The organism is Amycolatopsis sp., from assembly GCF_025464955.1.
Taxonomy (GTDB): domain Bacteria; phylum Actinomycetota; class Actinomycetes; order Mycobacteriales; family Pseudonocardiaceae; genus Amycolatopsis.
This window is the reverse complement of sequence record NZ_JAODNM010000146.1, coordinates 1-57,671: the sequence shown is the minus strand read 5'-3', so window position 1 is coordinate 57,671 and position 57,671 is coordinate 1. Positions and strand designations below refer to the sequence as shown.

Here is a 57,671-nt window from a genome sequence, read left to right as displayed (position 1 = left end):
CGCCTGGTCCATGCCCAGCACGAGCGCACGCCGGTAGTCGTGGCGGGCCGCGTACTCGCCGGCCAGGCGCAGTGCGGTGAAGGTCGCGCCGGAGCCCTGGTCGGACACTGCGAACAGCAGCGGCGATCCTGGCAGGACGTCGTTGAGCCGCGTCGCCGCGGAGCGCCACGGGTCGAGGTCCGGCACCGCGGCAGCGAGCACCACGACATCGAACGGTTCGGGCCCGAGTTGGTCCAACAGCTCCGGAACCATGTCCGGATAGGCGTTTCCTTCGGCGTGCCAGGACGCCCCACCCGTGTAGGGAACCCCGAAGCCGTCCGCCAGATCGGAGAAGTAGTCAGCGATGGCAGTACCGTCGACGCGCGAACGCGGACCGGTGAAGTCCCTGCTCACCACCGAGACCAGGCCGAGCGGCAGCTCGGCGAGGCCGGTCCGGCGGCGGGTCGCGAGGGTGGGTGGGGCGGCCTGGTACATCTCCTATTCCGCCATTTCGGCGGTGACGAAGTCGGCCAGTGAGCCGACGCTGTGGAAGTTGCTCATCTCGATGCCGTCCGCGTCGACCTCGATTTCGAGGGTGTCCTCGAGCAGCATCAGCAGTTCGAGAACCCCGGTGGAGTCGAGGCCGAGCTGCTCGAAGAGCCGGGTTTCCTCGGTGAGCTCAGGCAGCTCGGTATCGAGCACCTGCGCGAGCGCGTCGGAAATGGCGGCGATGATCCGCCCTCGGCTGGTTTCTACGGTGGTGGCGCTCATGGTTCTCCCTCTCTCGAAACTGATTCACGCGAAACTAGGCGCACAACTGGGTCAGCGGACGGCATCTGCCGCATAGGACGCGACGTCGTGCAGGTGCTGGCGGGCGAGCAGGTCGGTCGTCTGGTCGCGCTCGCGGATGAGGTACGACCGTCCACCGTGGACAAGTACTTCGGCGGGATACCCGTGGCTGAGGAAGAACACCGGCGACGCCGTCGGTCCGTACGCACCGGACCGTTCCACCCCGATCAGGTCGCCCGGCTGGACCGGCGGCAACGCGACCTTCTTGCCCAGCGTGTCATTGGGAGTACACAGTGGACCGGTCACGTACCAGCTCTCCCGTGCTTCCTCGTCGATCCGGTTGAGCACCCGCATCGGGAAGTTCCGCTTGACGAACGAGCCGATCCCGACCGCCGCCATGTGGTGGTTCGTGCCGCCGTCGGCGACCGCGAACCGCTCCCCGAGCGAGGTTTTGACGTACTCGACACGCGTGACGTACGTGCCGGACATCGCGGTGAGGTATCGGCCGAGCTCCATCACCAGCCGGGTGTCCGGGTGCCGGTTCGCGAACTCCTCGATGACCGGGTTGATCTTCGCGGCGAGCACGTCGAGGTCGAGGTCGTCCTCGCCCTCGAAGTAGGCGATGCCCAGCCCGCCACCGATGTCGACCATCTCGAGGGCGAACCCGTGCCGTGCGGCGACCCGCTCGGCCAGGTCGAAGATGCGGAAGGTGTTCTCGACAACCGGGTCCTCCTTGAGGATCCGGGTGCCCATGTACGCCTGGACGCCGATCAGCCGGATGTTCGGGTAGCGCGCGGCGAGCTCTTCCGCGGCGAGCAGCTGGGCTTCGTCGATGCCGAACTGACGCGGCTTGCCCCCCATAGTCAGCCCGGATCCCTTGACCGCGAACTCCGGGTTCACCCGCAACGCCACCCTGGCGGTGACCCCGCGTGCGGCGGCCAGTTCGTCGATGCGGTCGAGCTCGCCGAACGACTCGCAGATGATGGCGTAGATGTCGTGGTCGAGGCATGCCGACAGCTCAGCCTGGCTCTTGCCGGGTCCCAGGAACATGATGTCCGAGGGCGCGACGCCGGCGGTCAGTGCCGTCACCAGCTCGACCATCGACGACACTTCGGCGCGGGCACCGTGGGCGTGCAACAGCGCGCAGATCGACACGTTCGGATTGGACTTGAGGGAGAAGAACACCTCCAGCGACGGATGCAGGGTGGCACGCAGCCTGGTCAGCCTGCCGCCGAGCTCTTCGCCGTCGTAGAGGTAGAACGGGGTTCCGTATTCGCCGGCGAGCTCGGAGATCCCGAGGCCCTGCAGTTCGAATTCGCTGGTCACGGTCTGTTTCCTTCCCTAGTGTCGAGTCGCCAGGCGTGCGGTGAGTTCGGTGTCGAGGACGTTGGCCCGCTCGACGGAGTCCGCGACGATGAGTCCATACAGCCGCCCGTCGAACTCGGCCGCTGCGGTGGCCGCGGCGTTGACCGTGGCAAAGTTGTTGACCAGCAGACCTTCCCCGCCGGCGCGCTCCAGGAGCAGGCCGTGCAGTGCGGGTGCCAGCCGCTCGAACGGCAGCGGCGCGGACAGCCGCAGCGGGTAATGCCGGGCGATGACGACCTGGCCGGGGTTGACGAACTGCTCGGTCAGCCGCACCTGGTAAGTCGACATGTTGTTGCGGGCGTTGATCTCGATCACCGGGTGGACGGTCTCGTCCGGGGCGACAATGGCGTCGACGCCGACCACGCCGTGGTAGCCGTCCGAGGCCAGCTTCTTGCCGATCAGGTCGCTGACCCCGCGGAGCAGGTCCACCTGGGACGGCGAAAGCGCGGCAGGCATGCGATGTCCCTTATGGACACCACCTTCGGTGATGGCTTCCTTCACGAAGTCGAAGTGGACATCGCCGTCGCGGGAAACGGTGAACTGGTAGTTCAGGTCGGCACGCTTGGCCACCCAGTCCTCGATGACGAACCCGATCCGGTCCACCCCGCCGCGCTCGACCTGCTTGACGATCATCTTCTGCAGGCGCTGCAACCGGTGGATGGAGTCGACCACGGCGATCCCCTTGCCGGACACGCCGAGTGCCTCCTTGAGCACCACCTTTCGGCCGGCCTCCAGCAGTTCCGACGCCGCGACAACGGCGGCGTCGAACTCGGCGAGCGTGGCACACGCCCAGCCCTTCGGCTGCGGGATGCCCAGCTCGTAGGCGGCGCGCCGGCTGTAGACCTTGCTGTTGACGGCCTTGCAGATCTCAGCGGACGGTCCCGCCAGCGCGAGCCCGGTGACCGCGGAAAGCCGTTCCTCCACTTCGGACACCCCGTGCGGGGCGATCCGGGCACCCAGCGGAGCCAGCGCGGCCAGCTCGGCGACGACACGTTCGTCGTCGATCGCGTCCGCGGTGACCGTCTTCTGCGGGTCCTGGTCGGCGATGACGTGCGTCGTCGGCAGCCTGACCCCGAGGCCGACGAGGTAGTCCAGATAGGACTCGTCCGGCGCGGTCTTGAGCACGACGTGGTCGTCGGGCCCGGCGAGCAGCAGCGCGAACTCGTCCATCTTGTTCACCACGGCGACCCCCGAGGATGCGGACACCCTCGGCAGCCCGTACTCACCGCGCGCCCACTGCTCCTCGACTTCGAAGTTGCCGAGGAACACCAGCGGGGCCCCCGGCGCACCGACGGCCGCCTTGAGTCTCGTGGTGAAATCGGGTGTCGTATCCATGTCAGCCCCTAACCGTTCAGTGCAAGAAGGTGCTCGAAGATTCAGTGCTCGATGTTTCAGTGCTCGATGTTTCAGTGCTCGAAGAGCATCGCCGAGAAGGTCGAGCCAAGCCCGACCGAAGTCATCAGGTACCGATCACCCGGCCGCAGGCGGCCGAGCTCAGACGCGCTCGCGAAGTTGATGAACGGATCGGCGCAGAAGCAGTGGCCGGTCTCGGCCACGTTGTCCAGGAAGATCCGGTCCGGGTCCAGCCCGAGGTCTTCGGCCGACCGCGCCCAGGAGATGCGGTTGACGTTGTGCGGCAGCACCAGGTCGACGTCCGCGAGGGCGATCCCGGCCTGGGCCACCGCCGCGGCCATCACCTCGGCGAGCCCGTCCGCGTAGATCCTGCGGAACTCCGCGGCCCCCTGGTCCGACATCACGAACGCGGCGTCGGCACGGCCGTAGGAACGCGTGGCGTAACCCAGCAGGCGGTCCTGCGAGCCGCCGGAACCCACCAGCACCGCGGCGGTGCCTTCACCCATCACCCCGACGTTCGGGATCATCGCGACCGACGGCGTGAACGCCTTCTCCCCCAGCAGGACCAGCGCGAGCGCGTCCGGATCGCCGTCGGCCGCGAGCAACGTGCCGCACAGGTCGACGGCCAGCAGTCCGGAAGCGCAAGCGTGTTCGGAGAGGGTGAACGTCTTCGCGTGCCGTAGTCCCAGTTCGTCGCGGACCCGGGCCAGCGGGCTGGCCGGGTACGGTGCCGCGAACGGCACGGTCCGAGCGCGGACGACATAGCGGACGCGATCTTCCTGCCCTGCCAGGCCTTCGAGCTTGCCGGCCGCCGCCAGCAGCAGGTCCGCCTCGGAGTCCGCCGTCCGGCAGATCTTCGACAGCCCGTAGATCCGCTGGTATCGCAAGACCCGGACAGCGTCGAGCCCGAGACTGTCCAGCAGCGGGCCGACCGGAACCGTGTCGGGCAGGTGGGCCGACACCGCGACGATGGAGGTCATGTCAGCCCCCCGGCGGGCAAGGCGTGCCTCGGGTTGTCGATCTTCGCGAGCCCTCGCGCGTTGCGGCGGGCAGCACCGCGGCTGACCGCCAGTGGGTCCCAGCCGTTTTCACGCTCCGGCAGCAGTTCGGGGTTCCCGAAGACCGCACCACGGTAGACCTCGGGCAGCAGCTTCCTGTCCACAATGGAAGACGCGCAGGCGAGGCCGCTCAGCGCGACCCCGGTGACGCCCGAGCCGTAGCGGGTGTTCTGCCCGGCCAGGTACAGCCCTTCGACCGAGGTCTCGACCTCGGGCTGGCGGCCTGCCGGTCCCCAGCTCGCCATGCCGTACGCACCACCGCCGGTGGAGCGGGTATAGCGCTCGTGGGTCAGCGGAGTCGCCGTCTCGACATGCGTGATGTTGTCGCGGAACGGCCCAATGACCGCTTCGGTCATCTCCAGCAGCGATTCGGTCAGCCCGGCCTTTGCCCGCAGGTAGGCGGGTTCACGACGGTAGGACGCACCGCCGGCGGGGCCCGCCGACAGACCCCACGGCTCGTAGCCTCGCGGAACCAGGGTCAGGATCTGAATGTTCGTGTGCCCGCGCGGGCAGACCGAAGCCGCGCCGTGGTCCTTGAGCGAGGGGAACGAGAGTAACGCGAACTGCGGGTCCATGACCCCGGCTTCGATCTGGGCATAGGCGTGGTCGACGTCTTCACCCGGCCAGTACCAGATGTTTCCGTTGGGCAGGTCGAGTTCTCGGTCCAGCGCGAGGTACACCGTCGACGTCGAAAGTCGCATCTGGGCCTTCTCGGCGCGCTTGGTCTCCTGTTCGGAGAACGCGCCATCGGTCAGCTCCAGCACGGTCCGTTTGAGGTCCGCATTGGACACCACGATCGGCGCACACAGGCTGGTGCCGTCGGTGAGGCGGACCCCGGTGACCCGCCCGTTCTCGACCTCGATCCGGTCGACCCGTGTCTTGGTCAGCAGGGTCGCGCCGTGGGACTCCAACGCTTCGACCAGCGCGGCCACCACAGTCTGGCCACCGCCCGCGGGATAGTAGCTGCCGCGGAGACATTCGTCGATCATGGTGGCGTGCATGACGACCAGCACCTGCGAAGGCGGCGTCCCGTAGTTGCCCGACTGCGCCGCCAGCAACGTCCTGGCCTTCATGGACAGTCCACAGTGGTCGAAGAGTTGAGTCAGCGTGCGGCGGATCCAGCGACGCACGGCCCCGGTCATGTCGCCGACCCGCTTCGACGGGTCGATCATGATTTCCCGGTTGGCCCACGCGACGGCCTCGCAGACCTCGGCGAACGTCGTCAGCCCGGCGGCCTCCTCGGGCAACGCCTTCACCAACTGCGCGAGGTAGCGAGGCCAGCCGGTCGGCACATCCATCGACACGCTCGGCAGGATGATCCGGTCGAACCGGTCATCGTCCATGCGGCGGAACGGCACACGGTCGGAGACCCCCAGCCCGGCGAGGATCGACGGCAGCAGCCCACCGGGCCCGCAGTCGCCCACGTAGTGGATGCCGACGTCGAACTCATAGGACCGCCGTCGCCGGAACACGTGCCCGTTGCCGCCGGCGACGTCGTGCTGCTCCAGCACGAGCACCTTGCGTCCGCTGGCCGCGAGGTAGCCGGCGGACACCAGCCCACCGACCCCGGAGCCGACCACGATCACGTCCCAGTCCCGCTCGATCGCCGGTGAGGTCTTGTCCCTGGACTCAGTCATCTAAACCACCAGTCCGCCGGTGACCTCGACGACACTGCCGGTGATGTACGCGGCACGATCGGAGACCAGGAAAGAAACCAGGTCGGCGACCTCGTCGGCACGGCCGAAACGGCGCAAAGGGATGGCGTCGAGCAGCTTCTTGCGGGCAGGCGCGGCCAGTTCGGCGAGCATGTCGGTGTCGATCATCCCGGGCGCCACGGCGTTCGCCCGGATCCCGAACCGGCCGACCTCCTTGGCCAGCGCCTTGGTGAACCCGATGACCCCGCTCTTGGACGCGGAATAATTGGTCTGCGTGGGGTTTCCGTACACACCGGAGACAGAGGACAGCGTGACCAACGTGCCCGTGCGGCGCTTCATCATGTCGAAGACCACCGGACGGCAGACGTTGAACACACCGTCCAGGTTGGTGCGCAGTACCTGGCCCCAGTCCTCGGTCTCCATCAGCGCGAGCGGTTTGTCTCGGGTGATCCCAGCCGAGGTCACCACCACGTCGATCGGGCCGAGCTCCTCCTTGGTTCTGGCAAGCCATTCGTCGACGGCGTCGACGTCGGTGACATCGGCGCGCGCGGTGAGCGCCCGGACACCCAGTGCGGTGACCTCCTTGCCGAGGACGTCCGCGGCGACGGAATCACTGCGGTAGCAGAAGCTCACGTCGAAGCCGTCCTGCGCGAGCCGCTGGACGACCGCGCTGCCGATCCCCCGAGAACCGCCACTGACCAGTGCGACCTTGGTCATCGCACACCGCCGGCGGCGGCGAGTTCACGGGTGGCATCGGCGGGGACACCGTGGAGGCGCACCAACACAGCGCTGACCGAGCCGTCGTCCTCGCACGCGGTGACCACGGCGAGCGCGTCGGAGAGATCGGTCCCGGAGCCGGAAATGGCGAGCAGGCCCACGAGTTCGAAGATGCTCGCTGCGGACGCCGTGTCGCCGATCAGCCCGGAAAGCGACGGACGGCCGGTCACTTCCACGCCGAAGACGTCGAGCAGCGCGGAGTTCTCGGCCACGGTTCCGGTACTGCCTGCCGCCGCACGCACCTCGGACACGGTCACGCCGGCGCGATCCAGCAGCCTCCGCACGGCGAACTGCGTCGCGGTGTCGATGTCCCCGTCAACTGCGATCCTCGACTCGAAGCCCAGGAGTGTCGCAAGTGGAGAGTCTCCACGGGCGATGACGTCGGCCTCAGGCTCCAGCAGGAGCATCGCGCAACCCTCGCCAGGCGGAAGGTCCCCGGCCGCCCCATCGCGTGCCGCTCGCTCAAGGCGCGACCTGGCCGTGGTGTACTCCTCGGCCGCTCCACACAGGACACGGCTGGCGCGGCCGGTGACGAGTAGCCGACGTGCGTAGTTCAACGCCAGCAGGCCGGTGTTGCGGCCCGCCGCGATGGTCGCGTTCGGGCCCTTGACCTGGTGCCAGATCGCGACCTGGCCTGCCGCGCAGTTCATCACGCAGCTCGGAACCAGCGCGGGTTCGATGTGGTCGGGCCGTTCGCCGACAAGCGACGCGCGGGTCAGGCTCATCATGGACTCGGCGCTGCCGGTGGTCGTGCCGAGCACCAGCCCGATGTCCTCGGTTCCCTCACCTTCGGAGTCGTAGCCGATCTCGGTGAGCAGCTGCCCGGCGGTGGCCACGGCCAGCCCGGTGACCCGGTTCATCGAACGGGTCCCCTTGGTCCCGAGGAGCTCTCGGGTGTCGAAGCCGGGGACCAAACAAGCCTCGTCGTCTTCGACCGCCCAGCGCTCGTGGTCCGGAAAGGACACTGTGGACAGTCCGCTGCGCAGGCCCTCGGCGAACGCCTCGCGGCCGTAGCCGAACGGCGAGATCGCCGACCAGGCGGAGATCGCTAGCGGGCTGGTGTTCTCGATTCCGGTCACCGGTGCGCCCCTTCTGTGACGGCGTTTGTGACGGCTTCTGTGCGTGGGCCCGCTTCGTGGCGGCCGAGGATGATGACGGAGTTGTTGCCCCCGAAGGCCCAGCCGTTGTTCTGCACGATCCGCAGGTCGGCTTCGACCGAGGTGTTGGGGACGCAGTCGACCGCGCAGTCCGGGTCGGTCTCGAGGTGGTTGACCGTCGGCGGGATGAACCGGTCGGTGATGGCCACCGCGCAGCCGATCGCCGCCAGCGCGCTCGCCGCACCCATGGTGTGGCCCAGCATCGACTTCATCGACACCACCCGGGGAACATCCTCGCCGTACAGCTCGCGGATGGCGGCCGTCTCGGCGAGGTCGTTGGCCTTGGTCCCGGTGCCGTGCGCGGAGATCAGGTCGACCTCGGCCGGCTTGACCCCGGCGTTGCGCAGGGCAAGGTCCATGCACCGGGTGATGCCCGGCTGGTGCGGAGCGACCGGGTGGTGCGCGTCGCACGACAGTCCGTAACCGAGGACTTCGGCGTAGATGCGGGCACCGCGGGCGAGTGCCGAGTCAAGGCTCTCCATCATCAGCACGCCGGCTCCCTCGCCGGTGAGGATCCCCATCCGGTTCTTGTCGAACGGGCGGCAGCAGTCGGGCGCGATGCTGCGCAACCGGTAGAAGCTGGCGAAGGTCTTGCGACACACCGCATCCGCTCCGCCACAAAGCGCGAAATCGGCGTCCCCCAACCGGATCGCGTCGAAACCGTTGCCGATGGCGTAGTTGCCTGCCGAACACGCGGTGGCGATCGTCGTCGGCTCGACGTCGGCGAGCCCGATCTCCCGCGCGATCGCGGTGGAGATCCGGCCCGGCGAGATCCGCCTGGCCAGCGTCGGATCGAGTGCCGAGGGGCCGCCCGCCAACTCCATCTCCACGAGGGTGTCGAGGTCGTTGCACTCGCCGTCGGTGGTGCCGACCGAGATCGCGCCGCGCAGCTGACGCAGCGTCGACTCGTCCAGGCCGGCGTCTTCCACCGCCAGCCTGGACGCGGCGACCGAGAACCGGCTCGCGCGGCCCAGTTGGGCGAGGTCGACGTTGTGGATCCACCGTTCCGGGGAGAAGTCGGCCACCTCGGTGCCGTTCGAGTGCGCGAAGCCGGTGGTGTCGAAAGCGGTGATGGGGCGAACATTGCTGCGGCCGGCCCGCAATGCCGCGCTGAACTCCGCGACACCGGTGCCGATGCTCGAAATGACGCCGCATCCCGTGATGACGACGCGGCGCGCCGTGGACAGCCGAGCGTTCTCGGCAAGGTACGTGGACATCGTTCTCCCGATTTCTCCGGTGCCTGCGGGGTATCTTCGGTTACCAGCCGGCGGACTCGGCGACCACCGTGTACGCGCTCTCGACGTCGACGATGCGGGCGAACTGGGCCTGGTCGATCTCGACGCCGAACTCCTTCTCCAGCGCGGCGAGCACGTCCATCAGCGCCAGCGAGTCCGCTGAGTGGTCCTCGTGGAAGTTGCTGGTCTCGGTGACGTCGTCGAGCTCCAGCTCAAGGTGCTCACAGACGATTTCCTTGATACGCCCCATACGGTCCGAAATCGCGAGGGTCATGGCTACTCCATCCGGGTTCCTGCTGGAAGTTCCTGTCACACCCCGATTTACCGGGTCAGGCCAAGTTAGAGAGCAGCGGTGACCGCGAGCTGACCGTCCGCTGACAGCGTTCGGCCCCGCCGAGGTGCGGACCTATGTGTTTCTCATGGGCCCGGTCAGGACAATTACACTCCGTAGTCGTGCCGCGGACACTGTCCCGGTCAAGGGCCCGATGGAAGTCTTGGCGGAGGCCGACCGCCGATCACCAGTGCGGAGGCTCTCAAGCTCGACAGGGGTAACCTACGATGGAGATTCAGATACTGGGTCCGCTCTCGCTGGCCCGCGACGGAACCGCCCGCGACGTCGGCTCTGCCCGGGTACGCACCGTGCTCGCGATGCTCTCGTTCACCCCGGGCACGGCACTGTCGGCGAACCAGCTCGTCGACGAGCTCTGGCCGGACAGAGCGATCGGGAACACCCGCAACGCGTTGCAGGCCAACGTGGTCAGGTTGCGCAAACTACTGGAGTCGGTCAGCGGCGTCCGGGGCGACATACTGGTCCGGACCACCAGCGTCGGGTACCTGCTCGACGTCCCGGCCGACGCGGTCGACGCACACCGGTTCCTCGATCTCGCCGAACGCGGCGCGCGAAACGTCACACGGGAACCGGAACTGGCCGTCGAACAGCTCGAGAGCGCGCTGCGGCTCTGGCGCGGTCCGGCGCTGTTCGACGTCGCCGGCGGCCATCGGTGTCAGGGTGAAGCGACCCTGCTGGACGAACGCCGGCTGGCGGCCAGAGAAGACCTCATCGCGGCGAAGCTCGCCACGGGAGGCGAACGGGTCGTCGTTTCCGAACTCAAACAACTGGTGGCCGAACACCCGGAACGGGAACGGTTCAGTGAACAGCTGATGATCGCCCTGTACCGGAGCGGCCGCCAGGCAGAAGCCGTGGACGTATTCCACTACGCACGGAAATGGCTCGACCGCGAACTGGGACTGGAACCCGGTCGGCCGCTGCGTCAGCTCTACCATTCCATCCTCAACCAGGACCAGTTGCTCAGCGCTTGACCGCGTTCCGACTGCTGGTTCGCTGACGCTCCGACGCTGGTCAGACCCGCTGAGTGAAGACGGCAACCGGCGTATGACAGAAACATATGCCGGGGGTGAGTCGGGCACTGGCAAGCCATTCCCTGACGAAGCAGAATCTGTTCCACTACCGCAGCACGAAGTTCCACTCCACTCGAGAGACACCCGAAGAGAATGGACAGAAAACAATGAATGCACACGTCCCGGACTTCACCTCTTCCGTCGAGCTCGTCATCGACGAGTTCGACGGCTGGTCGAACCCGATCGGTGCCGCGGTGGCCCCGACCACGATCTGCTGGGGCGAGGACGCCGCCACCACTCTCCCCGCCAACCAGGCGTGAACACCCCGGGGGCCGCGGCCGCGGAGCTGATCGGATTCAAGCGGCACCTGCGTGCCGAGGTAGTGGCCGACGAAGCCGTCTACCTGTTCTCCGAGCGCGGCGTCACCGCCCTGCAAGGAGCCCACTTGGAAACCCTCGCTCCCCTGCTTGATGGCACCCGGGACCTGCATTCTCTGCTCGGCACTCTGGCCGGAGGGTTACCTGAAGGCCGTCCTGGGGGTATAGCGGCCGAGCAGCTCACAAGTCTTCTCACCCGGCTGGCCGACGCCGGCTTGGTCTCCTGGCACCGTCCGGTGCCGGAAGCCACCACGAACACCGACGAAAAGACGCTCGCCTACTGGGAGGCGAGCGGACTCGACGCCACCGAGGCGCTCAGCGGGGTGACCGAAAGCCAGGTCACCCTGCTGACCGCCGGGTCGGTCGACCCCGAGCCCGTGCTGACCGCGTTGCGGGCGGCCGGAGTCTCGGTGGCACTGTCCGAACTCGGAAAGCTACCGCCTGCCGGTGCGCTTTCCCTTGTCCTGTGCGACGACTACCTGTCGGTCGACCTCGCCGCCGTGGACGCCGCGCACCGCGCTGCGGGGCGTCCATGGCTGCTGGCCAACCCGACCGGCGCCCAGGTCTGGATCGGCCCGGTGTTCGCGCCGGACGGTCCGTGCTGGCACTGCCTCGCCACCCGGCTCTGGGGGTACCGGCAGGCCGAAGCCCACGTCCAGGCCGCGCTCGGCCACAGCGGGCCGGCTACCAAGCCGGCGGTTTCGCTGCCACCGCTGGGAACCGCGGCCACCGGACTCATCACGCTCGAAGCCACCAAATGGCTCGCCGGCTACCGCTACGCGGGCCAGCAGAGCATCTGGACCCTGGACAGTTTGGATCTCCGCGGCCGGCTACACGAAGTCCGACGACGTCCGCAGTGCGTTTCCTGCGGCGACCCCGGCCTGATCGCCGCGCAGACCCGGCGACCTGTTGTGCTCGAACCGCGACGGAAAGTCAGCCAGAGCGGCGGCGGACACCGCTCGAAGACCCCGGAAGAGATGATGGCCGGCTTCCGGCACCTGATCAGCCCGGTCAGCGGGCTGGTCAAGGAGATCCGTCGCGATCCGCGCGGCCCGGCGTTCTTCAACTCCTACCGGTCCGGCCCCAACCTCGCGCTCGGCGCGCGGCACCTGCGCGCGCTGCGCGCCAGCGTGCGCGTCGAGAACGGCGGCAAGGGAATCACCCCGCTGCACGGCGAGGTCAGCGCGTTGTGTGAAGCGCTGGAACGACATTCCGGCAACTTCCATGGCGACGAGTACCGCGTGCGGGGCAGCCTCCGCTCGCTGGGCGAGTCCGCCATCCACCCCAACGACTGCCAGCTCTTCGACGAACGCCAGTACCCCGGCCGGGCCGCCTGGAACGCGGCGCATTCGCCGTTCCAGCACGTCACCGACCCGTTCGACGAGAACGCGGTGCTGGACTGGACGCCGGTGTGGTCGCTGACCGCCGGACGGCAGCGGCTGCTGCCGACCGCGCAGCTCTACTACGGCGCGCCTCGGGAGCAGGGCGCGGTTTCGGTGCTCGCGGACTCCAACGGCAACGCCGCCGGAAGCAGCCGTGAGGACGCGATCCTGCAGGGCTTGCTCGAACTCGTCGAGCGGGACGCCGTCGCGCTCTGGTGGTACAACCGCACCCTCCAGCCCGCGGTCGACCTGGACGCCTTCGGCGACCCGTGGATCGCGGAGCTGCGCGAGGTCTACGCCGGGATGGACCGTGAGGTGTGGGTACTGGACCTGACCTCGGACTTCGGCATCCCGACCATGGCCGCGTTGTCCCGCCGGACCGACAAACCCGCCGAGGACATCATGTTCGGGTTCGGCGCGCATCTCGACCCCGCGGTCGCGCTGCGCCGCTCGTTGACCGAGCTGAACCAGCTCATGCCCGCGCTGGCCGAAGTCGGGCCCGCCGGGATCTACGAATGCAACGATGCCGACGCCGTCGCGTGGTGGAGCACCGCGACCGTCGCCGAGCAGCAGTACCTGCTGCCGGACCCGGCCGTGCCCGCGCGCGGTCCGGCGTCCTTCGGCAAGCTCGCCACCGACGACCTGCGCGACGACGTCGAAGTCGTCCACCGGCGGGTCCGCGAGCTCGGGCTGGAGCTGCTGGTATTGGACCAGACCAGGCCGGATATCGGGCTGCCGGTGGTGAAGGTGATCGTGCCGGGGATGCGCGGTTTCTGGTCGCGGTTCGCGCCGGGCAGGCTCTACGACGTCCCCGTGAAACTGGGCAGGCTGGCCGAACCGACCGGATTCGGCGAGCTCAATCCGCTCCCGCTGTTCGTCTGACCCGCTTTACCGACACCACCATGATTCAGGGGGCCGCTCGTGCACATCGAACCGGACGAACGGATCCGGTCGCCACTGCGGCTGTGGTCACTGCGCGAGGACGTGCTGGTGGAGGTCGACGAGGAGCTCGGTCAGCTGCTGATCGCGACCGAGTGGGGCGAGATCCGGCTGCCCGACCCCGGCCCGACCGTGCGCGAATCGCTGTGGCGCATGCAGCTGGGCCCGACGTCGCTGGCCAACGTGCTCGGAGACGACGGCGCCAACGCGGACAAGGCGAACTGGCAACGGTTCGAGGAGGTGCTCGGCGCGTTGCGGCACTGCGTCGTGCATTCGCTCGACCGGCAGACCGGCGACGGGCCGCTGCTGTCCGCGGTCCCCATCGCCCGCAACGCCGACTTCGTGCTGCCCAACTTGACAGGCGAAGACGTCGTGCGCATCTCGCGCTTCACCGCGATGCGGGCAGGCAATGGGGAACTCGTGCTCGAGTCGCCGTTGGCCCGGCACCGGATGGTCGTGCACTACTCGCTGGCCGCATGGGTCTCCGGCGCGATCAACCGCCCGATGACCGTGCGGGACCTCGCCGAAGCCGTCCAGGTGCCGAGGCCGCTGGTGACGCTTATCGTCGCGTACCTGGTCGCCGCGGGAATGGCCGTGCTCGGGGAAAACGGGGTACCGGCCGACGAAGCCCTGTTCGCCGAGGACAGCGATCCCGACCTGATCCCGTGGTCGCACGCCGACCTCATGTTTCACACGCACAGCCGCAGCGGCCGGTACCAGGGCCCGATCGGCGCCGACCATCCCGGCGCCGGGGTGCTGCCGCCGGCACCGGTGGTCAAGACGATCCCGCCGGGCCGCCGGTTCGTCCTGGTCCGGCCCGATCTCACCACGCCGTCGATCGCGGACCCGAAGCTGAGCGAAGTGATCGAGAACCGGCGTTCGTTCCACCGGTTCGCCGACGAGCCGCCGACGGTGGACCAGCTCGGCGAGCTGCTCTACCGCACCGCGCGGATCCGCTCCAGCAAGAGGCTGGTGGCAGGCGATGACGAGTATGTCGTCTCCGATCGGCCGTACCCGAGCGTCGGCGGCCTGCACGAGCTGGAGCTCTACCTGACCATCGACCGCTGCGCCGGGCTACCGCACGGTATCTACCACTACGATCCGGTCGGCCACGCCCTCACACTGATCAACACGGCCGAGGCCGAGTGCGACGAGATGCTCGACGCCGCGCGGATCGCCGCCGGCAGCGTCGCCCGACCGCCGGCGCTGATCACCATGACTGCCCGGATCGCACGCCTTTCCTGGCTCTACAGCGGGATCGCGTACTCGACCGCGTTGAAGCACGTCGGCGTGCTGCAGCAGACGCTGTACCTGGTGGCCACGGCGATGAACCTCGCCCCGTGCGCACTGGCCGTCGGCGACACCGAAATCGCGACAAGCGCGCTGCGGCTGCGGTGGCCGGTCGAGGTCAGCGTCGGCGAGTTCGTCATCGGGCTCCGTCCCATCGATACGGTAAATTGATGATCAAAGCTGGTGATGACGAGCAGTAGCGCGTTGTGCGCCTACCGTGCACACCGATTCCCCGATGTTCCGAAAATTTTCCTGAATGCGTGGGAAACACTCACCGTCGGACGGTTCCGATGAATTAAGGTGGTCACGCAGGAGGGGGATTACTGGGGAATCAGAGGGCACGTATGTCGTCGGAGCCGGATTTGGCAGACAAGAGATCAGGATCGGCGGGATCGGCGGGTAACGAACCCGGCGGAGCGGACATCGGCGGGTCCGACGGGGAAGACGGCACTCTCGCACTCACGCTGGCACCGAAGATCGCCAGGCTGATCGTCGCGACCGTGTTGAGTTGCCTGTGTCTCGTCGGGTTCTTGACCGTGTTGTCCCGCCACCTGGGAGTGGTACCTACCAGCTTGTCCTTCGCCTATATGGTGACGCTTCTCCTGCTCCAATTGCTCTATTTCGGACCATATGCCGGAGCGACACGTACGCCGATGGGCTTTGCGGCGCTGACTGTGCAGGCCTGTCTGGTCTATCTGCCGATGCTCGAATACAAACAGGCTTGGGTGGGCATGCCCGGTTTCCTCGCCGGGACGATGTTGCTGACACTGCCCACGGCCATCGCGTCGGTCCTGTTCACCTCCATCGTCGCGAGCATGGCGGTGATCCAGGCGAACTTCGGCGGCACGCTTTCGGATGTGGCCTATACCACCGTTTCCACGGTCATCACCGGGCTGGTCGTGTACGGCCTCTCCCGGCTGGCCAACCTCGTCGCCGAAGTGCACGCCGGCCGGACCAGGCTGGCCGAGCTCGCGGTGGCCGAAGAACGGCTGAGGTTCGCGCGCGACCTCCACGACCTGCTCGGTTACAGCCTTTCCGCGATCACGCTGAAAAGCGAGCTCGCCCACCGGCTGGTTCTCAAGAACCCGGTCAGGGCACAGGAAGAGTTCTCCGAGGTCCTCGAGATCTCCCGCCAGGCGCTGACCGACGTCCGCGCGGTGGCCAGGGGCTACCGGGAGCTTTCGCTGGAAAACGAGTCCACCACGGCACGTTCGGTGCTCGCGGCCGCGGACGTGGACGCGCGGATGGAGCTGAACTACGACGACCTGCCGGTCCAGGTCCGCACCCTGCTCGCGACCGTGCTGCGCGAAGGCGTGACGAATGTGTTGCGGCACAGCAGGGCCGAGCGCTGCGAGATCTCCGTCCGGCAGCACCGCGACAGCGCGAGCATCGATATCGTCAACGACGGGGTGTCCGTCGCCGGGATCGGCGGACCGCCGATCCCCGCGTCCGCGGACTCCCCCGGCGGCAGCGGAATCCAGAACCTCTCGGTGCGGGTGCGGAAACTGGGCGGCGACCTGACCGCGAAACACCTACCGGCCGGACGTTTCCGCCTCCACGCCCAGATCCCGCTGCGGCACGAAGAGCGAAATGACCAGCAACCCGCCGCTTGAGGGCAGACGCCAACTACCGCAACTCGCCGTCGACTCGCGGTCTCTTAGAAACTAAGAGACCCCACAAAAGCGCAAAAGTGGGAAGCTTGAAGAGTTCAGCAAAGGCGGGTCAGAGCCATCCGCTGTCTTTGGCGATGCGGATGGCATCGACACGGTTGCGGGCGTTGAGTTTCGTGGCGACCGTCGTCAGGTAGTTGCGGACCGTGCCCGCGGTGAGGAACAGTCGCGCGGCGATCTCGACGACCTCGGTACCGTCCGACGCCAGCCGCAGTACCTCGACCTCCCGCGGGGTCAGCGGGCAGTCCTGGGTGTCCCACGCGGCGAGCGCGAGCTGGCTGTCGATGACACGACGGCCGACGGCGACCCCGCGGATCGCGTCGGCGAGCTCGCGGGACGGCGCGTCCTTGAGGATGAACCCGCCGACCTTCGCCGAGAGCGCCCGGCGCAGCGTGCCAGGTCGGCCGAGACTGGTCAGGATCAGCGTGCGGCACGCGGGCAGCCGGGCATGCATCTCCCCGGCCGCGGTCAGCCCGTCCATGCCCGGCAGGTCGATGTCGATCACCGCGACGTCGGGCAGGTGCCGCTGCGCCGTCGGCAGGATTTCGTTGCCGTTGGCGACTTCCGCCACCACTTGGATATCGGTTTCGAGGTTGAGCAATGCGACCAGTGCTCCGCGCACCATGTGCATATCCTCAGCCAGCATCACCTTGATCATGCCGCGCCAACTTCCCAGCCCCAGTCCCCCCACAGAACGTACGCAGATTTAATCACTCTACGGAGCCATTTGGGGTAATGCGGGCGAGGTTGGTCCGTTCGCGCACGAGGTTTAGCGGAGCCCGCACGACCGATCGCGGCCGGTGGCGAAAAGGGGCTCAAGCTGCCGCGATCCTGCCGCCGTCGAGGTGCACGGTCTCGTCGGCCTGCCCGGCGACACCCGGGTCGGCGGTCGTCAGCACGACGGTCCGGCCGGTCGCCCGGAGCAGTCGCAGAAAGTCACCTGCGGCCGCCGCGTCGAGGTCGCGGACCGGTTCGTCGGCGAAAATCACCAGTGGGTCGACCACCAGCGCACGGGCCAGCGCGACACGCTGCCGCTGGGCGGCCGTCAGCTCCTCGGTGCGGTGGTGGGCCAACTCCGCGACGCCGACCTGCTCAAGCGCCTTGTCGGCCGCGTCGGCGGCGATGTCACGCCCGGCGAGCCGCAGCGGGAGCAGGACGTTCTGCCGCACGGTCAGCGACGGCTGCAGGTTCGCGTCGGCGGTGAGGAAGCCGATGCGCTCGCGCCGCAACGCCGTGAGCTCCGCGTCGTCGAGTTCACCGAGCTTGACGCCGTCAAGCATCACGGAACCCGTCGTGGGCCGCGTCAGCCCCGCCGCACACCGCAGGAAGCTGCTCTTGCCCGAGCCGGCGGGGCCCACCACGGCAGTGAAGCTGCCTTCGGCGAGGCTGAGCGTGACACCGGCGAGGGCAACCTCACCGAGAGGCGCCGAGTCGTAGCACTTGCGGACCGACTCGAGCCGGACGAAATCCGCGGTCCTGGCCTGCTGCGCGACTGCTGTGTTCACGTCTGCTCCCTGTGCCCGGCGCCGGCTGGCGCTGCCTGCTTCTTCTCGCTGGGGACAACACTAGGGAGAACCGAAGGCCGTTCCGAGGGTGCAGACCAGCCGATCGCCAGTGGTCCTAGGTCCACCCCCGATCGATACGCCCGCTCACCCAGAGCGACCTTCCGCAGGTCAGCGGCGTTGTGCTCAGGTGAGGCCGAAGAACGGCAGGCAGGGTGCCAGCCCCTCGATCTCGACCGGGACCGTCCGACGGCGCTCCCAGTCCGCCCGGGTGAGGCGCAGCCTGCGGTCGATCCTGAGCTCGCCGTCCACCACACAGCGCTCGACGCCGTCGTCCTGGTAGCCGAGCTTGCGCGATACGCGCTGGGACGCCAGGTTGTCCTCGAAGGCGGCCGAGCACGCTTCGAGCGCGCCAAGGCCGCTGAAGGCCAGATGCAGCACCGCCGCCCGCATCTCGGTACCGATCCCCTGCCCCTGGTGCGGCAACCCCAGCCACGAGCCGGTCTTGACCTCGCCGGTGATCGCCAAGTCCTGCGCGTGGAGCGTCTGCAGCCCCACGACGGTGCCCTCGCTGAGCACGGTGAAGTCGGCCGACCAGCTCTGCGGCCTCCACTTGCCCAGCCCCAGCCAATGCCGCTGGACGATGCGCGTCGCGATTTCGGCGGCCGGAAGCTCGGTCCACGGGATGAGGAACGGCATCGACCCCGGCTCGTGGATCCCGCCCGCGGCTAGCTGGGCCAGCTCGGCGAGCTGTTCTGGCGACGGAAGCCGCAGTTCCAGGCGAGGCGTCCGCAGGCGAAGCCCAGCCGGCGGGAAGTGGTCGATGAGCATGGCTTCAGGATGGCAACACGACGCCCGCGGGGCACCTCGATTTCCGGTATCGTCCGATCCGGGCCGTGACTGGCGTTCGGGTGGAGTACCACCGTGGAGCGGCCTCGCCGTGAGCCGTGCGCCTGGGCATCCCGCGACGCTCGAGGAACCCTCATGCACGACACCCAGCTCATGTCCGGTACCGAACTCGCCCGCGACCTCGTCGAGCGAACGACCCAGCGCGCGCGGCTTTTCCGCGAACGAACCGGATCGGAGCCCTGCCTGGCGACCGTGCTCGTCGGCGACGACCCCGCCTCGGCGACCTACGTGAAAATGAAGCAGAACCGCTGTCGGAACGCGGGGATAGCATCCCGGCACGTCCAGCTTCCGACGTCGACGACAACCGAGGCGCTGGTCGCGGCGATCACCGAGCTGTCACGCGACCCGGACGTCCACGGCATCCTGCTCCAGCACCCCGTACCGCCGCACATCGACGAGCGGGCGGCCTTCGAGGCCATCGCGCCGGGCAAGGACGTCGACGGCGTCACCATGGCCTCGTTCGCGCGCATGTCGTTCGGCGACGCGGGTTTCGTGTCCTGCACCCCGGGCGGGATCATGCGGCTGCTCGACCACTACGACGTCGACCTCGCCGGCAAACACGCGGTCGTCCTTGGACGCAGTCCGATCCTGGGCAAACCGGTCGCCATGCTGCTGCTCGCCCGGAATGCCACGGTCACGATCTGTCACTCGAAGACCCGAGACCTGCCTTCCCTCACGCGTACGGCAGACGTCCTGGTGGCCGCGGTCGGCAAAGCGGAGTTCGTCCGGGGTGACTGGCTCAAGCCCGGGGCCGTGGTGATCGACGCGGGCTACAACGCAGGCAACGTCGGCGATGTCGCGTTCGACGAAGCCACGACGCGCGCAGGGCTGCTCACTCCGGTCCCCGGCGGCGTCGGCCCTACGACGATCGCCGTGCTGCTGGAGCAGACCGTCGACGCGGCCGTCAGCGCGATGCGGTGATCCCGGGCGGCAGGGGGCGTGAGCTTTCGACGACCTTGCCGCGTCCGGTCTCCTTGGCCTCGTACAGCGCCACGTCGGCGGCTTGGAGCAGGTCGCCCAGTTCGGTGGCGTGCTGCGGGTACGCGGCGACGCCGATGGACGCGCCGAGCCCACGGACCGTGACCGGCGGTTCGCCGAGGTCCTTGGCCGGCACGTCGACGGCGAGTGCTTTGATGCCCAGCCGGACACGCTCGGCGACCTTCGCCGCCTCCGCGCCGGTGACGCCGGGAAGGAGTACGACGAACTCCTCGCCGCCGTAGCGGCCGACGAAGTCCTCCGCCCGGACCTGCCCTCTGATCGCGGTCGCGACCGCGCGGAGGACCTCGTCCCCGGCGAGGTGGCCGCGCTGGTCGTTGATGCGCTTGAAGTGGTCGATGTCGATCATCAGCACACCGACCGTCGAAGCGAGCCGCCGCGCGCGCAGCAGCTCGCGTTGGGCGACCTCGTCCCAGAAACCCAAGGTGATCAGGCCGGTCTTCGAGTCCGTGCGCGACGCCGCACGCAGTTGGGGCAGCAGCAGACCGAGCTGCAACGCGAGCGGGGTGATCATCAGCACCGGCAGCAGCCACGGCCGCACGGTCATCACCAACGCGACCCCGCAACCCAGCCCGACGGCGGCACCGACGATCAGGATGTCCGAAACGTTGCCGAGCGCCTGGCGACCGGGGTTCGCCGGGTTGGTCACCAGAATCATGGCGACGACCATGGCGTAGTTGACCCCGAAGTAGACGAAACCGGCGAGGATGAGCGTCACCATGCCGGAGAACCCGTCCAGCCGCGCCATGAACGGCACCTGGCCCGCCGTCCCCGCGTAGAGCACGGTGTACGCGCACGTGCACGCCAAAACCACCGTGGCCGCGGAAAAGACCTTTCGGTGCAAGACAGAGCGGCGCCGGTAGACCCGCACCCAGGAATGGCCGTAGCTGATCACGATCACCAGCAACACCAGCGGTGGCGGCACCAACAGCAACGCGGCGAAGATCCAGATCGACTGCAGATGCATGTGCGGGCTTCCGTCCGCGCCCAGTTCCCTGATCCGTTCGATACCGCGCGCGGCCTCGAGGTGACCGAGCTCGGCAACGATCAGAAGCGCGCACCAGATCAGGGCTTGCGACGTGATCGGCACCAAAGTCGCGGTCATCGTGGCGGCGACGGCAGCGGCGATTTCGACGAGACCGAGGTACATGAGCACCGGGCGGGACAGCGACCACAGCGGCCATCGCCGCGGATCGAGACCGTCTAGCCGCCTGGGGGCGCTGGGCAAGGACGTCCGCGCACGGGAAAATAGCATCGCGGGCCTACCCCCTCGCACCTGTGCGGATAGGACCCGTAATGGTAACCAGGCGCACGCCGTGTGTCATTAGCCCAGACGGTGAACGGCCTTCTCACGCAGGGTCGTCACCTTTCCCGCCGAGGAGGCACCCATCATGAACACCACCTTCCCCCGCACCGGCCGCCCGACCGACTGGACCCGCCGCACCCAGCGCCCCACCGACTGGACGCGGTTCTAACCGGGCTTCCCATGGCCTTTCACCGGTCGCCCACCGAACCGGGGGCGACCGGTGGAGAAGCCCGACGCCAAGCCAAGCCTGCCGCGCCGGCGGCCAGCACTCCCAACGCGCCGGCGAGCGCCACGACGAGGTGCGGCGACAGGTGTTCGGCCGCCAGCCCGGCGAGCACGACGCCAACCCCCTGGGACACCCGCAACGCGGTCACCGCCAGTCCGAAAGCCTGGCCCCGGCGGGAATCCGGCACCGCCTGCACGAACAACGTCGACGCGGTCAGGTTGTACGCGCCCGCCGCGCCGGAGCAGAACCACAGGGTGAGCGTCAGGCTCAGCCCGGGGTTCGCCGCGCAGCCGATCAGCGTCGCACAGGCCAACACCGCGAGCGGCACCATCAGACGTGTGCGCAACTGTCGAGGAATCCTTGCCAGCAAAGCCATCCCAACGACGTTGCCGACCGCGTACGACGCCAGCAGCGACCCGACCGTTGCCGCACCACCACCGAGTTCAGCCGCGTAAGGCGCCGCGATGGCCTCACCGGCGATGTAGAAACCCGACACACACGCGAGCGCGACGAGTGCCCGCAGCTTCCGATCACGCGTCACGAGGAACAGTCCGGCGCGAAGCTCCGCGGCCCAACGGACTTTCCGGTCAGCCGACGCGTTCGGCGCGGCCCGGAGCCGGACGCCCCATCGGATCACCGTCGCCGAAACCGCGAAAGTCCCCGCGTCGACCCATAAAGCACCGCTCGGACCCAAGAAAGCCACGGTCAACCCGCCGCCGGCGAACCCCAGCACCTGCGCGGACTGGGTGGTCATCGAAAACACCGCGTTGCCCGCGACGAACAGCTCGCCTTCGAGCACCTGCGGCAACAGCGCCGCTCGCGCCGCGCCCCAAGGCGTGTTGAGCAGTTGCACCAAAACCAGCAGCCCGGCCACCGCCGGCAGCGACATCCCCGGCACCGCCATCGCCGAGACAAGCACCAGCCGCGCCAAATCGGCCAGCACCATCACCGACCGCCGCGGAAAACGGTCTGCCAGCCCGGAAAGCAGCGGCCCCCCGAGGAGGTCCGGCAAGAACGTCAACGCGTACGTCGCCGCCGCCCACCCCGCCGAACGCGTCCGGTCGAACACCAGAATCGACAACGCCACGCGCGCCAACTGGTCCCCCGCAACGGAAACCAGCTGCGCCGCGAACAGCGCCCGGAACTCGCCGAGCGCGAACACCCGATGGATCCCCACCGGCCGGTCCAGTCCGGTCATCCCGCCTCCCCCGGCAGCACTTCCCCGGAGGGTACGCGCGATTCCCGGCCGACAAAGGCGGCGATCGGCTGGCCTGCGTGCCCATTTCGGTGACCCGCAGTAACTGCGGTTGGGCGAGGAGGGAACGCCGTTGGGGTTTCACGGTGATTGAAAGGGAATTTCCTTGCAGTGACCGCGCGCATCGCGCCGTTCGCAATTCGTCAATCACGGTAAGCGACTGCGCTCGTTCGTCTGGTGTATGAGTGAGTGACGCGGCAAGCAGTTGCAGGAGGCGAGCGGGCGAAATTCGTTGCTATAGAAGCCTTTCCGAATAACCAACGGCTACGTTCCGCGACTTAATCTAGCACCTGAACGTGTTCCGAATGTACGTTCGAATCGCAGTAGAATAGAGAAGTGCCCAGCGATACGATCACCCTCCCCGATGCCGCCGATATCCGGCGTGCTGATCCGGCGACACTGGTCGAGTACGCGCGGGCGATCACCGGGGAGATGAACCGGTACACCGCGCTGCTGGGTCTGGTGGTCACCAAGACTGAGACTGATGGCATCAAGGTGACTCATCAGTACAACTCGGCGGTGCAGTGGTTGATGCATACGACGGGGTTGTCCGAGCCTGCGGCACGTCAGATCGTGGTCCGTGCCCGCGGCACCAACTCCTTGTACGCCATCGACGGGACAGAGATCCCCGCTGTCGCACCCCTGACCGGTCTCGCCGCACTAACCGGTGTCCTCACTCCCGCGCATGTCGACGTCATCGTGAAAACGATGACGGCCATCCCGGCGACCGTGTCGGACGAAGACCGGGTGGCCGCGGAGAAGATCCTGGTCAACCTTGCCGTGAACGCGTCCCCGGTTGAGGTGAAGAAGGCCGGTGACCGGATCCTGGACACGTTGGATCCGGACGGGCCGGAGCCGAAGGACCCGCCGGAGAGACCGGAGCGGGAGCTGTCGTTCCAGGAACACCGCGACGGCTCCGCCACGCTCAAAGGCAAGCTGGACAACCTCGCCTACGCCCAACTCCGCGCCGCCCTCGACCCCCTCGCGAAACCACACTCGACAAAAGAGGAAGGCCGCGACACCCGCAGCCAATGGGAACGCCACGCCGACGCCCTCGTCGACCTCATCCGCCTCGCCATGACCGTCGACGAGATCCCGACTCACGGTGGTGACCGGGTGCATGTGGCGGTCACCGTGGACTACGAAACACTCAAGTCCGGCATCGGAACGGCGATGCTCGACTACGGTGGCGTCATCACCGCCGCCGAAGCACGGATGCTCGCCTGTGACTGCAAGGTGATCCCCGCTGTTCTCGGGACCGAGAGTGAACAGATGGATCTAGGTCGGTCCAAGAGAATCATCACCACCGGGCAACGGCGACGACTTGTCATGCGAGACCGCGGATGCGCTTTTCCCGGTTGCAATAAACATGCCAAACACACTGAGGGTAACCACATTATTTTTTGGATCCTAGGCGGGCCAACCGACCTGAACAACTTGACCCTCCTTTGTGAACGGCACCACCGATTAATTCATTGTGGCGGTTGGGAAGTACGGATGGGCGGTGACGGGAGACCGGACTTCATCCCGCCCGATTATCTCGATCCGCTTCGAAGACCCAGGCGAAATACCTGCCACCTGTAACAGAATATCCCCTCCAGGGCTCGTCAGTGCCGCGACCGGATCGCCCGGCCGCGACACTGACGAGCCCTGACTGCATTCGCGGCACACCAGCAACTCGCCATCGAGTTGCGAACGCGCCGCAGCACTACTGAATCGGGGGTCCCCGATTCGAATGGCAGCGGACGCAGTGAGCCGCAGCAGCCTCGGTGATCACGTCGGCACCGGTGGCACCACGGCGTGACGGATGCTGCCCTCGGATCCGTACTGCATGCCCGTCGCTGCCCCGGTCCTTGCTTCAGTGGACGGGACCACGAGCCCGGGCCTGGTCCGCTGATGCGGCTGGCGGAGTCCGTCCGGGGGTGGCGGACCTGGCCGGTGCTGGGCGCGGCTGCGGGCGCGAGGGTCACCGAGCCTGTCACCTCCATCGTGGCAGGGATGGCCGCCGGCGCGGACCCGGAAACCTGTCCGCATCTCCGACATCGCTGACACCCGCTACGCCGCGTTCACCAAGTCCGCCACCGGCGCGGACAGAAGATCGCCGCCCGCCTGATCGTCGCCGCCGCACGGCGTTACCAGATCTTTGGTCGGCATTGTTGATCTTGGTGGGCACGCTTACTGGTCCGGTACCTCTACGTCAGGTCTCCGGTCGCTGGGAAGATAACGTCCTCGTGCAGTTGCTGCGCAGTGACACGTGACGGGCCTTCGTTCTCCTCTGATGCTCCTGCCTGCCCTGTCCTTGCTTCGCTGCGCCGTCGCATCCACACATCGGCCGACCCGACTTTAGTCTGCCGCAAATCGGCTATTTCAGGTCATTTCGGACTTCGGTCGAGGGTTTCCGGTGAGTGGGAGTGTCAACCGGGTAGTGGTCTAGTCCAAAGTCTTGACACGATTAGTGGTCTAGTCCACTGTCGTGGCACCCGGCAGAGGGTTCTTCGCCCTGCAGAAGGAGAACAGATGCAGAGAGCAAGATTGTCGACTTTAGGCTCGGTGGTGACGAAACGGACAGCGGTGGTGGCCGCGACGGCCGCCGCGGTGGTCCTCGGCGGCCTCCTGGTGACCACGACGGCGGCCCAGTCGTCGCCGGTGACAGCGGCTGTGACGCCCGCCGCGGCCTCCGCGGCGACGAGCGGCGGCCTGAAGATCGCCTACTACGACCAGTGGAGCATCTACCAGAACGCGTACTATCCCAAGAACGTCGACGCGCAGGCCAACAACCTCGACTATCTCATCTACGACTTCGAGAATATCGACCCGTCGAACCTGAGCTGCTTCGAGGCTACCAAGGCGAGCAACCCCGACCCGGGCGGCGAGACCGACCCGAACGCCGGTGATGGTGCGGGCGACCAGTTCGCCGACTACCAGAAGTCGTTCGGCTCCGACATCAGCGTCGACGGTACCGCGGACGCCTTCGGCATGCCGATCGTCGGCAACTTCCACCAGTTGCAGGAGCTGAAGAAGAAGCACCCGAATCTGAAGGTCGTGCTGTCGCTCGGCGGCTGGTCGTACTCGAAGTACTTCTCCGACGTCGCCGCAACCGACGCTTCGCGCAAGAAGTTCGTCAGCTCCTGCATTGACATGTTCATCAAGGGCAACATCCCCGCCTCGGGCGGTTACGGCGGCCCCGGCACGGCGGCGGGGATCTTCGACGGCTTTGACATCGACTGGGAGTACCCCGGTTCGACCACGGGCCACCTCGGAAACCACGTGAGCCCGAACGACACCGCGAACTACACCGCGTTGATGGCGGAGTTCCGCGGTGAGCTGGACGCGTTGGGCGGCAAGCACTACTCGCTGTCCGCGGCGCTGCCCGGCGGGCAGGACAAGATCGCGAAGATCCAGACCGACAAGATCGGTCAGTACATGGACTTCGCGGACGCGATGACGTACGACATGCACGGCGCGTGGGACGCCACCGGGCCGACGAACTTCCAGGACCCGCTGTATTCCTCACCGAACGACCCTTCGGGGGTCATTCCGCCAGGCACTGAGAAGTACACGATCGACTCGGTGATCAAGGCCTACACGGCAGGGGACACACCCTATGGCATCCCAGGCGGGTTCCCGGCGAACAAGTTGACGCTCGGCATCCCGTTCTACTACCGGGGCTGGACGGGCGTACCGGCCGGGTCGAACCACGGGCTCTACCAGAGCGCGACCGGCCCGTCTCCCGGCCATACGTTGAGTGGCAACGTGCCGGGTGTGGCGATGTACAAGGAACTCAGCGGGCTGGTGGACAATTCCGCGGACACCTTCTGGGACCCGGCCACGCAGTCGTCGTGGTTCTACGACGGCACGAACTTCTACGCCGGGTCTTCGCCGCAGTCGATCAAGGCCAGGACCGACTACATCCATTGCAACGGCCTCGCCGGCGCGATGATGTTCTCGCTCTACGACCAGGATCCTGGCTCGACGCTGTTCAACGCGGTCTCCAACGGGCTCGCGGCAAGCACCTCCGGTTGCACCGGCCCGCCGCCGACGTCGCCGACCACACCGACGACGCCGACCAGCGGCACGACGCCGACGACCCCGACCACGCCTACGACCCCGTCGACCACGCCCACCACCCCCAGTGGCGGATCGTGCTCGGCGGCCGCGTGGAACGCCGCGACGGCCTACAGCGGTGGCGCGGTGGTGTCCTACAACGGGCACACCTGGACGGCGAAATGGTGGACCCAGGGTGAAGCGCCCAGCACCGGCGGCACGGGTGTCTGGGTCGACAACGGTGCATGCGCCCAGTCGACGTCCACGGCTCCGCCGGGCACCTGCACGGCGGCCGCGTGGAACGCGGCGACGGCCTACGTCGGCAACTCGGTGGTCTCCTACGGCGGCCACAAGTGGACCGCCAAGTGGTGGACCCAGGGTGACACCCCCGGTGGTGCCCAGGCCGTCTGGGCCGACAACGGGGCCTGCTAACCCCTGAAAGTCATGTGAAAGGCCCCTTTTCGCCGCGCAACCCGCCGCGAAAGGGGGCCTTTCACGGTCGGGGTCTCGCAAGGTCCCGCAAGCGCCGGGTGCGTCGGCGGAGCAGTGCCAGTGCGGACCCGCCGCAGAGCGCGACCGCCATGGCCAGCCAGCCCGTGTACGGCTCCAGCGTGGCCAGCGAGAATGTCGGCTGCCGCGCGACGGAGGCGCTCGGGGACACGTCCCAGACCACCGTGCCGGACGCCGGGTTCAAGTCTGGCCTGGCCGCGGTGACGGTGATCTCCCAGGGACCGCTCGCTTTCAGGTCGTCGGTCGCGAGCAGGTAGGCGTTGGGGCCTGCCGGACTGGCCGTCCGGGTCACGGTCGTGCCATCCGGCCCGCGAAGGACTACTTGGACGGCTCGTATCGGCCCAGGGCTCGGCCGCCGGGTGTCGAACACGTTCACCGTGACGAAGTTCCGGCCGGGCAGGTTGGGGCGGACGTCGACGGTCTCGACCAGATCATCCGCCGATGTCGAGGTGCTCGCGGCGGGTGTCACGGCCGGTCGCCACTGGGGGCCGCTCGCCTGCTGGGTCGAGACCAGGCCCGCGGTCAGGAACAGCGTAAGGCCCAGCAATACCGTTTCGAGCGGGACGGCGCGGAAAGCGCGTCCCGGGGAACCTCGGCGTCCGTGCAGCCTGAGAGTAGTCACCAGCCCGGCCAGCGCGGCAAGTGCCACCACCGACACCTTCAGCAGGAGAATCCGGCCGTAGGTGGACAGCAGGAGCGCGTCGAGTGAGGCGACCCGGTCCCCGGTCAGTAGGAGACCGGTGGCGACCAGCACGGTGAGCGCGCTGGTCGCGATCAGCCCGAAGCGGCGGAGGACCGCACGTGCCAGCACCCGATGGTCGCGCGCGCTGAGGAGCACGACTCCCGCGCTGATCACGGTGCCGGCCCACACCATGGTCGCCAGGATGTGCAGGGTGTCGGCCGACAGCAGCAGCGGTCCCGAGATCGACAGGTGTCCCTGCAACGCGGTGGACAGGGCCGCGACCAGTGCCAGTGCCCCGGCGATGCTGAACAGGACCCGTCCCGGCACCTTTCCGCGGAGGGCGACGGCGGACAGCAGGATCATTCCGGCGCCTGCCCCCTGCCTGGCCAGCCAGGGGGTCCCGACGGAGCTGTCGTTGACCAGCCGCCAAGCCACCCGGATCGGATCCCCGTCGAAGGCCGCGGCCCGAACGAGAAGGAGCGCGACGCCGCCGGTGAACCCGATCGCGGCCGCGACGGCGCCGGCCCGGAGCAGCCGTGAGCGCGCTCTGGCCGGAAGGTCGCCCTCGGCGTCGGTCGACCTGAGCAGCGACAGCAGCAATATCGAGCCCATCCACCCGCCCAGCCCGAGGTAGATCGCGGCCTGGCCGAGCACCTCACCCCAGCCGGGCAGGGGATCGGACGGGGCGCCCGCCGTGGCCGGGGCCACTGGCCGCCGCACTCCGAACACCAGCGTGCCGGAGGTCGCGTGGAGGTCGTCGCTGGACACCGTCGACCACGCCAGCCGGTAGGTGTCCGCGGCCAACGGCGGCAGGGGGATCCGGACTGTCACCGGATCCTCCCTGGCCGCCGTCGGCGCGCGGATCAGCTGCGGGGTCCCGGTCGCCAGCTGACGGCCGGAACCGTCCACGAGCGACACCTTCGTCGCCGCGAGCTCGACCTGCTCGGTCAGTCTCAGGTCCAGTGTCGCGGGTGAGCGGTCCACTGTGGAGCCGTCGGCAGGCACGCTGCCTGCCGGTTCGGCGTGTGCCGAAGCGGGCCCGGCCGCGAGCGTTGCCAGGCCCGCGCCCGCGAGCAGGAACCCGGCCACCACAGCCAGCCGCAGCCGGGTCCGCGTGCGGGACATCAAGTCACCGCACCGGGACGTGCTGGAGCCGGGCCCCACCCGCGTCGATCTCGAGCGTCTCGCCGCTCCGGATGGCGTTGGCGTTGTTGAGATAGAGGATGTAATAGGTCTGGCCCGGCCGCAGCTCGTGCCCCTGCTTCATCAGCGCCGCGCGGTAGACGTCACCGTTGCGACGCTCACTGTGTAGCAGCGGCGGGTGGTGGACGTCGTTCTGGAACTTGGACGCCTTTTGCCCGTCCAGCACCGTGTAGCGGATCTCGACGAGCCCGCCGTCGGCGACGACCGCCGCTTGGGAGATCCGGATGCCGAGACTGCTTTCCAGCTGCCGGTCCTGGGGCACCTGGTACGGCTTGCCGGCGTCGGCGGGCGACTGCACCCGCCAGACCAGTGCCGCGGCGAACCCGACGACGAGTACGGCCAGTACCGCGATCCGGACGGCGCTGCGCCGCCACCATTCGCCCAGCTTCACCTGGAACATCGCTGTTCTCCTCGCTCGAAGGTCGGGCGGTTCACGGGAGGGTGAACCGGGTGGTGGTGACGGCGTCGAACGACGCTGTGCCAGTGGTGGCCGCGCCGCCGCCGAAAAGGCCCAGCCGCAGCGTGTCGAGCCGGACCGTCCCGGTGTTGACGCCCGTCAGAGTCTGGGACGCGGCGCCGACGGTCAGCTTGTGGGTCGACGAGGTCCCGGCCGCCCAGTCCACTCTCAGCGTCTGAGTCCCAGTGCCGCCGAGCGTCAGGTACGTCGTGTAGACGACCGTGCCGTTGCTGCGGAGGACGCCGAGCCGGACCTGTGCCGCACCCGTGGACTTGCGGTACTGCACGACGAACAGCGTCTGTCCGGTGGCGGACAGACCGGCGGCCAGGTTCACCGTGCCGCTTCCGGTGACCAATGTGTCCGGCCGGAACTGGAACTGCAGGTGGTAGGCGGTCTCGTTGGTCGGCGTCGGGTCCGTCAGGTAGGCGGGCGCCGTGCCGTTCGCGGTGGCCTGCAGGCCGAGCGTGCCGGTGAGCGCCGAACCCGGAGTCACCGCCACCGGCCCGGTCGGCGGAGCCCACGCGCTGGTGTTGCCCGACTCGAAGCCGTCGGAGAACACGACGTTGCTCAGCGCGGTGACCGTGACGACCACCGTCGCCTGGACACCCCAGTTGCCCGCGGAGTCCTTGGCTCGGATGGACAGCGTGTGCTGCCCGGTGGTCAGTCCGCCCGGACCCGCCGCAACGGTCAGGTTCGCCGACCGGGGACCGGTGGTCGCGACGGCCATCGGATGGCCGAGGCCCTTGCCGGGGTCGGCACCGTCGAACCACTCCGCGCCGGTGATCGCGGTGAGGTTGTCGTTCGCCGTCGCGGCCAGGGTGACCACGGTGGTCGCCCGGTTGACCGTGTTCGGGGTCGCGCTCGCCGCGGTGACGACCGGTCCGCCGCGGTCGACCACGAGGGTCAGCGGTGCGTAGGGTCCCCAGTTCCCGGCGAGGTCCTTCGCGTGGACGTAGATCTGGTGAGGACCTTCCGCCAGCCCGGTGAGCTGACTGAGCGGGATGAGGCCGTAGGCGCCCTCTGCCGACGCGGTGAACGCCCCGTCGGAGGCGACGAACGTCAATCCCGTGCCGGGTACGCCGTTCGCGTTGTCGAGGAAGCCCTCAGCGGCGGCGATCGGCGAGTTCACCCCGTTCGACAGCGGGTCGGTGAACGCGGCGGTGACCTTGATCGACGTCGGGTCGACCGCCGAGCCCGCGGTGCCGTTGTTGGGACTCGGTTCGACGATGCCGCTGGTCATTGTGGGCGAAGTCCGGTCGAGGGTGAACGAGAGCGTCTGGGGTGGTCCCCAGAGGCCGAACGTGTCGTGGCTGTGCACGAACACGGCCACTAGGCCCTCGGGGAGGGACGACAGGAGGACGGCTGAAAGCGTCGCGGTTTCCGCGCTCACGGTCGCGGCGGTGAGCGTCATCGCCGTCCCCGTCCCGTTCGCGCCCTGGGTGCCGACGAAGTATTCGGCGCGGTCGACCGTGCCGCCGAGCAGTGAGTCGTCACCGGTCGCACTGAGGGCTACGTCGGCAGAGCCGTTTCCGCTGGGGGGTTGCAGCGCTCCGGCCGTGGTGGTCGGCCCGGAGCTGCTGACCGTCAGTACCACCGAGTTCACCACACCCCAGTTGCCCTGCGAGTCCAGTGCGCGGACGTAGACGGTGTGCTTGCCCGCGGCGAGTGCCGGGGTGAGCGTCGTGAGGTTGAGCGTCGCCTGGGCGCCGGTCACCGTAGGGCCGCCGAAGGCGCCGGAGAACGGTGTGCCAGTACCGACTGCGATGGCTGGGTCGTCGATGACGAACTCGGCGCGGGTCACGTTCGACCCGCCGTTGGGGACGTCGGTGAAGTCGGCGGTGAAGGTGACCGTCTGCAGTGCGGTGGCCGTGGCGGGCGACGCGCTGAGCCGCTGGGTCACGGGCCCGGCGGTGTCGGTGCCCGACGGCGCCGCGCCCGTGTCGAGGAAGGTCATCATCCCGCCGAACGCGACGGCGTTCGTGGTGCCGACACGGTGACCGGCGGTGTCGAGCCGTCCCGCGGTCTCGTAGACGGCGAACTTCGGACCGTCCTCAGGCGGCGGGACGGTGACGAGGGTGTCCTCGGTGCTGCCGGCGGCGATGCTGTCGGCGAACTTCAGGTAAGGCGCCTCACTGGCACGGGCGTCCTTGGCGAGCACGGACTGGTCGGCGCCGAGTACGCCCATCGCGTGGGCGGACAGCCCGGCATTGACGTAGCGCAGCAGGACCCGGCGGTTCGCCGAAGTCGCCACGGGATCGGTTTCCGGATAGGCCTTGCCGTTGATGAGCCGATAGACAGGCTTGACCTTGCGCAGGTCGTAGGTCAGGGGCGCGGCGTTGAACGCGGGGTCGATCTCGGACAGCACCAGTGCCGTCTCGTCGTCGAACGCCATGCCGTAGGCGGTTCCCGGGCCTGAAGCGGGACGCACGATCAGCGCGCCGACGATGCCCATCGCGGCCTGGCGTGCGCCGTTGGCGGTGTGGCCCGCCTCGTAGAGGAACGTCCCGGGCCTGTCGGCGGCGAACGTGTACGACTTGACCGCGCCGGGAGCGGCGCCGGCGCGGTCGTCCGAGCCGCCGAGCAGGCCGGGGACGGCCAGGCTCAGCGCACCGGGGAGTCCGTTGTGGACATTGACGGTGACCGCCGCGCCTTCGGTGACCACCAGCACGGGGCCAGGGGTGGTCGGCACGCCCGCGTCCGTCGAGGACAGTCCCCAGATCGGGATGGGGATGCTGGAAACCGTCAGTGTGCCCGGTTTCGCGTACAGTTCGCAGGTCGCCGCCGCTCCCGCGACCGTACAGCCGGTCTCGGGAAGCGCACCCTGGGGCGTCGCGGCGTGCGCCATCGGTGTCACGACGGGCGCGGGTGCCGCAGCCGCGGTCGGTGCGATCACCACGGTGCCGAGGGCGGCCACCGCCGCGGCCACCGCCGTCGTCCATGCCTTGTTCCTGAAGGTGCGCATGGTCGTGTCCTCTCGCGCCGCGGTCGTCATGACGGGCATCCGGCGGCCGGGTCGATGCGGACGAGGGTCATCATCCCGCCGAAGCTCGCGCCGTAGTTGGTGGCCTGTTCGAGCGCGTGGCTGTGCGCCACCATGTAGTACTCGCCGCACTGGTTGTTGCGGACCACCCCCGCCGGCACCTCGCCGGGCTGGCCGCCCAGGTAGGGGTTCTCACTGAACCAGGTTTCCGTGCCCGGCCCGACGATCTGGTCCTGCAACTGTGGCAGGGGCACCGGGATGGGGTTGGCGTCGCCGTTCCAGTGCTCCGAGTCGACCCACTGGTCGAGCGTGTCCGCGGTCTGCCCTGGGCCGACGTCGATGAGGAACTTGTCATAAGAGGCGTCGCTGCCGCCCGCTCCCTGCACCGCCTGGCCGTCTTCGGTGATCACTCGTTGGTCGTTGCCGTGCGGGTGGAAGGGGTAGTTCACCGAGCCCGCGTTGACGTAGCGCACCAGCGCCGGGCGGCTGTTCGGGTCGCCGGGGACGAACGGCTTGAGTCGCACGAGCGAGCCGTAGGGCTGGCTGGGCAACCAAGCGGCGCCGGTGGGGGCGATAGTGTCCGGCATACTGCGGCCGTTGATGAAGAAGTACCGCGCCGTGGTCCTGGTGACGTCGAATGGCCGGTTGCGTTCCACCGCCAGATGCATGTCCGGGTCCACTTCGGACAGTAGATAGACGTACTCGCGGCTGGTGTCGAACGCCGAGTCGGCGCGCGCGTTGGCGTGGTCGGGTTGCCCTGGCGGCCGGACGACGAGGGCTCCGGACAGCCCCATCTCGCGCTGCTTGGCCACGTCGGTGCCGCTCTCGTACAGGTAGGTTCCCGGCGAGCCTGCGGTGAACGTGTAGGTCACGGACCCGTTCAGCGCCGGTGCGGAGTCGGTCAGTGAGCTCAGGCCGGTGCTGTCGGTCTGCGGCTGGGCCGGGTGACCGTTCGCTCGCAGGTGGTGCTGGCCGGCGAACACGATCGACGTCGCTTCCAGCAGGGTGTTGTGCAGGACCACGGTCACCGTGACACCGGAGTCCACGCAGAGCATGGGGCCGGGGAGCTGGAAACCGCCGGTGTTGCCGGAATAGCCCCACATGTAGATCGAGTTCCCGTCGGGCGTGGAGACGTACCCGGACTTCGCGTCGACCGAAAACGTGTTCGCGGCGTTGGCTTGGCAGGGCAGTCCCACGACGGCGGTCGCGGCCGTGGAGGGGACCGGCATGGTGAGCATCAGGACGGTCGCGACAGCCAGTACGAACGGCGCCGCGGAGAGGACGGTGTTCGAGCGCGTCTTGTTCATGGCATTTGTCCCGCTCAGGTGTTGGGGGTGGTCTGCGGGCCCAGGGTGCCGCGCGGGCTGATCCGGATCTCTGTCATCTGGCCGCCGTAGCCGGTGCCGCCACCGTTGGTGAGGTAGCCGTAGTTGCGGTCGTAGAGCAGGTACGTGCCCGGTGCCGGCGCGGTGAACAGCACGTCGCGGCTTTCGCCGGGACCGATCTCCACGCTGTTGCCGGTGAGATAGTGCTTGCTGCCGTCGCGGCCGGTGAGCAGCGCCGCGTCCTTGGCGGCAGTGGTGAGCGTGATCGCGTCGGTGGTGAGCGAATGGTTCTGGTAGCCGAGGTTCGCCAGCCTGAGCAGAACGCGGTCGCCCTCGTTCGCGGTGATCAGCGAGCTGTTCGGCTGGTACCGCAACCGCCCGGCCGCAGGGTCGACGGGGTTGCCGTTCGGGGCGACGGTGTCGGGATAGCAGCGACCGTTCATGGCCCAGAAGCTCGGCGCGTAGTCGGTCCAGTCGGTCGTCTGGATGTGGGCGTCGCGGTAGTGGGCCTCCGCCCAGATCTCGGTCAGCATGAACGCGAACTCGCGGTCGTAGCGGGTCGAACCGTCGCCGTCGTTGTAGGCGTACTTGGTGCCCATCGGGTCCGCGCCGACCGGGTGCTGGTTCTGGACGGGCCGGACGAACACCACCCCGGTCATCCCCATCTGCACGTGTTCGACGTCTTCGAAGTGGCAGTGGTACATATACGTGCCTGCCTCGTGCGGGCGGTAGAAATAGGTGAAGTCGCGGCCGATCGGCACCGAGATCGACAGCTCGGGGACGCCGTCGAAGAGCGGGATCGCGTTCTGGAACCCGTGCCAGTGCACGGTATGGCCGTCGACGAGGTCCGGCCGCTGCGACAGGCCGAGGTTGGTGAGCGTCAGCTTGACGTCCGTGCCCTGATCGAAGGAGATCAGGGGTGCGGAGATCTGCGCTTTGCCCCGCTGCGCCTTGACCGTGGCGTCGTCCATTCCGGTCACGTTGCGGAACCCGAAGACGTAGAGGTCGAACGGGCTCGGGGCCAGCGCGTCGGGCCAGAACGGCGCGTTCGGCGGTGCCCCGGAGGGCATCGACACCCAGCCGTCGGTGGCGGCGAAGTGCAGCTCGGTCACGGGAGGTACGACCGCGGCGAGCGGCCGGACCAGCGGTGATGCCGTCGTGTCCAGGCGCGAGCCGAGGAGGCGGCCGCCGGCGATCGCGGCAACCGTCCCGGCGCCGCCATAGAGCAGGGCTCGGCGGCTGAACGGCCTTGGCTGCTGGTGGTGGTTCTGGGTACTCACGATGTCCTCCCGGCGAGCCGGTGCCGATGCTGGTGAGATGCGGGGGTGGAACCGGCCCGGCCGCACGGCTGGGGGGTTGGGGTGCGGCCGGACCGGAATCTCGGAGTTACTCAGAACGCTTCGTCGGCGCCGATGTCCGGTGGCGAAGCCCGGCGCTGGCCGTCGTAGTCGATCGCCGGAGCGAGAACCTGGCCGCCGTTGTAGGGCTGGGATCCGGTGCCTGCCCCGTTGGCCGGCGGGAACGGTCCGGCCAGGTGGTAGTCACCCTGCAGTCCTGGTGGCACGTTCTTCGCGACGATCACCGCTTCCCGGAAGGACGGGAAGGTCCGGGAGGTCAGGATGGTGGCCGAGACGTCGAACGCGTTCGCGATGCGGGGATCGACGCCGATCTTGTCGGTCGGACTGGGTGTCACCCCCGGGTCGTACTGCTGCAGCACCGAATACGTCGGGGTGAGGGTCACTCCCGCGTCCGTCGATCCCAGGTCCCAGTGCCGGATCGGGTCGGTCGCCGGTGCCTGCGGCGAGGCGATCCCGGAGACGTACAGCCCGTTCCAGTTTCCGGCTCGGTTGTCGTAGAAGATGTTGTTGTACAGCAAAGGCTTGCTGTACTTCGGGGCGTTGGCGGGCAAAGTCGCCTGCAGTTGCGCGCTGGTGAGGGCGGTCGACAGCCCCGCGGGGGCGGCTTCGCCCGTGCTCGTGATCGCGGTGGCGGTGGTGACGTTCTTCATCACCGTGTTGTTGACGATCCGGACGTTCGTGGCGTCGTCGAGCGCCAAGCCGCCGCCTTCGTGGGTGGAGATGTTGTCGGTGATCAGGTTGTTGGCGATCGAGATGGGGAAGTTGCCTGCCTGAAGGAGCCGGATCCCGCCGCCGTCGTCGTTGGCGAGGTTGTCCTGGATCAGGTTTTCGTGCACCGACACCGGCCCCGAGCCCGCCGACGGCAGGTTGAGGTTGCTGCTCAGCTCGCCGGCGATCATGATCCCGCCAGCCTCGTCGTAGGACTGGTTGAACCAGAGCCGGTTGTTCGCGATGTCGCCGTTGTTGCTGCGGCCGTAGTGGCTGATCCCGCCACCGTATTCGGCGGAGAAGTTGCCGCAGAGGTCGTTGTGGTGCACCGAGTAGTTCTCGGTGCCGTCGAACAGCCCGATCCCGCCGGCCAGGTTGGTCCCGCCGTTGTCGCGGATCTGGTTGTGGTCGATGGCCAGGGTGCGGTTGCGGATCGTCGTGACATACGGCGTGCCGACCCGGATGGCGCCGCCGTACGAACCGCCGTTGCCGACGATGATGTTGTCGGCCACGTTCAGCCCGTTGACGCCGGCGTGTACGTATACACCGCCGCCTTGGGTGATCGCCGCGCCCGGCGCGCCGGCGGGTGTCTTCGTGCCACCGTAGATGTCGTTGAGGTTGGTCGCGAAGTCCGCCTGGGCGCCGCCGGTGATGGTGAACCCGTCGATGGCCGAGCCGTTGTTGCCGTTCGGGGGTGCGAGCACGGTGATGACCGCGGAGTCCGGGACGTTCGCCGGGCCCTGGTAGTTGAGGCCGCCGACGAGTGCGAACCAGGCCGTGCCGGACGGGTTGTCCGGGTTGAAGCCGAGCCCGTTCAGCACGGAGCCGCGCACGTAGCTGCCGTCCGGCCGGAAGCCACCGGGGCCGACGCCCTGGAGCCGTACCTGCGAATGGACGACCAGGTTTTCGAAGTAGGCGCCCTGGGGGTTGTCCTGCCCCTGCGGGCCCGGCCACACGACGACGACCTGTTGGCCGTTGCCTCGTGCCGCGGCCTCGAGGGCCGCCTGGACCGTGGTGAATCCGGTGCCCGCCGGCACCGGGGCCGGCGGGTTGACCTGCAGGATCCGCGGGTTGTACGTCAGGCCGAGGACCTGCAGGGCCACGCCGTTGACCGTGGTCTGCCCGTCGCCCTTGCGCACGGACAGTTTCACCGGGCCACCGGTCAGCGTGATCGGCACGGTCGCCTTGATCTGGGTGTCGCTCCAGGCCGTTGTTCCCAGGTTCACCGTCGAACCGTCGGCTCGCGTCATGATCACCTGCCCGGAGCCCTTGGTGGCGCCGAACCCGGCGCCATCGAGCGTCACCGTCCGGTTGGTGAAATCGGTCAGCCGGAGATAGGGCCGATCGAGCGCGAAGATCTGTGGCGCGGTCGCGGGCGGGGTGCAGTCGACCGGGTTCACCTGAGTCGAGCCCGGTGCGACCGCGACGACGCCGACCTGGGTCGGTGCGGTGTCGGTGACGGTGTAGAGCCCGGGCCACGCTTGGAAGTTGGTCGCGATCGTGCGGAACCGCGGGTTGTAGTCACGGTTGATGTGTCCGGGTTGGCCGGGGTCGTTGCCGACGAACCGGTACATTCCGGGGCACGGTCCCGCGGGCAGCGGGCAGTTGTAGGTCGACGTCGACGGTTCGAGTGCTTCGTAGTAGCCGTTGAAGTCGGTCGCGACGGTGTCGACCAGCCTGCCGCTCCAGTCGTAGATGCCCATCGGGACGCCCGGCAGCGGCTGCGCCTCGCCGTACTGGATCGAGCGCTGGTCGCTGGACAGTCCCAGATCGTTGATGGTCAGCCCGAAGAAGTGGGTCGGCAGGGGTACCGGGGTGAACAGGTTGAAGTTGGGCGCGGTCGACTGTCCACCTCGGACGGTGACCAGCTTCTGGTCGCACAGGGGTTTCGCCTGTCCTTCGAAGGGGCTGCCGCCACCGTCGATGAAGGGCTGCTCGGTTACGTGCACGGTGTGGTTCGCGCCCGCGCAGGGGGCGACGATGCCGGCGCCGCCGGACGGCGGGCCGCCCGGGTCGGGCTGAGGCTGCGCCGGGGTCGGCGGGTTGTTGCCCAGATCGGGCGAGGGCGGGAAGTTCTCCTGCGGCAGGTAGCCGTCACCGCTGAAGATGTTGACGTCCTCTTCCTTGGTGACCTGGTACATCGGTTTCCCGCCGACCGGGTTCTGCGGTACTTCCACCGAGACCAGATAGTCGTCGGGCAGCAGCGCCTGGTCGTCGTAGTGGTTGTCGGCGAGGTTCGCGTACTGCGGGAGGTCTTTGGCCGGCGCCGGGTTGTTCGGGTCGCCCGGTGGGTAGAGGTTGAGTTTCGACGTGGAGAAGCCGTAGTTGCCGTTCACGGTCTGACTGAAGTTGCCGGCCGTGGTGTCGCTGGGCTGGACCTGAATGCCGCTCATCGGTGACTCCACACAGGACGGTGGATCTTGCCCTGGTATGCCCACGGCCTGCTGGCCGGTCAGCACGTCGCCGTTGTAGAGCCGGGGAGTGCAACCCGTCGGCTGCTTCCAGGTCTCGGAACTGTAGGTGTCGGCGAGTTCAGGCCCGCGGGCGGTCGAGCCGTCGGGGTTGATGACGGGATCGCCGTTGCTGTCACGCAGTACGGCATAGAGATGCACTGGAACGTTGGGGATGCCGGGTTGGTAGGCCTCAGTCACCGAGTAGCGGGGGTCGAGCTCGTTGCGGGTCGTGTCGTAGGTGACCGTCCCGACGATGCCGCCGTTCGCGGCGCCGGCGTAGGGCTGGACGCCCCAGTCGACTCGCCCCTTCAACCCGATGATCGGCAGGATGGACACGTCGACCGCGGAACCGAGCAGGGTCGTCGGCGAGGGCTGGTTATCCGCCTGGTAGGTGATGCCGGTGGTCTTGTACCGGGTGTTGAAGGCTTCCAGCACAAGGAACTTGCTGAGCGGGTAGACCTCGGGGATCGAGTAGTGCCCGGTGTCGTCGGTCTTCACACCGGCGATGCCCTGGTCCATCGTGGAGTTGTCGCGCTCCTTCACCGAGACGGGGAACTGCGGGACGCCCTGTTCACCGGGATCGCGTTTGCCGTTGGCGTTGGTGTCGACGTAGACCGAGCCTTCGATGGCCGCGTGCCAGCCGACCAAACCCTTCTGCCCGACGTCGACGATGCCGCCGTTGTTCACCGTCACGGTGAAGCTGTCGATGATGACTTCCTGCGGGTAGTCCCACAGCGTCAGCTGGTAGTCGCCGTTCGGGACGTTCTTGATGTCGAACTTCCCGTCCGACCCGGCGCGCGCCATGTAGGCCACCTGGTCGTTGTTGCCCAGCGCGGACAGCGCCACGAACGGCTTGTCGACCGGACCGCGGACACTCGCCCCGGCCACGCCCGCGTTGGGAACGCCGACTCCGCCGGTGCCGCCGACGTAGGTGTTGATCTGCACCGCGACGCCCTTGATCTCACCGGTCGGCCCGGCGGGCAGTGCTTTCGGGCGGACGAAGCCGAAATGGACGGCGGGCACCGGCTCGGCCCCGATGGTCTGCTCGTTGTCGAAGCCGGTGTCGCCCTCCTGGGTCCAGATGTCCCAGTCGTGCGCGCCTTCCAGCGTGGTCGTCTGCGCCCAGTCCGTACCGACCGGCGGCACTACGGTCGCGGCATAGCGGTTCGGACCCATGTTCGGGATGGTGATGTCGCCCTGGGCGTCGCTGACGCACTTTCCGGTCGAGGCCGGGTCGATCTGCGGCTTGCCGCCGACGAACACCATTTGACCGTTCGCTCCGTGGGTGTACTTGGTGCACAACGGGTTCCCGTAGTAGTCGGTGGAGACCTCACCGAGCACATCGGACAGATGCGCGGTAAACCCGGCCAACCCGGATTCCGCGCCGATCTCGTAGGTGGCGTCGACCGGCGCGGAGTCGTTGAACACCCGCATCTTGACGTTTCCCAGCGGTAACGGGTAGGGCTGCATCGACACGGTGACCCGCTGCGTCCCGCCGTCCACGGTGAAATGCGCGCCGTCGATCTTGTAGCCGCCCGCCGTCACCGAGATCAGGTACTTTCCCGGCGGCAGAGCGGCCAACGCCGTTCCGTCGTTGAGGTCGTTCTGGTCGCCCTGTGCCACGACCGGCACGTTGCCGGGGGTGGACCGGACTGACGGCCACTGGCACTTGGTGGCGAAGTCGGCGCTGCCGCCGGCACGCGACGGCAGGCAGTTCTGCAAGCTGTCTTTGGGGTTTCCGACGTCCTCGGCCGCAATGAGCCACTTGTATTCGGTGATCGGGTCACCTTTTCGGACCTGGCCCGGTGCGGTTCCCACGGTTCGCGCGCTTTCCGCGTGCATCGTGATCGAACCTGGTTGCGCCGCATGCGCTTGTGGGGCCAGTTGGTGCACCACCACCGGCACGGCAAGCGCAACACCGGTGAGCGCGACCACCACGATGACCGCCGAGCGGAATGTCAGACGAGCCATGACCAGCCTCCAGTGCTGCACTGCGAATGCACCGATGGTGGACGTGATCAGGACTGCTGCGCCGAAGATGACAGGTCCGTCATGTGGCTGTCACGGAGTTCGAATCGTTATCACTTGGTGTAACGATTCCCGCAGGTGGGTCGACATGGTGCCTGGGACACCTAGCCGGTGTGAACTCGCAGTCAGCCGATGGTGCCCGAGCTGTCCCCGCTTGGTGAACGAGGTGAACCCGTTGAGCCGTCTACTGGTTGTCGATGACGAGGAGCGAATACGACGCCTTCTCCAGCGCGTGTTCCAGGCAGAGGGCTACGCGGTCGATCTGGCCGCGACCGGCACGGAAGGGCTCGAAGCAGCTACGCAACGTAGTTACGACTTGGTGCTACTGGACCTGATGCTGCCGGACAGGTCGGGTGCCGGCGTTCTCGTCGAACTGCTCGACCGGCTCCCCGGCGCCCGGGTCGTCGTCCTGTCCGCCGTCCCGGAGATCGGCACTCGCGTGCAGGTGCTCGATGCCGGGGCACTCGACTTCCTGCCCAAGCCGTTCGTGATCGCCGAACTGCTCGCCAGAGTCAGGGTCCGCCTTCGCGAACCATCCGGCGGAGGTGGTGGAGACCGCTTCCTCCAGGTCGGGGACCTGAGGTTGGACACTCAGCGCCGCACGGTCTCGGTGGGCAACCAGCAAACAGCGTTGTCTCAACGTGAATTCGTCCTGCTGACCCATCTGATGCAACGCGCGAACCAGGTCTGCAGCAGGGAAGAGCTGCTCGCGGATGTCTGGGGCTACCAGTTCGACCCCGGCAGCAACGTGGTGGACGTCTACGTGCGCCGGCTGCGGTCCAAGCTGCACGCTCTTCGGAGAATCGAGACGGTGCGTAATGTGGGTTACTGCCTCCCCGCGAGCTAAGCGGGTCGTCCTGGTCTGCTGGGTGATCTTCGCCTCGATCAATCTCTGGGCGATGTCGAAGTTCCCGACGGGCGAGACGATCCCGTTCCACTTCGTCTGGATCAGCATCGCGCTGGTCTTCGGGGTCAACTCCTGGCCGCTCGCGGGGATGCTGAGCGCCCTGCTCGTGGTGACGGTGTCGACCGGGTTCGTCATGCTGAGTCAAGCCGTCCGCGGCGAGATCCGGTTTGAGGAAACGTCCGAGGTGCCGCTGATGGTCGCCGTGTTCCTGGTGATGGTCTGGCATGTGCGCCGACGCCAGCGGGCCCTCCGGGAGCTGGAAACCGTTGCGGCGTTGGAACGGCAGCGCGCCGAGACACAAGGCCTGTTCGTCCGGCTGGGTTCTCACGAGCTGCGGACGTCGATCACCGTTGCCCGTGGTTATGCCGAGCTCATCCGTTCTGCCCACGAGGACGAGCAGACGGAGGAAGACGCCACGATCGTCCTCGACGAACTGGGCAAGCTGGACCGGCTGACCAGCGGCCTCACCACGCTCATGCGGCTCGACTCACCGGTGGAGACGTCGTCGCTGGAGCTGGACGTCTTCCTCGAACGGCTGGTCCGCCGCTGGATCCCAGCGGCGGAGCGCGCGTGGTCCGCGGAAAGCCGCGTCGGCACCGTGCAGGCGAACGCCGAGCGACTGCAGGCGGCGCTGGACAGCCTGCTCGAGAACGCCATTGCCTTCACCCAGAACGGCGACCGGATCTCTGTACGGGCCTGGCGTGAACAGGGGTTGTTCCGCATCACGGTCTCGGACACGGGTTGCGGGATCGCCGCTGACGACGTCAGTCACATCTTCGAGCGTTTCTGGTCTTCCCGTGCGGGCGAGGTTGGCGGAGGAAACGGCCTTGGCCTCGCGATCGTGCGCGCCGCTGTCGAGGCACGAGGAGGGCGGGCGTCGGTGACCAGTGTTCCCGGCCGTGGCACGACCTTCACCCTCACCATCCCCGACGGCATCCGCGAACGCCGCCCGGTAGCGCCCGCTGTGGTTTTGGAGTCACCCACGCCGGTCGGCGGAGTCAGTCTGGGAGACCCCGTCTGACGACGACGATCGGCCTGGGTCTGTACAAGGAAGGCCCCCGGCGCGGGTGCGCCGGGGGCCTCGCCGCGTGTGGCGGTCAGTTGTGGATGGTCCAGGTTTGGGCTTGGCTGGCGTTGCAGTCGTAGAGCTGGAGGTGCGTGCCGTTGGACGTGCTGGCGTTGGGGTCGTCGAGGCATCGCCCCGACTCCGGGTTGACCAGCTCACTGCCGGACTTCTGCCACTGCTGGGCTCCGGTGCTGTTGCACTGCCACAGCTGCACGACGGTGCCGTTCGCCGTGCCGCTGTTGGAAACATCCAGGCAGCCGCCCTGTGCCTGCAGGCTGCCGTCCGGTGCCTGATACCAGTTCTGGGCGCCGGTCTGGTCGCAGGTCCAGAGCTGAACCGCCGTTCCGTTGGCCGTGCCGCTGGTGGAGACGTCGATGCAGTCGTTGGGCAGCGCGGAGGTGATGGTGCCGATCTTCGTGCCGTTGGCGGTTCCGGCGTACGACGGAGGAGCCGCCGATGCCGATGTCGCCCACGACGTGTTCGCCGTGGTGCCGAGCGTGTAGTTCAGCGTTCCGCCGCTGGTGATCGCCGTGGTCGGGGCGTAGGCGTTGTTCCAGGCGGACCCGTTGAACGTCGCGCTCTGCACGTACGGGGCGTTGTCCGCGGCCTGCGGGGCGTTGATCGTGAGCTTGTTGCCGCTGGGCAGGCTGAGGATCTCTTGGCTGAACAACGGGCTGCCCAGCGCGAGGTCGGCGGTGCCGGGGGTCTCCGGGTACATGCCGAGCGCCGAGAAGACGTACCAGGAGCTCATCGCGCCGAGGTCGTCGTTACCGGCGAGGCCGCCGGGGGCGTCCGTCCAGATCTGGTCCTGGACCTGCCGGACCACCTTCTGCGTCTGGTACGGCTGGCCGACGTAGTCGTACTCCCACGGCAGTTCGAGGCTGGGCTCGTTGCCGAGGTCGGACTGGCTCCCGTTGGCTCCGTGGAAACCGGCCAGCACGCTGTTGAGGTAGGAGATCATCGCGGCGTTGCCGCCCTTGGCCGTGGCCAGCCCGGCGACGTTGAACGGCACCATCCCGGTGTACTGCCAGGACGTCCCCTCGACGAAGTTGTCACCGCTGCTCGGGTTGAACCCGCCCGTCCACGACCCGTTCGCCAGCTTCGGCTGCATGAACCCGCTGCCGCTGTTGAACGTGTTGTGCCAGTTCTGTGCGCGGTTGGCGAAGAAGTTCTGGTCGGTGGTGTCGCCCTGTGTGCCGGCGAACGCCGACACCGCGAAGTCGGCGCTGTCGTATTCCAGCTGCGTCGACACCGGGCCGTAGAAGTTGCAGCACTGGTAGGTGCCATCGCTGGGCAGGTAGCCGGGTGCGTTCAAGGCGTTGACCCCGGGCCGGACGTTCCCGTTGATGCTCGCCTCGTGCACCATGTCGGTCAACGCCGTGCCCGTGTCGAAGTTCCGCGCGCCGAAGGCGTAGTAGTCGGCGAGGATCGGGTCGGCCGGATCACCCACCATCACGTAGGTCTCACCGTTGTTCTGGGCCCATTTCGGCAGGCCGCCGCCCTGGGCGTAGTCGGCGAGCATGGACTGTGCCATGTCGCTGCTCTGCGTCGGTGCGATCAGTGCGGTCAGCTGCGCCTGCGTCCGGTAGATGTCCCAGCCGGAGAAATTGGCGTACTGCGCCGAATGCCCACTCGCGACGGTGTGGACCTGGTTGTCGAACCCGGGATACTGCCCGTTGGTGTCGGAGAAGACGTTGGGGTGCAACAGGGAGTGATACAGCGCGGTGTAGAAGACCTGCTGCTGGGCGGTGGTGCCGCCGCCGATCTGGATCCGCCCGAGCATCGAGTTCCACGCGTTGTGAGTGCTCTGCTGGACCGCGCCGAAGTCCCAGCCGGAGTTCTCGGCGGTGCGGTTGGCCTGGGCGTTGGCGACCGAGACGTAGGACAGCCCGACCTTGGCCTGCACGACCTGGCTCGCGGTGGTGTCGAACGTGACGTATCCGCTGTTGGGACCGGCAGCGGCAGCGTTCGGGGCGACGGTGCGCGCCGCGGGCACAGCCCCGTGCATCTTGTCGACCATGGCTTTCGGTGTCGCGGTGGCGGCAGCGGTGCCGTTCTTGGCGAACGGGTGGTCGAACACGATGTCGAAATACGCGGTGTAGGTGAACCCGGCACCGCAGAAATGTCCAGAGGTGACCGAGCCGGACACTTCGCTGTTGTTCACCACCTGCCACGAGGTCGCGGAATCACCGTTCTGGCTGCCGTTGAGCTTGAACACCAGATTGGCCTGGGTGGTGGCGGGGAAAGTGAACTTCGCCATTCCGGACCGCGTGGTAGCGGTGAGTTCGGTGTGGACGCCGTTGTCGGTCTTCACCGAGTAATAGCCGGCGTTCGCCGATTCGTTCGCGTGGGAGAAGGAATCGGTCGCGCCGGTGTTCACCGCGCCCACGGTCGGCAGGATGGGGATGTCGCCGTCGGCGCCGCAGCCGGGGCCGGACAGGTGGGTCAGGCTGAAGCCAGTGATGGAGGAGTCGTTGTACTCGTACCCCCCGCCGTCCGGCCGGTGCGGGGTGTCGGGACTCCACTGGACCATGCCGAAGGGCGCATCCGCGCCAGGAAAGTCGTCGGCGGCGTTCGAAGTGCCGACGAACGGGTTCACCACCGAAGCGGGATCGCTCACCAAAGTCGCGGCGTTCGCGACCCCTGCCAGCGGAGTGGCTGTCGCCACCACGAGGATGGCGGCCGCGGCCGCTCGTGTCACCAGTGCTCTCAAGACCATGTCGTTAATCCCTCGCGTCGTGGTGACAACGTTGTCACCTCTCGGGCTCGGTTTAAGGGAAGCGCTGGTGCGTGAGCAAGTCAAGAATCCGCGGTTGTTCTGTCGCTCTTCCTGACAATCCTTCGTTTTTACTCCGGCAAATGCCCGAGCCAACGCATTGTCGAGGCTATTCGGAGGGGTCGTGGGTGCTGCTGTGGCGGTGCGTCGCGCGCGTGAGTGACTCGGGGGACGTTTAGTACGAATCATTTGTATCGGGGGACGTTTCGTGCACAGCGGCAACGGCCCGGCCCGCCCCAGCCGCCTCCGACCGTCGAACTCGCGCGTTTGAGCGTGGGACTCGCCGCTCTGAACGTGGGACTCGCGGGCTGCGCGGGGTCGGCGATTACCATCCGGGGTCGTGGGTAAACCGGGATGGTCGTCGAGACTGGGACTGCTCCAGGGCGTCGGACCGGTGACCCGGTCCAGGCTCAGCGCGGAAGCTCTGGCCGGGCTGACGCTGGCGGCGCTGGCGGTGCCTGAGGTGCTCGGTTACGCCCGCATCGCCGGGATGCCCGTGGTCACCGGCCTCTACACGATGCTCATCCCGCTCGCGGTGTACGTCGTGTTCGGCTCGTCGCGGCACCTCGTGGTGGGCGCGGACTCCGCGACCGCCGCGATCCTCGCTGCCGGGCTGATCGGCGCGGCCGCGCCCGGGTCTCCGCGCTATGTGCAGCTCGCCGGCACCGCGGCCCTACTGGCCGGTGGTCTCCTGGTGCTGGCGCGCGTGATCAACCTGGGCTTTCTCGCCAACTTCCTGTCGCGGACCGTCCTGGTCGGGTTCCTGACCGGGGTCGGTATCGGCGTCGCGGTGGGCCAGCTACCCGAGATGCTCGGCGTGCGGGTCACCGGCTCCGGGACAGTGGCGAAGTTCGTCGACCTGGTCCGCTCGCTCGGGCACGTCGGAGTGTCCACAGTGGTCGTCTCGGCCGCGGTGATCGCTGTGGTCCTGGGTACCCGCAAGCTGACCAAGCGGATTCCGGGCGCGTTGATCGCGGTCGTCGGCGCGATCGCCGTCAGCAGGTTGGCGCATCTGGCCGATCACGGCGTGAGCGTCGTAGGCGCTGTACCGCAGGGGTTTCCCGAGTTGGCGCTGCCGAGTTTCGCGTTGGGGGACCTCACGACGCTGCTGCCTGTCGCCGTATCGATGTTCGTCGTGATCCTGGCGCAGAGCGCGGCGACGTCGCGTGCCTACGCGAGCAGGTACGACGAGAACTTCACCGAGGACGCCGACCTGGTCGGGCTCGGCGCGGCCAACGTCGCGGCCGCGTTCACCGGCGCGTTCGTCGTCAACGGGAGTCCGACCAAAACGCAGATCGTCGACAGCGCGGGCGGCCGGAGCCAGCTTTCCTCTGTCGCGGCGGCTGTCGTCGTGGTGCTGGTGCTGCTGTTCCTGACCGGACCGCTGGCGTACCTGCCGCTCGCGGCGCTGGCGACCGTGGTGTTCCTGATCGGCGTCGAACTGGTCGACCTCGCCGGGATGCGCCGGATCCGCGCGGTGCGGCGCGGTGAGTTCGTCGTCGCCCTCCTGACCGCGGCGGCTGTGGTGCTGGTCGGTGTCGAGCAGGGCGTCGTACTCGCGATCGTCGTCTCGATCATCGACCACTTGCGCCACAGCTACGAACCGCGCAGCAGCGTGCTCGTCAAGTCCGCCGCCGGGCACTGGCAGTCGCTCCCGGTCGAAGCCGGCATCCGCACCACACCCGGCCTGGTCGTCTACCGATTCGGGACGAGCCTTTACTTCGCCAACGCGTCGAAACTCGCCTCGGACCTCACGGCGCTGACCCACCACGGCGACTCGTTGACGTGGTTGTGCCTCGACGGCGCGGCGATCGGCGATGTCGACTACTCCGCCGCGGCCGTGCTGACACGCGTCCACCAGGACCTGCGCCACGCCGGTATCCGGCTGGTCCTGTCCAACATCATCGAGCCCGTCCGGCACCAACTCGACCGCTACGGGCTCACCGCCGCGGTCGGCGCCGATGCGTACTTCGACACGGCGGGCGAGACGCTGGAAGCCTTCCACTCGGCCCACTGAGTGAGCCGTCGAAATACGCTGCGAAAATTCCGCGGTGCCCGCTTTCGGAACGTCCGCCCTGGTCATCGAAGTCCCCGCGGCCGAGGTGCTGCTTGACGTCGCGAGGCGGGTGAACCCGATACTCGTGCGTCCGGGCCTCCCCGCGCACGCCACGGTGCTGTATCCGTTCCTGCCCGCGGCCGAACTCACCGCCGACGTCGACGCCGCGGTGCGGGCGATCGCCGCGCGGGTGCCGGTGACGGACCTCCGCCTGACCGAAGTCATCTCGGCACCGGGTTTCGTCGCCATGGCGGTACCCGAACTACAGCCGGTGGCCGAGGCCGCCTACGCCGTCTGGCCCGAAGTCCAGCCCTACGGCGGCCGGTTCGGGCCGACGCCCCCGGTGCACCTCACCGTGGCGATCGGCGGGACGGAAGACGAACTCACGCAGGTCGCGGCACAAACGCGTGAGGCACTTCCGGTGTCGGACCGGCCCGAGGCCGTGCATCTCGTCGTGCTGACCGAGCAAGGCTGGCAGCTTCGGCTCAGCGCTCCGCTGGGCTGAGCCGCCGGTACGCAAGCGCGATCGCTCGCGGCGGGGCGACGTCGGCAGCGAACGCCGGCTCGGCCCCGTTGACCAGCATTGACGGCCGACGCCGCCGTACCGGGTTCGTCACTCCGGTTTGCGTGCCCGGCCGGAACGCGGCCGGTTCGCGTCGTAGCTGTTCAACTGGTCCATCAGGGTGGACACCGTTTCGCGGTCCCGGGGCGAGAGCCGCATCGCGCGCTGGGCCATCGCCCGCGCCTCGGTGTCGCGCCACGCGACGACGTCGTCGACCTGCTTGTCGATCTCTTCGGCGACCGCGTCATCGAAGAAGTAGGTGACCGGGATGCCGAAGAACTGCGCCAGCGCCTGGATGTGCGATCGCTTCGGATCCAGGCGCGCGCCGACGGCGAGCTGCTGTACGTGGGTGGCCGACATCGACACGCCGGTGGCATCCGCGACGCCATGGGCGATCTCGCGGTAGGAGTACGGCTTGCGGTCCGGCGGGTGGATCGTGGCGATCAGGTGTGTCAGCCTGGCGGCGAAGCTGCTGCTCTTGTCGAGCGCGCTGTCTGTGCTGCCTGCGTCGTCACGCCGCGTGCCGGCCATCGTGCATCCACCTCGTCCGGTCTGTTCGTATCGGCGACCCGGCTACCTGCTTCGGAAACTTGACAGATTCCGTTCCGCAAAACCTACAATACGCGCGCACGATGTACAGAAAACTAAACGCAAGGATCCACACCGCGCCCGCGCATCAAGTGCACACGGGCTCGGAAGCCGTGTGTGCAGTTGACGCGCGGGCGCGGGTAATGGGGGAACGGGTCAGATCGCGCGTTCGCCCTTGCCGAGGACGACGATGCCGCCGTCGCTGACGTGGTAACGGTGCCGGTCGCGGTCGAGGTCGACGCCGATGTGGGCACCGGGCGGCACGACGACGTTCTTGTCCAGGATCGCGCGGCGGACGACGGCTCCGGCGCCGACGCGGGCGCCGTCGAGCAGGACCGAGCCCTGCACGACCGCACCGGTTTCGACGATGACGTCCGGGGAGAGCACGCTGTCGACGACCTGCGCGCCGGAGATGATGCAGCCGGGGCTGATGATCGACTGGTTGGCCGTCCCGCCTTCGACGAACTTCGCCGCCGCGCGCTGGCCAGGGTGCGCCAGGATCGGCCACTTCTTGTTGTACAGGTTGAAGATCGGGTACGTCGAGATCAGGTCGGTGTGCGCGTCGTAGTAGCTGTCGATGGTCCCGACGTCGCGCCAGTACCCGTGGTCGCGCTCGGTCTCGCCGGGCACCACGTTGCCGCTGAAGTCGTAGACGGCGGCCTCGCCGGTGCCCACCAGCGCCGGGATGATGTCCCGGCCCATGTCGTGGCGCGATTCGCGGTTCGTCGAGTCGGCGTGCAACGCGTCCAGCAGCACCTGTGTGGTGAACACGTAGTTGCCCATCGACACGTACGCTTCTTCCGGCGAGTCCGGTAGTCCCGGCGGATCCGCCGGTTTCTCGAGGAACGCGTCGATGTGCGTGCCGTCGCCGGTCTGGATGACGCCGAACTCGGTCGCTTCGGCCCGGTTCACCCGGATGCCGGCCACGGTCACCCCGGCGCCGGACGCGATATGCGCGTCGATCATCTGCCGGGGGTCCATCCGGTAGATGTTGTCCGCGCCGAAGACCGCGATATAGGCGGGCGACTCGTCGTAGACCAGGTTGAGGCTCTGGTGGATCGCGTCCGCGCTGCCCTGGAACCAGTGCGGCCCGAGGCGCTGCTGCGCGGGCACCGGCGTGACGTACTCGCCGGTCAGCGACGACAGGCGCCACGTCGTACTGATGTGCCTGTCCAGCGAGTGCGACTTGTACTGCGTCAGCACGCAGATCCGCCGCACGCCACCGAGCACGAGGTTCGACAGGACGAAGTCGATGAGCCGGTGCACCCCGCCGAACGGCACGGCGGGTTTGGCACGGTCGGCGGTCAGTGGCATCAGGCGTTTTCCCTCGCCGCCGGCGAGCACGATGCCGAGCACGTCCGATCCGTCGGTCACACGGTCCTCCTGGTGGACTCGTAGAGCGCGACCGTCCGTTCGGCGATCGCGCTCCAGCCGAACTCTTTCACGGCGCGCGCGCGTCCGGCGACGCCCATCTCGGTGGATCGGCGCGGGTCGCCGACCAGTTCGTTGATCCGGGCGGCGAGATCCGCTTCGAAGGCCGCGGTGTCGTTCTCGTCGTAGTGCACCAGCAATCCGGTGACGCCGTCGTCGACGACCTCCGGGATGCCGCCGACATCGCTGGCGACGACCGCGGTACCGCAGGCCATCGCCTCCAGGTTGACGATGCCGAGCGGCTCGTACACCGACGGGCACGCGAAGACCGCGGCGTGCGTCAGCAGTTGGACGACCTGCGGGCGCGGGAGCATTTCCGGGATCCAGTGCACTCCGGTGCGTTTCGCCTCAAGTTCGGCGACCAGCCCGCGGAACTCCGCGTCGAGCTCCGGGGTGTCCGCGCCGCCCGCGCACAGGATCAGCTGGGTGCCCTCGTCGAGCGCCGCCGCCGCGCGGACCAGGTGCGGAACGCCCTTCTGGCGGGTGATCCGGCCGACGAACAGGACGTAGGGCCGTCCGGGGTCGATGCCGTGGGCCTCGAGGACGTCGGTGGCCGGATCGGGTTGGTAGAGCTGCGTGTCGATGCCGTTGTGGATGACGTGGACCCGGTCCGGCGGCACCGCCGGGTACGCCTCGAGGACGTCGCGGCGCATGCCCCCGCTGACGGCGATGATCGCATCGGCCGACTCGAAAGCGTCGCGCTCGATCCATGACGAGACTCGGTACCCGCCGCCGAGCTGCTCGGCCTTCCACGGCCGCAGCGGTTCGAGCGAGTGCGCGGTGATCACGTGCGGGATGCCGTAGGTCATCTTCGCGAGGTGCCCGGCCAAGTTGGCGTACCAGGTGTGGCTGTGCGCGAGGTCGTGCCCGGCGAGCGCGTCCGCCATCGACACGGCGATGTCCATGGTCGCGAACGCGGGCTGGCGGTAGCTGTGCGCGTCCGTGTGCCCGTGGGCGCCTTCGCGGTCGGCCCCCCAGCAGTGGACGTCGAGGTCGACGAGCGCGCGCAGTTCGCGGGCGAGGAATTCCACGTGCACCCCGGCACCGCCGTAGACGTCCGGCGGGTACTCCCGGGTGAGCAGGCCGATCTTCATGGTCGGAACCCTACGGGCAGCGGCGCAAGGAATGCAGCATGGTTGGCGGGTTGTTTCCCGGCAGCCGTGCCGAGTCTTCGATGGTCACTGATTCGGACCAGTCCACTCAGTGCTGGTCCATCCAGTGGGAAACTCGCCGGATCGATCTCCGCGGACTGCGTTCGACGTCGCCCACACGCGTGCACTTTCGGTCCGAACCACGCATTTGGGCTGATGATCAACACTATGACCACGACGACAGCACACACCTTCACCGGTGTCCTCGAAGATGTCGAGCGTGAGGTCGACGGGGTGCTGTCGACCTTCCTCGAAACCAAGAGCCGCAACGCCGCGCACCCGTCCGTTCGCGGGATCCTCACCCGCCTGCGGGCGCTGGTGCTCACCGGCGGCGAGCGACTCCGGCCGCGCCTGTGCGTCCTCGGCTGGCAGGCGGCGGGTGGGTTGTCCGGGGGTGGGCACGGTGACTCACACGCGGTGGCCGGCGCCGCGGCGTCACTCGAGATGGTGCACGCCTTCACCCTCATCCACGACGACATCGTCGACGACAGCGATACCCGGCTCGGGGTGCCCACCGTGCACCGCGCGTTGGCCACCCACCACCACGAACGGCCCGAAGCGGCCAAACTCGCGCTCAACGCGGCAGGGCTGCTCGGGGACGTCGCGCTGGTTTACGCCGACGAGATCCTGCATGGCGCCGGGCTCACGTCGGCCCAGCTGCGCGCCGCGTTGCCGGTGATGAACGTGATGCGCACCGAGGTGATGTACGGGCAGTACCTGGAACTGCTGGCGACCGGACGGCTGAGCACCGACGTCGACGGCGCACTGCAGATCGCCCGCTACAAGTCTGCCAAGTACGGCATCGAACGGCCGCTGCATCTTGGTGCCGCGCTCGGCGGCGCGGACGACCGGCTGCGGGCTTCGCTGACGGCGTTCGCGCTGCCGGTGGGTGAAGCGTTCCAACTGAGGGAGGACCTGGTCAGCGTGTTCGGCGGACCAGGTTCGGCGGACGTCCGACCGGCGAAGCAAACCGTGTTGATGGCGCTCGCGCTGCAACGGGCCTCCGACTCGGATCAGGAGCACCTGCGAAGAAGCGTCGCCGGGCCGGAACCGAGCGAGACCGACGCCGCCCGTGTCCGCATGATCCTCGACGACACCGGCGCCCGCGACACCGTCGAACACATGATCACCACGCGCTGCCGGGAAGCGCTGCGCGCGCTCGCCGCCGCCGACCTGCCGACGGAGACGGCGTCGACGCTCAGACAGATCGCGCTCCAGGCCACCGCTCGCCGGTCTTGACAGCGCGGCTCGTCACTATCATTGAGGCGTTCTCACCCTGAGGAGTCGCCTTGGCCCAGCCCGTCATCCGCCCCTACCGCGCGACCGATCGTGCCGCCGTCGGCGACATCTGCGTGCGCACCGCCGACAACGGCAGCGACTCCGGCGCGCTCTACCCCGACCTCGACCTGATGCCGACGGTGTTCGCGTGGCCGTACGTCGAGTTCGAGCCGGAACTGGCGTACGTCCTCGATGACGGTGAGCGCGCGGTGGGCTACATCCTGGGCACCGCGGACACCCCCACGTTCGTCAAGCGCTTCCGCGAGGAGTGGCTACCCGCTGTCAGCGGAAAATTCCCGCTTCCGCGGGTTCAAGCGACTCCGTCGGACTTCATGGTGAGCCTGCTGCACAACCCGGACCGGATGGTCGTTCCCGAGGTGGCCGCGTTCCCCGCGCATCTCCACATCGACCTGCTTCCGGAGGCCCAGGGCGGCGGGCACGGCCGGGCGTTGGTGGCCGCCTTCCTGTCTGCTCTCGGCGCGGCCGGCGTCGACCGCGTGCACCTGTGCATGGGACGGCAGAACACGAACGCGCGGGCGTTCTACGACCGGCTCGGCTTCACCGAGATCCCGGTTCCGGGTGCGGACTCTGTGGCCTACCTCGGTCGTGACACCACTCTGTGAAAGTCTCCGCGTGAGAGTCCCCGGCCCAGTGTCTCCGGCTGAAGTTTTTCAAGAACCTGCGCGATCGATGTCGAATCCGTGAAAAGTGCCTCGACTACCGGCGTAAGCACCCGGAAGCAGCACACAAGGAGCGACATCATGGACAGCGACATCATGGACAGGGTGACTTCGGCCGACGGCACGACCATCGCGTTCGACCGGCTGGGCGACGGGCCGCCGGTGATCGTGGTGAGCGGAGCGCTCTGCAACCGCGCCGTGACCCGTCCGCTCGCCGACAACCTGGCGCAGCACTACACCGTGTACAACTACGACCGGCGCGGCCGGGGCGACAGCGGCGACATCGCGCCGTACGCGGTGGAGCGGGAGATCGAGGACCTCGCCGCGATTCTGGCAGCGGCCGGTGGGTCGGCGGCGGTGTACGGGCATTCGTCCGGCGCGGCACTCACCCTCTACGCGGCGGCACGCGGACTCGATTTCACGAAGATCGTCCTGCACGAACCGCCTTTCGTGACCGTCGACGACGCGGCACAGGAGGGGCTCACCAAGCAGACCGACGAGATCCTCGATCTGCTCACCCAGGACCGCCGTCGTGAGGCCGTCGAGCGGTTCCTGGTCATGACCGACACTCCGGCGGAGTACGCCGTCCCGATGAGCCAGGACCCGGGGATCCAGTCGAGCGCGCTGACCATCCGGTACGACCTCGAGCTCGTCGGTGAGGCCGCGCGGGGCGGCGCGACCCCGACCGAGCAAGCGTCGAAGGTGACCGTGCCCGCGCTCGTACTGGCCGGCGGGGCGAGTGACGAGTGGATGATCGACGCCGGAAGGCGGCTCGCGGAGGCGATTCAGGGTGCCCGGTTCGGCATGGTGGACGGCTTCGCGCACGTCGTGCCGCCGGCGGTGCTGGTGCCGATCCTGGCGGGGTTCCTGAACGGCTGACCGCCGCACGGCGGAGTACGTTGGCGGCAAGATCGTCAACGTTCGCCAAGGAGACCTCTTCCATGAAAATCGGCATCGGAATTCCGAACCAGGTCCGCGACCTCCGCGCCTCGGTCATCCCGGAATGGGCGTCGCAGTCCGAAAAAGCCGGCTTCTCGACCCTCGGGACGGTCGGCCGCATCGCCTATCCGGGGGTGATGGACACCGTGGCGCTCGCCGCCGCGGCCGGCGCGACGAGGACGATCGGGCTGTTCAGCAACGTTCTGCTCGCCACCGTGTGGCCGCCCGAGCTCCTGGCGAAGGAAGCCGCCGGTATCGACGGTGTTTCCGGTGGTCGGCTCACGCTCGGGCTCGGGATCGGCGGGCGGCCGGACGACTTCGTCGCCGAAGGCGCCGGGCCGAAGGGCCTCGGCAAGCGGCTGGACCACGACCTCGAGGTGTACCGCGACTTTTGGACAGGCGGCCCGGTCGGCGGGGGAGACAACCCCGGCGTCCCGGCCGGCACGCGCGAAGTGCCGCTCATGTTCGGCGGGTTCGCCGAAGCCGCGCTCGACCGCATGGCTCGGTGGGGCGAGGGCTACGTCGGCGGGTCGATGCCGGCGGAGATGGTGTCCGGGGCGTTCGACGGCGCGCGTGCAGCGTGGACCAAGGCCGGTCGTGAAGGGTCGCCTCGGCTCGTCGCGATCGCGTACTACGCGTTCGGCGACACCGACAAGGGCGTTGGCAATGTCCGGGACTACTACAGCAATATGGGCGAAGGGGCAGACTTTATCGCGTCGACCGTCCGCACCTCGCCCGACGCGGTGAGGGCCGCCGTCAAGGAGTTCGAGGCCATCGGCGCCGACGAACTGATCTTCAACCCGACGCTCGATGACCTCGACGAAGTGGCCCGGCTCGCCGACGTCGTCTTCTGACGCGACACTAGTGTCGCGGGGTGCCTCCGTACCTGCACCTCACCTGGAACGACCCGGTCACCGAGCGCCAGGGTTTCGTCGTGATCGATCGCCTGGTCCGAGGCGTCTCCAGCGGTGGCCTGCGCATGCGCGCGGGCTGCACGCTGGAGGAGGTGCGGGGCCTCGCCGCGGGGATGACCCGCAAGGAAGCCCTGCACTACGACCCGGCAGGCCGTTATGTTCCGCTCGGCGGGGCCAAGGGCGGCATCGACTGCGGTCCTGAGGACCCCGGCGCCCGCGCGATGCTCGGCCGGTTCCTGGCCGCGGTCCGGCCGATCATCGAGCAGTACTGGACCACCGGGGAAGACCTCGGTGTCCGCCAGGACACGATCGACGAGGTAGTCGCCGAACTCGGCCTCACCAGCTCGATCCAGGCGATCTACCCGTTGCTCGATGACCCCACCGAAGCGCGCCGACGCCTGGCCGACGCGTTCGCGATCGAGGTCGATGGCGTCAGCCTGCCGGAACTCGTCGGCGGTCTCGGCGTCGCCGAGTCGGCACTCGCCGTGCTCGACCACGACGGCGTCGATCCTCGAACTGTCCGGGCCGTCGTCCAGGGCTTCGGGTCGATGGGAGGCGCGACGGCCCGCTACCTCGCGCAGGCAGGTGTCGCGGTCGTCGGGCTGGCGGATGCCCAGGGGACGATCGCCAATCCCGACGGCCTAGACGTGGAACGCCTGCTTCGCGCTCGGGGTCCGCATGGCGAGATCGACCGGTCGCGGCTCGCCGACGGCGACCGTCAGCTCGGTCGCGACGCGTGGTTGGACGTCGACTGCGATCTGCTGGTGCCGGCCGCGGTGTCGTACTGCGTCGATGTGGCCAACGAATCCCGGGTCACTGCGAAGCTCATCGTCGAAGCGGCGAACATGCCGGTGCGGCCGGACGCCGAGGCGCGGCTGGCCGAACGCGGTGTCCGCGTCGTCCCCGACTTCCTGGCCAACTCCGCGACGAACGCCTGGTGGTGGTGGACGTTGTTCGGGGATATCGGTGCGGACGCAGCGGAAGCCGAAGCAAAGGTGCGCTCTTCCTTGCGCGGCCTCGTCACGAAGGCCCTCGACCTCGCCGAACGCCGGGGCGTCACCGTCCGGACGGCCGCGCAGCTCATCGTCGACGGCAAACTCGAAGCCATCACCGCTCGATTCCCTGCCGCTTGATTCACCACTGCCCGGTTCTGTGGATAGGCTCGCCGGTATGAACTGGACCCTCGAAGTGCTGTGCGTGCCGGTGTCCGATGTGGATCGAGCGAAGTCGTTCTATGTCGAGAAGGTGGGCTTCCGGCTGGACCACGACCATGCGATGGGGGAGGACTACCGGGTCGTGCAGCTCACGCCGCCCGGGTCCGGCTGCTCTATCGTCATCGGGACGGTCACGACCATGGTGCCGGGGTCGCTCAACGGCATGCAGCTGGTCGTGCCGGACGTGCGGGCCGCGAGGGCGGAGCTCATCGGCCGCGGTGTCGAGGTCTCCGAGGTCACGGCCTTCGGCCACGACGGCGACAGCGCCGTGCTGGAGAAGCGTGAACTGGACAACGTCGGCTTCTGCTACTTCAGCGATCCGGACGGCAATGCGTGGGCGGTTCAGCAGATCAGCTCGCGGGGTTGAGCGCCGGGTTCAGCGCCCTTGGAGGGACTTCACGTTGTCGCCGAAGGTCCAGTTCTTCGACCCGTCCCAGTTGAGGGACCAGGTCATCAGGCCCTTCAACCCGTTGGCGTAGGTCTTCCACGCTTGGGAGACCAGGCCGGTGGACATGTAGCCGCCACCGGCGCCGGGCTGGGCGGGCAGGCCGGGTACCTGCTTGTCGAAAGGAACCTTGATCGTGGTACCCCCGACGACCAGTCCCTTGTTGAGGCAGTTGGTCTGTGCGGTGAAGCCGGCGACCGTGCCCGCGGAGTACGAATCTCCGGAACAGCCGTACATGCTTCCGTTGTAGTACTGCATGTTCAGCCACCAGAGCCGGCCGTTGTCGGCGTACTTCTTCACGATCGGTAGGTACGCGCCCCAGATCGAGCCGTAGGTGATGCTGCCGCCGGTGACGTAGGCCGTCTCCGGGGCCATGGTCAGGCCGAAGTTCGACGGCATCTTGGCAAGCACGCCGTCGATGATGCGCTCGAGGTTCGCCTGCGACGGGGACAGAGTGGTGATGCTGCCGCTGCCGACGAGGCCGGTCTCGATGTCGATGTCGATCCCGTCGAAGTTGTACGCCTTGAGGATCGGCACGATGGTGGCGACGAACTTGTCCGCGACCGCGCTGGAGCTCAGGTCGATTCCCGCGGCCGCGCCGCCGATCGACATCAGGATCGTCGAGCCGGCCGCCTTGGCCTGACACATCTCGGCCGGGGTCGCGACCTTGACGGTGGCGTCCATGCCGTCCTGCCACAGGACCGTGCCGTCCGAGCGGATGACCGGGAACGCCGCGTTGAGCACGTTGTAGCCGTGGGCCGCGATGCGGGAGTCGGTGATCGGGATCCACCCCAGTGGCGGGTGGACGCCGTTCGCGGAGCCGTCCCAGTTCTCCCAGTACCCCTGCAGCACCTTGCCCGCGGGCCGCGACTTCACCGCGCAGGTATCGGCCTGCGGGGCTGCCTGCGCCGGCGCCGTGACGACCACTGGCACGGCGAGCGCTACTGCCACGGCTATTCCGAGCGCGCGTGATATTCGACCGAACATACCCAGCTCCCATCTCGAAGCACGGTAACCCAGCGAGAACAGTGGTCCAGCGAGAACGCGGCCGGTCGGCCCAACATAGACGCGCCCCCGGCGGGTGCCTACCGACGATCGGGTGGTCTAGACCAAGTACTGAGCGTCAGCTCGCAAGTCACGGCTGATTCCGGGCAGGCCCCCGCCGACCGTGGTGACGGTCGTCGTCACCATGGCCAGCGGTCCACCCGAATCAGGCCGCGTGCTCGTAGGGCCGGTCGTGTGCGGTGTTGTGGATCGGTTTCTGTTCCTGATCCAGCCATTTCGGCGGGATGAACTCCGGCACCCCGTCCACCATCCGCATCGACCAATCCGAATGA

Annotated in this window: 44 protein-coding genes and 1 riboswitch (1 of these 45 running past the window's edge); of the genes, 18 read left to right on the top strand and 26 right to left on the bottom strand. The window is 68.0% G+C overall.

The features are described from left to right. From JWQ81_RS37625 to JWQ81_RS37580, 10 genes are all read right to left on the bottom strand, one after another. On the bottom strand, positions 1-474 hold the 5' portion of the coding sequence (locus tag JWQ81_RS37625) for a hypothetical protein (protein WP_297549324.1). It extends 333 nt beyond the left edge of the window; the window shows 474 of its 807 coding nt (coding positions 1-474); the start codon lies at positions 472-474; its stop codon lies off the left edge, out of view. Positions 475-477: 3 nt separating this feature from the next. Beyond that, on the bottom strand, positions 478-750 hold the full coding sequence (locus JWQ81_RS37620) for an acyl carrier protein (RefSeq protein ID WP_297549322.1): 273 nt from the start codon (positions 748-750) through the stop codon (positions 478-480). Between the two features lie 51 nt (positions 751-801). Continuing rightward, positions 802-2,094 carry a type III PLP-dependent enzyme gene (locus JWQ81_RS37615; RefSeq protein WP_297549320.1) on the bottom strand — a complete coding sequence of 431 codons (1,293 nt, stop codon included), beginning with the start codon at positions 2,092-2,094 and terminating at the stop codon, positions 802-804. 15 nt (positions 2,095-2,109) lie between these two features. Continuing rightward, positions 2,110-3,468, bottom strand: a complete 1,359-nt coding sequence (locus JWQ81_RS37610) for an ATP-grasp domain-containing protein (protein ID WP_297549318.1) — start codon at positions 3,466-3,468, stop codon at positions 2,110-2,112. A gap of 71 nt (positions 3,469-3,539) precedes the next feature. After that, complete coding sequence (locus JWQ81_RS37605) at positions 3,540-4,466, bottom strand: 3-oxoacyl-[acyl-carrier-protein] synthase III C-terminal domain-containing protein (protein ID WP_297549316.1); 927 nt, start codon at positions 4,464-4,466, stop codon at positions 3,540-3,542. After that, on the bottom strand, positions 4,463-6,181 hold the full coding sequence (locus JWQ81_RS37600; RefSeq protein ID WP_297549314.1) for an NAD(P)/FAD-dependent oxidoreductase: 1,719 nt from the start codon (positions 6,179-6,181) through the stop codon (positions 4,463-4,465). Before JWQ81_RS37600 ends, JWQ81_RS37605 begins: the two co-directional genes overlap by 4 nt. Beyond that, complete coding sequence (gene fabG / locus JWQ81_RS37595) at positions 6,182-6,916, bottom strand: 3-oxoacyl-ACP reductase FabG (protein ID WP_297549312.1); 735 nt, start codon at positions 6,914-6,916, stop codon at positions 6,182-6,184. Then, positions 6,913-8,055 (bottom strand): beta-ketoacyl synthase N-terminal-like domain-containing protein, encoded by a 1,143-nt coding sequence (locus JWQ81_RS37590; RefSeq protein ID WP_297549310.1) that lies wholly within the window; start codon positions 8,053-8,055, stop codon positions 6,913-6,915. Before JWQ81_RS37590 ends, fabG begins: the two co-directional genes overlap by 4 nt. Continuing rightward, positions 8,052-9,350, bottom strand: coding sequence for a beta-ketoacyl synthase (locus tag JWQ81_RS37585; protein WP_297549308.1), 1,299 nt, complete (start codon positions 9,348-9,350; stop codon positions 8,052-8,054). Before JWQ81_RS37585 ends, JWQ81_RS37590 begins: the two co-directional genes overlap by 4 nt. Before the next feature lie 40 nt (positions 9,351-9,390). Then, a complete protein-coding gene (locus tag JWQ81_RS37580) occupies positions 9,391-9,642 on the bottom strand; it encodes an acyl carrier protein (protein ID WP_297549306.1) in 252 nt (83 codons plus the stop codon). A gap of 284 nt (positions 9,643-9,926) precedes the next feature. Between JWQ81_RS37580 and JWQ81_RS37575 the strand changes: the two genes are divergently transcribed. The 5 genes from JWQ81_RS37575 to JWQ81_RS37555 all read left to right on the top strand — a co-directional run bounded on the left by JWQ81_RS37575 (position 9,927) and on the right by JWQ81_RS37555 (position 16,328). Further along, complete coding sequence (locus JWQ81_RS37575) at positions 9,927-10,688, top strand: AfsR/SARP family transcriptional regulator (RefSeq protein ID WP_297549304.1); 762 nt, start codon at positions 9,927-9,929, stop codon at positions 10,686-10,688. 206 nt (positions 10,689-10,894) lie between these two features. Continuing rightward, positions 10,895-11,047, top strand: coding sequence for a hypothetical protein (locus JWQ81_RS37570; RefSeq protein ID WP_297549302.1), 153 nt, complete (start codon positions 10,895-10,897; stop codon positions 11,045-11,047). Then, complete coding sequence (locus JWQ81_RS37565; protein WP_297549300.1) at positions 11,044-13,368, top strand: TOMM precursor leader peptide-binding protein; 2,325 nt, start codon at positions 11,044-11,046, stop codon at positions 13,366-13,368. Before JWQ81_RS37570 ends, JWQ81_RS37565 begins: the two co-directional genes overlap by 4 nt. Before the next feature lie 39 nt (positions 13,369-13,407). Next, a complete protein-coding gene (locus JWQ81_RS37560) occupies positions 13,408-14,886 on the top strand; it encodes a SagB family peptide dehydrogenase (protein WP_297549299.1) in 1,479 nt (492 codons plus the stop codon). Between the two features lie 191 nt (positions 14,887-15,077). Next, positions 15,078-16,328 carry a histidine kinase gene (locus JWQ81_RS37555; protein ID WP_297549297.1) on the top strand — a complete coding sequence of 417 codons (1,251 nt, stop codon included), beginning with the start codon at positions 15,078-15,080 and terminating at the stop codon, positions 16,326-16,328. 109 nt (positions 16,329-16,437) lie between these two features. Here JWQ81_RS37555 and JWQ81_RS37550 read toward each other — a convergent pair whose 3' ends face one another. The 3 genes from JWQ81_RS37550 to JWQ81_RS37540 form a co-directional block, all read right to left on the bottom strand. After that, positions 16,438-17,043 carry a response regulator transcription factor gene (locus JWQ81_RS37550; protein ID WP_297549295.1) on the bottom strand — a complete coding sequence of 202 codons (606 nt, stop codon included), beginning with the start codon at positions 17,041-17,043 and terminating at the stop codon, positions 16,438-16,440. Positions 17,044-17,200: 157 nt separating this feature from the next. Further along, entirely contained in the window at positions 17,201-17,890 is a 690-nt protein-coding gene (locus JWQ81_RS37545) for an ATP-binding cassette domain-containing protein (protein WP_297549293.1), read from the bottom strand. 183 nt (positions 17,891-18,073) lie between these two features. After that, positions 18,074-18,718, bottom strand: coding sequence for a GNAT family protein (locus JWQ81_RS37540; RefSeq protein ID WP_297549291.1), 645 nt, complete (start codon positions 18,716-18,718; stop codon positions 18,074-18,076). Between the two features lie 55 nt (positions 18,719-18,773). After that, positions 18,774-18,853: riboswitch (ZMP/ZTP riboswitch) on the top strand. 18 nt (positions 18,854-18,871) lie between these two features. Here JWQ81_RS37540 and JWQ81_RS37535 point away from each other — a divergent pair. Next, on the top strand, positions 18,872-19,717 hold the full coding sequence (locus JWQ81_RS37535) for a tetrahydrofolate dehydrogenase/cyclohydrolase catalytic domain-containing protein (RefSeq protein ID WP_297549290.1): 846 nt from the start codon (positions 18,872-18,874) through the stop codon (positions 19,715-19,717). Here JWQ81_RS37535 and JWQ81_RS37530 read toward each other — a convergent pair. Continuing rightward, a complete protein-coding gene (locus JWQ81_RS37530) occupies positions 19,701-21,047 on the bottom strand; it encodes a diguanylate cyclase (protein WP_297549288.1) in 1,347 nt (448 codons plus the stop codon). The genes JWQ81_RS37535 and JWQ81_RS37530 overlap by 17 nt on opposite strands. A 239-nt stretch (positions 21,048-21,286) precedes the next feature. Next, on the bottom strand, positions 21,287-22,522 hold the full coding sequence (locus tag JWQ81_RS37525) for an MFS transporter (RefSeq protein WP_297549286.1): 1,236 nt from the start codon (positions 22,520-22,522) through the stop codon (positions 21,287-21,289). Between the two features lie 393 nt (positions 22,523-22,915). On the opposite strand from JWQ81_RS37525, the gene JWQ81_RS37520 reads away from it, so the two are divergent. Further along, positions 22,916-24,163, top strand: coding sequence for an HNH endonuclease signature motif containing protein (locus JWQ81_RS37520; protein ID WP_297549284.1), 1,248 nt, complete (start codon positions 22,916-22,918; stop codon positions 24,161-24,163). Positions 24,164-25,096: 933 nt separating this feature from the next. Continuing rightward, complete coding sequence (locus JWQ81_RS37515) at positions 25,097-27,055, top strand: glycosyl hydrolase family 18 protein (protein ID WP_297549282.1); 1,959 nt, start codon at positions 25,097-25,099, stop codon at positions 27,053-27,055. Between the two features lie 61 nt (positions 27,056-27,116). On the opposite strand, the gene JWQ81_RS37510 is transcribed toward JWQ81_RS37515, so the two are convergent. From JWQ81_RS37510 to JWQ81_RS37485, 6 genes are all read right to left on the bottom strand, one after another. Continuing rightward, complete coding sequence (locus JWQ81_RS37510) at positions 27,117-28,940, bottom strand: copper resistance protein CopC (protein ID WP_297549280.1); 1,824 nt, start codon at positions 28,938-28,940, stop codon at positions 27,117-27,119. 4 nt (positions 28,941-28,944) lie between these two features. Further along, positions 28,945-29,418: a hypothetical protein gene (locus JWQ81_RS37505; RefSeq protein WP_297549278.1), complete on the bottom strand. Its 474-nt coding sequence runs from the start codon at positions 29,416-29,418 to the stop codon at positions 28,945-28,947. Between the two features lie 31 nt (positions 29,419-29,449). Beyond that, positions 29,450-32,437 carry a multicopper oxidase domain-containing protein gene (locus tag JWQ81_RS37500; RefSeq protein WP_297549276.1) on the bottom strand — a complete coding sequence of 996 codons (2,988 nt, stop codon included), beginning with the start codon at positions 32,435-32,437 and terminating at the stop codon, positions 29,450-29,452. Between the two features lie 26 nt (positions 32,438-32,463). Then, positions 32,464-33,762 carry a multicopper oxidase domain-containing protein gene (locus JWQ81_RS37495; RefSeq protein ID WP_297549274.1) on the bottom strand — a complete coding sequence of 433 codons (1,299 nt, stop codon included), beginning with the start codon at positions 33,760-33,762 and terminating at the stop codon, positions 32,464-32,466. A gap of 14 nt (positions 33,763-33,776) precedes the next feature. Next, entirely contained in the window at positions 33,777-35,060 is a 1,284-nt protein-coding gene (locus tag JWQ81_RS37490) for a multicopper oxidase domain-containing protein (protein ID WP_297549272.1), read from the bottom strand. 110 nt (positions 35,061-35,170) lie between these two features. Further along, positions 35,171-40,270 carry a hypothetical protein gene (locus JWQ81_RS37485; protein ID WP_297549270.1) on the bottom strand — a complete coding sequence of 1,700 codons (5,100 nt, stop codon included), beginning with the start codon at positions 40,268-40,270 and terminating at the stop codon, positions 35,171-35,173. A 232-nt stretch (positions 40,271-40,502) separates the two neighbouring features. Between JWQ81_RS37485 and JWQ81_RS37480 the strand changes: the two genes are divergently transcribed. Both JWQ81_RS37480 and JWQ81_RS37475 read left to right on the top strand, forming a co-directional pair. Then, positions 40,503-41,174 carry a response regulator transcription factor gene (locus JWQ81_RS37480; protein ID WP_297549268.1) on the top strand — a complete coding sequence of 224 codons (672 nt, stop codon included), beginning with the start codon at positions 40,503-40,505 and terminating at the stop codon, positions 41,172-41,174. Continuing rightward, positions 41,146-42,255 (top strand): HAMP domain-containing sensor histidine kinase, encoded by a 1,110-nt coding sequence (locus JWQ81_RS37475; protein WP_297549266.1) that lies wholly within the window; start codon positions 41,146-41,148, stop codon positions 42,253-42,255. The genes JWQ81_RS37480 and JWQ81_RS37475 overlap by 29 nt, the downstream gene beginning before the upstream one ends. Positions 42,256-42,331: 76 nt before the next feature. Here the strand turns inward: JWQ81_RS37475 and JWQ81_RS37470 are convergent, their stop codons facing one another. Continuing rightward, complete coding sequence (locus tag JWQ81_RS37470) at positions 42,332-45,019, bottom strand: lectin (protein WP_297549264.1); 2,688 nt, start codon at positions 45,017-45,019, stop codon at positions 42,332-42,334. A gap of 397 nt (positions 45,020-45,416) precedes the next feature. Here JWQ81_RS37470 and JWQ81_RS37465 point away from each other — a divergent pair, with 397 nt between their 5' ends. After that, positions 45,417-47,093, top strand: coding sequence for a SulP family inorganic anion transporter (locus JWQ81_RS37465; RefSeq protein ID WP_297549262.1), 1,677 nt, complete (start codon positions 45,417-45,419; stop codon positions 47,091-47,093). Between the two features lie 34 nt (positions 47,094-47,127). Then, the gene (locus tag JWQ81_RS37460; protein ID WP_297549260.1) at positions 47,128-47,637 is read left to right on the top strand and encodes a 2'-5' RNA ligase family protein; all 510 of its coding nucleotides are present in this window, start codon (positions 47,128-47,130) and stop codon (positions 47,635-47,637) included. A gap of 108 nt (positions 47,638-47,745) precedes the next feature. On the opposite strand, the gene JWQ81_RS37455 is transcribed toward JWQ81_RS37460, so the two are convergent. The 3 genes from JWQ81_RS37455 to glgA all read right to left on the bottom strand — a co-directional run bounded on the left by JWQ81_RS37455 (position 47,746) and on the right by glgA (position 50,807). After that, complete coding sequence (locus JWQ81_RS37455; protein WP_297549258.1) at positions 47,746-48,225, bottom strand: XRE family transcriptional regulator; 480 nt, start codon at positions 48,223-48,225, stop codon at positions 47,746-47,748. A 213-nt stretch (positions 48,226-48,438) separates the two neighbouring features. Continuing rightward, positions 48,439-49,656, bottom strand: coding sequence for a glucose-1-phosphate adenylyltransferase (gene glgC, locus JWQ81_RS37450; RefSeq protein WP_297549256.1), 1,218 nt, complete (start codon positions 49,654-49,656; stop codon positions 48,439-48,441). After that, positions 49,653-50,807 carry a glycogen synthase gene (gene glgA, locus JWQ81_RS37445; protein WP_297549255.1) on the bottom strand — a complete coding sequence of 385 codons (1,155 nt, stop codon included), beginning with the start codon at positions 50,805-50,807 and terminating at the stop codon, positions 49,653-49,655. Before glgA ends, glgC begins: the two co-directional genes overlap by 4 nt. 225 nt (positions 50,808-51,032) lie before the next feature. On the opposite strand from glgA, the gene JWQ81_RS37440 reads away from it, so the two are divergent. The 6 genes from JWQ81_RS37440 (at position 51,033) to JWQ81_RS37415 (ending at position 56,256) form a co-directional block, all read left to right on the top strand. After that, the gene (locus tag JWQ81_RS37440) at positions 51,033-52,103 is read left to right on the top strand and encodes a polyprenyl synthetase family protein (protein WP_297549253.1); all 1,071 of its coding nucleotides are present in this window, start codon (positions 51,033-51,035) and stop codon (positions 52,101-52,103) included. A gap of 50 nt (positions 52,104-52,153) precedes the next feature. Then, positions 52,154-52,765, top strand: coding sequence for a GNAT family N-acetyltransferase (locus JWQ81_RS37435; RefSeq protein ID WP_297549251.1), 612 nt, complete (start codon positions 52,154-52,156; stop codon positions 52,763-52,765). Positions 52,766-52,903: 138 nt separating this feature from the next. Next, on the top strand, positions 52,904-53,701 hold the full coding sequence (locus JWQ81_RS37430; protein ID WP_297549249.1) for an alpha/beta hydrolase: 798 nt from the start codon (positions 52,904-52,906) through the stop codon (positions 53,699-53,701). Between the two features lie 62 nt (positions 53,702-53,763). Further along, positions 53,764-54,615 (top strand): LLM class flavin-dependent oxidoreductase, encoded by an 852-nt coding sequence (locus JWQ81_RS37425; protein WP_297549247.1) that lies wholly within the window; start codon positions 53,764-53,766, stop codon positions 54,613-54,615. A 20-nt stretch (positions 54,616-54,635) separates the two neighbouring features. Next, positions 54,636-55,808, top strand: coding sequence for a Glu/Leu/Phe/Val dehydrogenase dimerization domain-containing protein (locus JWQ81_RS37420; protein WP_297549245.1), 1,173 nt, complete (start codon positions 54,636-54,638; stop codon positions 55,806-55,808). A 37-nt stretch (positions 55,809-55,845) separates the two neighbouring features. Next, positions 55,846-56,256 carry a VOC family protein gene (locus JWQ81_RS37415; RefSeq protein ID WP_297549243.1) on the top strand — a complete coding sequence of 137 codons (411 nt, stop codon included), beginning with the start codon at positions 55,846-55,848 and terminating at the stop codon, positions 56,254-56,256. Positions 56,257-56,265: 9 nt separating this feature from the next. Here JWQ81_RS37415 and JWQ81_RS37410 read toward each other — a convergent pair whose 3' ends face one another. After that, a complete protein-coding gene (locus tag JWQ81_RS37410) occupies positions 56,266-57,321 on the bottom strand; it encodes a chitinase (protein WP_297549241.1) in 1,056 nt (351 codons plus the stop codon). Positions 57,322-57,671: the final 350 nt, after the last annotated feature.

Bases quoted from the DNA above. Each gene is read 5' to 3' on its own strand.
- JWQ81_RS37620 (WP_297549322.1), bottom strand. From the start codon at position 750: ATGAGCGCCACCACCGTAGAAACCAGCCGAGGGCGGATCATCGCCGCC.
- JWQ81_RS37610 (WP_297549318.1), bottom strand. From the start codon at position 3,468: ATGGATACGACACCCGATTTCACCACGAGACTCAAGGCGGCCGTCGGT.
- JWQ81_RS37605 (WP_297549316.1), bottom strand. From the start codon at position 4,466: ATGACCTCCATCGTCGCGGTGTCGGCCCACCTGCCCGACACGGTTCCG.
- JWQ81_RS37600 (WP_297549314.1), bottom strand. From the start codon at position 6,181: ATGACTGAGTCCAGGGACAAGACCTCACCGGCGATCGAGCGGGACTGG.
- fabG (WP_297549312.1), bottom strand. From the start codon at position 6,916: ATGACCAAGGTCGCACTGGTCAGTGGCGGTTCTCGGGGGATCGGCAGC.
- JWQ81_RS37585 (WP_297549308.1), bottom strand. From the start codon at position 9,350: ATGTCCACGTACCTTGCCGAGAACGCTCGGCTGTCCACGGCGCGCCGC.
- JWQ81_RS37580 (WP_297549306.1), bottom strand. From the start codon at position 9,642: ATGACCCTCGCGATTTCGGACCGTATGGGGCGTATCAAGGAAATCGTC.
- JWQ81_RS37575 (WP_297549304.1), top strand. From the start codon at position 9,927: ATGGAGATTCAGATACTGGGTCCGCTCTCGCTGGCCCGCGACGGAACC.
- JWQ81_RS37570 (WP_297549302.1), top strand. From the start codon at position 10,895: ATGAATGCACACGTCCCGGACTTCACCTCTTCCGTCGAGCTCGTCATC.
- JWQ81_RS37550 (WP_297549295.1), bottom strand. From the start codon at position 17,043: ATGATCAAGGTGATGCTGGCTGAGGATATGCACATGGTGCGCGGAGCA.
- JWQ81_RS37540 (WP_297549291.1), bottom strand. From the start codon at position 18,718: ATGCTCATCGACCACTTCCCGCCGGCTGGGCTTCGCCTGCGGACGCCT.
- JWQ81_RS37535 (WP_297549290.1), top strand. From the start codon at position 18,872: ATGCACGACACCCAGCTCATGTCCGGTACCGAACTCGCCCGCGACCTC.
- JWQ81_RS37530 (WP_297549288.1), bottom strand. From the start codon at position 21,047: ATGCTATTTTCCCGTGCGCGGACGTCCTTGCCCAGCGCCCCCAGGCGG.
- JWQ81_RS37525 (WP_297549286.1), bottom strand. From the start codon at position 22,522: ATGACCGGACTGGACCGGCCGGTGGGGATCCATCGGGTGTTCGCGCTC.
- JWQ81_RS37515 (WP_297549282.1), top strand. From the start codon at position 25,097: ATGCAGAGAGCAAGATTGTCGACTTTAGGCTCGGTGGTGACGAAACGG.
- JWQ81_RS37510 (WP_297549280.1), bottom strand. From the start codon at position 28,940: ATGTCCCGCACGCGGACCCGGCTGCGGCTGGCTGTGGTGGCCGGGTTC.
- JWQ81_RS37505 (WP_297549278.1), bottom strand. From the start codon at position 29,418: ATGTTCCAGGTGAAGCTGGGCGAATGGTGGCGGCGCAGCGCCGTCCGG.
- JWQ81_RS37500 (WP_297549276.1), bottom strand. From the start codon at position 32,437: ATGCGCACCTTCAGGAACAAGGCATGGACGACGGCGGTGGCCGCGGCG.
- JWQ81_RS37495 (WP_297549274.1), bottom strand. From the start codon at position 33,762: ATGAACAAGACGCGCTCGAACACCGTCCTCTCCGCGGCGCCGTTCGTA.
- JWQ81_RS37485 (WP_297549270.1), bottom strand. From the start codon at position 40,270: ATGGCTCGTCTGACATTCCGCTCGGCGGTCATCGTGGTGGTCGCGCTC.
- JWQ81_RS37475 (WP_297549266.1), top strand. From the start codon at position 41,146: ATGTGGGTTACTGCCTCCCCGCGAGCTAAGCGGGTCGTCCTGGTCTGC.
- JWQ81_RS37470 (WP_297549264.1), bottom strand. From the start codon at position 45,019: ATGGTCTTGAGAGCACTGGTGACACGAGCGGCCGCGGCCGCCATCCTC.
- JWQ81_RS37455 (WP_297549258.1), bottom strand. From the start codon at position 48,225: ATGGCCGGCACGCGGCGTGACGACGCAGGCAGCACAGACAGCGCGCTC.
- glgA (WP_297549255.1), bottom strand. From the start codon at position 50,807: ATGAAGATCGGCCTGCTCACCCGGGAGTACCCGCCGGACGTCTACGGC.
- JWQ81_RS37440 (WP_297549253.1), top strand. From the start codon at position 51,033: ATGACCACGACGACAGCACACACCTTCACCGGTGTCCTCGAAGATGTC.
- JWQ81_RS37430 (WP_297549249.1), top strand. From the start codon at position 52,904: ATGGACAGCGACATCATGGACAGGGTGACTTCGGCCGACGGCACGACC.
- JWQ81_RS37425 (WP_297549247.1), top strand. From the start codon at position 53,764: ATGAAAATCGGCATCGGAATTCCGAACCAGGTCCGCGACCTCCGCGCC.
- JWQ81_RS37415 (WP_297549243.1), top strand. From the start codon at position 55,846: ATGAACTGGACCCTCGAAGTGCTGTGCGTGCCGGTGTCCGATGTGGAT.
- JWQ81_RS37410 (WP_297549241.1), bottom strand. From the start codon at position 57,321: ATGTTCGGTCGAATATCACGCGCGCTCGGAATAGCCGTGGCAGTAGCG.